The sequence below is a fragment of the uncultured Parvibaculum sp. genome (genome assembly GCF_963975745.1).
Classification (GTDB): Bacteria; Pseudomonadota; Alphaproteobacteria; order Parvibaculales; family Parvibaculaceae; genus Parvibaculum.
The window spans coordinates 55,068-110,735 of record NZ_CAXBIB010000010.1; the positions used below are offsets into that span (position 1 = coordinate 55,068).

Sequence of the window (55,668 nt, forward strand, 5' to 3'; positions counted from 1 at the left end):
CAGATTTTCTCGATGAATGTGTTTCGTCCCACCCGCCCCTGGGGGGCGGGTCAAACGGCGCGGCTTTGGCTCTGCCAAAGGCGTGACGTTTGGGGCGGGGGCGCGGCGGGAATCCCGAGTACAATCGTGAGCGGCTTCGCTCGGGAGAGTCAGAGCCCCCGCCCCGAACGACCTGCGGTCGTTCGACCCTCCCCCCCTCCGCTTGTTCGCCTTGGCGGACAAGCCGCCAAGGATGGGAGGGTGGCGATGAACGGAACACCAGCACCCACCTCACCCGTACAACCTTGCGATCACCCGTGGCGGCACGCGCAGATAATAAAGCGCGAGGCAGCCGAGATTGCGCAGCGAGCGGGCGAGGAAGCCGTCCTTGAGATAGCGCGTCGGGCTGGTCACCGCGCGCGAACGCAGCATCACCAGGCGGCGCCGGCCGATGCGGCGCACGAGGTCGACATCTTCCATCAGCGGCAGGTCGCGAAAGCCGCCAAGGCGATCGTAGAGCCGCCGGTTGATCAGCAATCCCTGGTCGCCATAGGGCAGGCGCAGCAGCGCGCAGCGCAGCGCGACCATGGTTTCGAGAAAACGCGCCCAGCCCGAAAAATCGTCCAGCGCGAATTTGAACGCCGCCGCCATTTCATGGTCGCGGAAGCGGCCTTCCTCGATCTGCTCGAACAGCTTCTCGACCTCGGCGATCCACGAGGCTTCGAGCACCGTGTCGGCATGAAGAAACAGCAGCCAGTTGCCGCGTGCCGCGTCGGCGCCGGCCGCAAGCTGCGTGCCGCGCCCGCGCGGCGCCTCGACGAGTTTCGCGCCGGCCGCCTCGACGATCTCCATCGTCTCGTCCGAGGAGCCGCCATCGGCGACGATCACTTCCTGCACCAGCCCGCGCACGGCGGCCGTCACCAGTGGCGCCAGCGTCCGCGTCAGGGTCTTCTCGGCATTGAGGGTCGGGATCACCACGCTCAGCATGGCGCGCAACATAGCGGGCGGGCGGGGTTTTTCAAAATTGGCGGCCGCAATCGCCGCGCATCGTCACCGCGGTCTGATCTCCGTCCCGAGGCCTGCGGTGATGAAGACGGCGCTTGCCGTCTCCTCGATATCGGCGGTGTGCCAGACGCCCGGCGGATTGATTGCATACTGGCCGGCGTCGAGCGTCACCTTCGTCACGCCCTGCGGCGTCTCCTGATGCAGCACCATCCGCCCCGCGACGCAGAGCACCACCTCCGCGCCTTTCGGATGCATCTCCCAACTGTCCCAGGGTTTGGTGAATCTATGCAACGAAACGAGGCGGCCCTCGGCACCGTCTGCTTCGTGGCGCGCGCCATAGGCTTCATACCAGCCCATGTCGCCGGTGAAGTCCGGTTCGACCGTCGCCGTCGCGCCGCGGCCGAGATGGACCGGATTTTTCGCCATCTCACGGACGCTCATCATCGCCTCCTGATCTGCTGCCGGTTTGCCGCCGTCAGCCTAGCAATCATGCGCGCGGTCAACAATGTTCTTGTTATGTTCCTGCAACCTGCTATGTTTCTTCCATGAGTTCGAGTCACGAATCAGTGCGCTCCGGTCGCCCCGCCCCTGCCCCCGCCAATTCCCCGATTGGCCCCGTGGCGGCAAGCGGCCCGGATGCACGGACCCGGTCCCCGTCCCCCGCGGGGTCCCCCTCGTACCCCCCGAGGGTCCGTGCCACCCCTCTGCCCGAGAACGGCCGCCGCGGCCGGGGCGCATTGACAAATAGCAGCGGCCGCTTCGAGCGCCGTGCCCGCGAGCCGCTCGACGACGGCTGGGGCGGGCTCGACGCACCGGCGCCGCTGAAAACCGAGGTGACGTCCGAAACGGCGCGCGCGGTGCTGACGCGCAATTCCTCGCCCGATCTTCCCTTCGACCGCTCGATCAATCCCTATCGCGGCTGCGAGCATGGCTGCGTCTACTGCTTCGCGCGGCCGACGCACGCCTATATGGGCCTCTCGCCCGGCCTCGATTTCGAGAGCCGCCTGTTTGCCAAGCCCAATGCCGCCGCCTTGCTCGAAAAGGAACTGGCGCGGCCGAATTACGAACCGGCGCCGATCGCGCTCGGCACCAACACCGACCCCTATCAGCCGATCGAGCAGCGCTACCGCATCACGCGCAGCCTGCTCGAAGTCCTGTCGGCCTACAACCACCCCGTCACCATCGTCACCAAGTCGGCCCGCGTCACCCGCGACCTCGACATTCTTGCCGCGATGGCGGAACGCAATCTCGTCAAGGTCTATCTCTCGATCACGACGCTCGACGCCAGGCTCGCCCGGACGATGGAGCCGCGCGCCTCGACGCCGTCGCGCCGCATGGAAGCGATCTCGATGCTGGCGCAGGCGGGCGTGCCCACCGGCGTCATGGTCGCACCCGTCATCCCGGCACTGACCGACAGCGAGATGGAAAAGATCCTGACCGGTGCCGCCTATGCCGGCGCAACGGAAGCCGGCTACATCCTGCTGCGCCTGCCGCTCGAAATCAGGGATCTCTTCCGCGAATGGCTCGAGGCCAACAAGCCCGACGCCGCCGCCCATGTCATCTCGCTGATCCGCCAGATGCGCGGCGGCAAGGATTACGACGCCCAATGGGGCAAGCGCATGCGCGGCGACGGCCCCTATGCCTGGCAACTCGCCCGCCGCTTCGAACTCGCCACGAAGAAACTCGGCCTCGCCAGAAAAAGCGGGGAGCTCGACAGCACCCGCTTCCTCGTCCCCGGCCGCGGCAAACAACTGGCTTTGCTCTAGGGAAGAAAGGTTTTTTCACGCGGAGACGCGGAGGCGCGGAGAAGAAATATAGAAGTTACGAAGGCTTTCGTTCGCCATGCTGGCGTCGAGACAAGTTCAATTGTTGCGCCTTCGGCGGCGCAGCCGCCATCAATATCCGGCCATGACAATCCACATATGGATGTTTTCTACCTACTTCCTCTTCTCCGCGCCTCCGCGTCTCCGCGTGCCAAAAACGACCTCGGCCACAGATTCAGATGTGAAAGAGATGACAACCCGGATCCGAGAGCTTGATGAGGTGACCGGCGAGATCGTCGACGCAGCCTACAAGCTGCACAAAGGTCTTGGTCCCGGTCTGCTGGAATCTGTCTATGAGGCGGTGCTCGAAAAGGACCTTTGTCGTCGCGGTCTGTCCGTGGAGCGGCAGAAAGCCGTATCGTTTGAATATGATGGTATGCGTTTCACCGACGGCTTCCGGATCGATTTGCTTGTCGATGCATGTGTCGTGGTTGAGATCAAGTCCGTCGAGAATTTGTCACCGGTTCATACAAAGCAAGTCCTGACCTATCTACGACTTCTCGATCTTCCGGTAGGACTCTTGGTCAATTTCGGCGCCCCTACATTGAAAGAGGGCGTGCGCCGGATCGTCAACGATCTCTCGCCATCCGCCGCATCGCGGCTCCGCGTGAACCGGAGGGCGGTCTAGCTTTGCCGCTGGTTTGGCGGCACACTGCGCGCCATGCCGCGCCCGCCGAAACAGCCGCTTCCCGATTTCCGCTTCGAGCGCGAGGCAGGTGCGCCCTTGCGGCTTGTCTGCGGCGTCGACGAGGCCGGGCGCGGGCCCTGGGCGGGGCCGGTGATTGCGGCGGCCGTCATTCTCGATCCCGGCAACATTCCGCCCGGGCTGAACGATTCGAAGAAGCTCGACGCGGCGCGCCGCGAGGCGCTCTACGCCAGCCTCCAGGCATCGGCGCGGATCGGCCTCGGCGAGGCCAGCGTCGCCGAGATCGACCACCTCAACATCCTGCAGGCAACCATGCTCGCCATGTCGCGCGCCGTCGCCGCGCTCGATGCCGCGCCCGCCTTCGCCCTGATCGACGGCAACCGCCTGCCCGATCTTTCCTGCCCGGCGCGGGCCATCGTCAAGGGCGATGCGCTGTCGCTTTCGGTCGCCGCCGCCTCGATCGTGGCCAAGACCGTCCGTGACCGGATCATGTGCCAGCTTGCCGCCAACCACCCCGGCTATGGCTTCGAGCGCCACAAGGGCTATGGCACCGCCATGCACCGCGACGCGCTTTCGCGCCTCGGACCCTCGCCGGCGCATCGCCGCTCCTTCGCGCCGATACGCAAGATGTTGAGTCCGGCCGCCTGAGGGGGACTCGATCTTGTGTGCCGCGAATCCGTTAACCTCTTGATTCAAAAAGATTATTGACCGCGATTCCGCGCCGACTCATCATGCCCCCCAATCCGGCACGGGAACCGGAAGCCAAAGTCAGTAACAGGGGTCGTTCAGTGGGGCGCGTCAACAGCAAGGCCGGCAATCCGGCCGAAACCATCATTCAGGGCGATTGCATCGAGGCGATGAATGCGCTTCCGGCAAAGTCAGTCGATCTCGTCTTCGCCGACCCGCCCTACAATCTGCAGCTCGGCGGCGAGTTGACGCGGCCCGACCAGTCCAGGGTCGACGCCGTCAATGACGACTGGGACAAGTTCGCCAGCTTCCAGGTCTATGACGAATTCACGCGCAACTGGATGACGGCGGCGCGGCGCGTGTTGAAGGACACCGGCGCGATCTGGGTCATCGGCTCCTATCACAACATCTTCCGCGTCGGCGCGACGATGCAGGATCTCGGCTTCTGGATCATGAACGACGTCGTCTGGCGCAAGTCGAACCCGATGCCCAATTTCCGCGGCACGCGCTTCACCAATGCGCATGAGACGCTGATCTGGGCGACGCGCGATGCGGAGCAGAAGAAATACACCTTCAACTACGACGCGATGAAGGCGCTCAACGACGATCTGCAGATGCGCTCCGACTGGCTCTTGCCGCTCTGCACCGGCGGCGAACGCCTGAAGGATGGCGATGGCGGCAAGGCGCATCCGACGCAGAAGCCGGAATCGCTGCTGCACCGGGTGCTGCTGGCGACCACCAATGCCGGCGACACCGTGCTCGATCCCTTTTTCGGCACCGGCACCACCGGCGCCGTCGCCAAGAAGCTCGGCCGCAACTTCATCGGCATCGAACGCGAGGCACGCTACATCAAGGTCGCGCGCGAACGGCTGCGCCTGATCAAGACCGGCGCCCCCGACGACCTCAAGGTCACGACATCGAAGAAGGCGGAAGTCCGCGTGCCCTTCGGCACCATCGTCGAACGCGGATTGCTCGAACCCGGCGCCGTGCTCACCGATCCCGGCCGCCGCCACGCCGCGCGCGTCCGTGCCGACGGCTCGATCGTCTGCCGCGACGCCTCGGGCTCGATCCACAAGATCGGCGCCCATGTGCAGGGCCTCGATGCCTGCAACGGCTGGACCTTCTGGCACTTCAAGACCGACGGCAAGCTGAAGCCCATCGACATATTGCGGCAGAAGGTGCGCGCCGAGATGGGCGAGGGGTGATTGCTCCTTGGGCGGAGCGTTCTGAATTACCCCACCCTCCCCAAGGGGAGGGTCGAAATTTACGAGCGGAGCGAAGGAAATTTCGGGGCGGGGGCACGGCGGCTCGTCGCGGCGCGCCGTTTCCGGTCTCCTGCCCACCCCCGCCCCAAACGGCTTTCAGCCGTTTGACCCTCCCCGAGGGGAGGGTGGGAAGAGATGTACACTGAATAATTTCACCGTTTCGCGAAGAGCGCCCCCGTTTCCGGCATCGCATGCATCGCGACCTTGCGCATCACGGTCGGCAGCGCCTCGGCATGGAGTTCCGCGAGCGGCACCCAGCGCCCGTCGCCCCCGGGGACAAGTTTTTTTCGCGTCGCGGCGGCCAGCACGACCAGTTCGAGATCGAAATGGGTGAAGCTGTGGGTGACAAAACCGGGGATAAGTCGCCAGTCGGCCGCGACCGGCGCCCAGGGATAAAGTGCGGCCAGATCCTTTTGTGACAGTTTTGTGACAGTTCCGTGACAGAGGGGGGGTACCCAGTCGGTGCCCGGTGCCTCCATCATGCCGCCGAGCAGCCCCTTTTCGGGCCGGCGGCGCAGCCAGACATGGCCGTTGCGGGTCAGCCAGAAGCAGGCGCCGGTCCGCTTCGGCTTCGGTTTTTTCGCTGCCCGGCCGGGCCGCAAACCTTCCGTCCCGCGCACCCGCGCATCGCACAAGTCATTGATCGGACAGCGATTACAGGCCGGGGCCCGCGGCGTGCAGAGGGTCGCGCCGAGGTCCATCATCGCTTGCGCGAAGTCGCCGGCGCGCTTCTGCGGTGTCAGCGTGTCGGCGCATTCGCGGATCTCGGGCTTGGCTTTCGGCAGCGGCGTTTCGATGTCGAAGAGGCGCGCCACCACGCGTTCGACATTGCCGTCGACGACTGTCGCGCGCCGGCCGAAGGCGATGGCAGCGATCGCGGCGGCCGTGTAGGGGCCGATGCCGGGGAGCCGCTCAAGCCCTTCTGTTTCCTCGGGAAATTTTCCTCCGTATTCGGAGGATATGGTGCGGGCGCAGGCATGCATGTTGCGCGCGCGGGCATAGTAGCCGAGCCCCGCCCAGGCCTTCATCACCTCTTCCTGCGGCGCTGCCGCCAGCGCCTCGACCGTCGGCCAGCGCTGCAGAAAGCCCGTAAAATAAGGCCCGACGGTTGCCACCGTCGTCTGCTGCAGCATGATTTCCGACAGCCAGACGCGGTAGGGATCGGCGCGCTCACCCTTGCGCGCACGCCAGGGCAGCACCCGCGCATGGGCATCGTACCAGGCCAGCAACTTGCGCGAGGCGGCTGATTTTTCCCTTGTTTTCGGGGCTTTTTTCACGGTTCGCGTCATGCCTCAGTCATCGCGCGGAATGGCCCTGCCCGTCAATTCGCGCGCGCGGCGATTTCGAGTCACAATGCGCGCATGAACGGCATCCTCGGTCATCGCGTCGCCTCGCGGCGCTACAATCCTGCGCCTGTCGGCGCGCGGGTCGGTGCGGTCGCGCGCGCCGCCTTTGCCAAACGCGGCTTCTCGGAAGCGCATGTGCTGGCGCATTGGCCGGAGATTGCAGGGGCCCAGCTTGCCGAATATTCGTCGCCTGAAAAGCTCGTATTTCCAAGGGCTTCCGGTGACGACGCCGGGCGCGGCCGGCGCGGCGGCGCGACGCTGGTGGTGCGTGTCGACGGTCCCGTCGCCGTCGAGATCCGGCATCTCGAGCCGCAGATCATTGAGCGCATCAACGCCTATTACGGCCACAGCGCCGTTGCGCGTCTGAAGCTGGTGCAGGGCCCGCTGCCCGCCAAGCGCCGGCCGCGTCTGCGGCGGCTGCGGCCGCTGAGCGGAAGCGAGCGCGCGGCGCTTGCGCAAGAGCTTGAAAAGATTGAGGAACCGGCGCTGAAAGAGGCGCTGAGAAAGCTCGGCGAGCGGGTGGTCGGCGCGGGCCCCGTCCGCTGAGACATCCGAGTCGCGATTCTCGTGCCGAGGCAACAAAAAGGATTGGTTGAGGGCCTGTGCCCTCGCGGCCATAATGCCTCAACATCTAGTGGGAACCAGTCATCGTGAATCAAAATAGAGCCCTTCTGGCCGGCGGCGCCGCACTTATCCTCGTGCTGGCAATTGGCGGTTATTTTCTCTTCGGCACCTCGAACGGCAATGGCGCGGGCGGGTCCGTCGACCGCTCGGCCTTCGAACGGGAACTGATGGTGCCGGGTCCGCTTGGCGACATGACGATGGGCGATCCCGATGCGCCGGTCACCGTCATCGACTACGCCTCGCTGACTTGCGCGCATTGCGCCAGCTTCGAGGTCAACACGATGCCGCTCCTGAAGGAGCACTACATCGAAACCGGGAAGGTCTATTACATCCTGCGCGACTTCCCCTTCGATCCGATCGCAACCGCCGCCTTCATGCTGTCGCATTGCGCGGGGCCGGAGCGCTATTTCGGTTTTGTCGGCGTGCTGTTCCGTCAGCAGCAGAACTGGGCCTTCACGCAGACGCCGATGGAAGATCTGAAAACGCTGGCGCGACAGGGCGGTTTTTCCGACGAGAGTTTCGATGCCTGCATGAAGGATCAGAAGATCTTCGATCATGTGAAGGAAGTGGCGCTGCGCGGCGCCAAGACATTCAACGTTCGTTCCACGCCGACCTTCTTCATCAACGGCGAAAAGGTCGAAGGCGCGCTGCCCTGGAGCGAGTTCGAACCGCTGATCCAGAAGGCATTGGCGGGCCAGGACATCACCTCGGCCGCGCCGCCGGCCGGACCGTCGACGCCGGCCGAAGAATAGCTGTCAGACCTGCTTTTTTGAAGAACGCGACAACGCCAGAGATCGAGTGACAACGTGAAATTCAATCGCCTTCGCCTTTCGGGTTTCAAATCCTTCGTCGATCCGACCGACCTCATCATCGAGCCGGGCCTGACCGGCGTGGTCGGGCCGAATGGCTGCGGCAAGTCAAACCTGCTCGAAGCGATGCGCTGGGTGATGGGCGAGAATTCGTTCAAGAACATGCGCGGTTCGGGCATGGAAGACGTGATTTTCGCCGGCACCGCGGGCCGGCCCGCGCGCAACCACGCCGAGGTCGTTCTCTACATCGACAATGGCGACCGGACGGCGCCGCCCGCCTATAACGACAGCGATGTCATCGAGGTCTCGCGCCGCATCGAGCGCGACCAGGGCTCGACCTATCGCGTCAATGGCCGCGAGGTCCGCGCCCGCGATGTGCAACTGCTGTTCGCCGACGCATCGACCGGCGCGCATTCGCCGGCGCTGGTGCGACAGGGCCAGATCGCACAGCTGATTTCATCGAAGCCGATCAATCGCCGCCGCATTCTCGAAGAGGCGGCCGGCATTACCGGCCTCTATACGCGCCGGCATGAGGCGGAACTTCGGCTGAAGGCCGCCGAAACCAACCTCACCCGTCTCGACGACGTGGTGGCGCAGCTTGAATCGCAGCTGGCCAGCCTCAAGCGGCAGGCGCGGCAGGCCGTACGCTACCGCAATCTTTCGGGCCAGGTGCGCGAGACCGAGGCAATCCTGCTGCATCTCAAATGGACCCATGCCGTCGAATTGCTGGCGCATGAGGAAGAGCGGCTGGCCGCAACCGATATTCGCGTGACCGAACTGACGCGCGAGGCGGCGGCGGCTTCCACCATGGAAGCGCAGGCCGCCGAGGCCCTGCCCCCGCTGCGCGAGGCCGAGGCCGTCGCCGCCGCGCGGCTGCACCGCCTGACCGTCGAGCGCGACAGCCTCGATGCCGAGGAGTCCCGCGCCCGCGAACAGGCCGAGCGTCTGACGGCGCGGCTGCAGCAGATTGCGCAGGATCTGGCACGCGAGCGCGATCTGATCGAGGATACGCGCGCGGCGATTGCGCGGCTCGACGAAGAAGCCGCCACCCTGCGCGCGGCGGATGAAGGACAGACCGAAGCCCAGAGTGAAGCCGCAACCCGGGTCGAGGAAACGCGCGGTCGCCTCGAGACGCATGAACAGGAACTCGATCAGCTCAATCAGGAGATTGCGCGCCTCTCGGCCGAACGCAACAGCCTTGTGCGGACAATCGACACAGGCCGTCAGCGCATCGAGAAGCTGGAGCGCCAGCTCGCCGAGATCGTCCGCGAGCGCGAAACGCTGGCCGATGCCGAGGAAAAGAAGGCACAGATTGCACTGCAATCGGCCGAGCTCGATGCGTCGGCGCTTCGGGTGGAAGAAGCCGAGCGCATGGCTCTCGAAGCCGAGGAAGCGCGGCGTATCGCGCAGGATGCCGAAAAGGCCGCGCGCGAACCGCTTCAGGTCGCCGAACGCACAGCCGGCGACCTGACCGCCGAGGCGAAGACACTGACCGAGCTGCTGTCGGTCGGCGAAAGCGACCTCTGGCCGCCGATGATCGACGCGGTGACCGTCGAACATGGCTACGAAACGGCACTCGGCGCGGCAATGGGTGACGACCTTGCGGTACCCGGCGATCAGGCGGCGCCCATCCATTGGGATGCGCTGCCACCCTTCGAAACCGCGCCGGAACTGCCCGACGGCGCGACGCCGCTTGCCTATTTCGTGCAAGGCCCGGCCGCTCTTTCGCGCCGCCTGTCGCAGATTGGCATCGTCGTCTCGTCCGAAGACGGCAAGCGTCTGCAGACGCTACTGAAGCCTGGTCAGCGTCTGGTGACACGCGATGGTGCGCTCTGGCGCTGGGACGGCTACACGGCGGCGGCCGATGCACCGACCGCGTCGGCGCGCCGGCTCGAACAGCGTAACCGCCTTGCCGATCTCGAAGCCGAGCTTGCTTCTGCGCGCGAAAACGCAAGGATTGTGCGGGCAGCGTTCGATGCGGCGCATGTGGCCGCAGAAGAGGCGGCGATGCGCGAACAGCAGCAACGCCAGGCGCTGCGCGAGGCGCAAGCCACGCATAATCATATCCGCGAAACGCTGACGGCAGCCGAGCGCGCCGCCTCGGCACAATTGTCGCGCCTGGCCTCGTTGAGTGAGTCCGAGGAACGCCTGACGGGCGATCGCGTCGAAGCATATCGCGCCCTTGAAGAGGCGGAGATCGCACTCCAGAACCTGAAGCCCGACGAGGAACTGCGCCAGCGCGCCAGCGCACTGCGTGATCTCGTCGCGTCGCTGCGGCTCGAACTGTCGGAAGCCCGCGCGCAGCACGAAGGACTTCGGCGCGAGGCCGAAGCGCGGATGCGCCGTCTCGGCGTCATTGCCGAGGAGAGCGCCGCGTGGCAGTCGCGGGCGGGCAATGCCGGCCAGCAGATCGAGACGCTGGAAGCACGCCGCATCGAGGCCGAGGCCGAGCTGAAGACGCTCGAGAATGTGCCGGCGCAGATCGAGGAAAAACGACATGCGCTGATGAGCCATATCGGCGAAGCCGAGACGGCGCGCGGAGAGGCCGCCGACGCGCTGGCAAATGCCGAGAAGTTGCTGTCCGAAACGACCAAGCACGCCCGGGACGTGCAATCCCATCTCGGCGAGACACGCGAGGAGCGCGCCCGCATTGACGGCCTGGTCGACGGTGCGCGGGAGCGGCGGCGCGAGGCTGAAGAGCGTGTGCGGGAGGTGCTGGAGTGCGCGCCTGAAGAAGCTCTAGCACAGGCCAATCTCGCCGAGGGCGCAGTCTTGCCGGACCTCGAACAGATCGATGCCAAGCTCGAGCGCCTGAAGCGCGAACGCGAAAGCCTCGGCGGCGTCAATCTGCGCGCCGAGGAAGAAGCGCGCGAACTGACAGAACAGCTCGAAACGATGACCGGCGAACGCGAAGATCTCGTCAGCGCGATCGCCAAGCTCCGGCAGGGAATCGGCAGCCTCAATCGCGAAGGCCGCGAACGAATGCTCGAAGCCTTCGAGAAGGTCAACGCCAATTTCTCACGTCTCTTCACGCATCTTTTCGGTGGCGGCGAAGCGCATCTGAAGCTGACCGAATCAGACGATCCGCTGGAAGCCGGTCTTGAGATCTTCGCGCGCCCGCCGGGCAAGCGGCTGCAGGTCATGTCGCTGCTGTCGGGTGGCGAGCAGGCATTGACAGCGATGTCGCTGATTTTCGCCGTGTTCCTGACCAACCCGTCGCCGATCTGCGTGCTGGACGAAGTGGACGCACCGCTGGACGATGCCAATGTCGAGCGGTTCTGCGACCTGATGGACGAGATGACACGGACGACCGACACGCGGTTCCTGATCATCACCCATCACGCACTCACCATGGCGCGCATGAACCGGCTGTTCGGAGTCACCATGCAGGAGCGCGGCGTCTCGACCCTGGTGTCAGTCGATCTCGATGTCGCCGAGAAAATACGCGAAGCATCCTGATCGTACCGGACCCGATTTCCGCAAGGGAAAGGCCTCCTTTCAGGAGGCCTTTTTCGTCTGTGCGGGAGACTCGTTTCACGTCCGTAGCGAGGCCGAATGCCGCAGTCGCGAAATGCGCCAGATTTCCCTTTTGTTACAACAGCTTAATTGCCTATCGGCGGTTCTTGACAGTACCAGACCCTGCAAGTAGGGTGCGCGCGGCTTGAGGCAGGGTTCTGCAGTTGTGACGGAGCTTTTTCGCGGGGAGCACGGAGTTTTGGCGGACCCTGAGGACGGCAAAATTCCCGACACTTCCGGCGCGGACATGGGGCGCAATTCCGATCTTGCGGATTTCGGCGCAAGGCTGCGAAAGACACAGCAGGCCCGCCTGAAGCCCACGTCCGGCAGAAGCCGGGGCACGGCCATGGGAATCGCTTTCCGGCTGGTCACCGAACTGGTGGCCGGTGTTTTCGTAGGAGCGGCGATCGGCTGGGTTCTCGACAGCTGGCTGGGCACGCGGCCCTGGTTTCTGCTGGTGTTCTTCTTCATCGGCGTTGCTGCGGGCATCTTGAATGTTTACCGGGCGGCGCGGCAGATCACGGCGGCAGCCGAACGGGACGCAGGCGGCGATCAACAGGGCTGAGGCCCATCCGACACAAGGGCGGCAAGCGTGGCGACAGAAAACGCAGAACATGGCGGCGGCGGCTTCGCCATCGACCCGATGCATCAGTTCGAGATCAAGACGCTTTTTCCGATGCAGTTCGGGAATATCGATGCGTCCTTCACCAATTCCTCGCTTTTCATGGTTCTTGCCGTGACCGTTGTGACAGGGCTCATGCTCACCGGCATCAACCGGCGCGCCATGGTGCCGGGCCGGCTGCAGTCGATCGTCGAGTTGTCCTACGAATTCATCGCCAACATGCTGCGCGACAACGTGGGAACGGCAGGATTGCGGTTCTTTCCCCTCGTGTTCTCGCTCTTCATGTTCATCCTGGCCTGCAACCTTCTGGGCATGGTCCCCTATTCCTTCACCGTGACCAGCCACATCATCGTCACCTTTGCGCTGGCCTTCTTCATCTTCATCGGCGTGACGATCCTCGGCTTCGCGGTGCACGGCCTCGGCTATCTCAAATTCTTCGTACCGCACGGCGTACCAGTCTATCTGCTGCCGCTGGTGGTGCCGATCGAGGTCGTCTCCTATCTGACGCGCCCGATCAGCCTGTCGGTTCGTCTTTTTGCCAACATGATGGCGGGACATACCGTGCTGAAGGTGTTTGCGGGCTTCGTGATCGCGCTTGGTGCGTTCGGTGTTGCCCCTGGCATCGTGCCGCTGGTCTTCATGGTCGGGCTCACCGGCCTCGAAGTGCTGGTTGCCGCACTGCAGGCCTATGTGTTCGCGATCCTGACCTGCATCTATCTCAACGACGCCTTGCATATGCACTGAGGCGCCGGCCCAAACGGGGCGAAAACCCCATCAATCAACCGCAACGGGGCGCGACCCGCACCCCTTACGACAACGGAGACTGAAGACCATGGAAGCAGAAGCTGCAAAGCTCATCGGTGCGGGTATCGCCTGTATCGCTCTTGCCGGCGCCGGCGTCGGCATCGGCACGATTTTCGGCAACTACCTGGCGGGCGCCCTGCGCAACCCCGCCGCGGCACAGGGCCAGTTCGGCAACGCACTGCTCGGCTTCGCGCTTGCCGAAGCGACGGGTCTGTTCGGCCTCGCCGTCGCGTTCCTGATCCTCTTCGCGTTCTGATCGACGCAGACGCTCAAGTGTTCCGGCGCCGCACAATGAGGCGGCGCCGGCAATCGCTTTCGGGAGAAGCGGCATGCCGCAATTAGCATTCGAAACCTTTGTGCCGCAGCTGGTCTGGCTCGTCATCACCTTCGGATTCCTCTATCTGATGATGGCGCGTGTGGCGTTGCCGCGTATTGCGACCGTTCTCGAAGAACGCCGCGACCGGATCGCCGACGACCTCGATCAGGCCGAGCAGTTCAAACTGCAGACGGACGACGCGATTGCGGCCTATGAAAAGGCCCTGGCAGACGCTCGTGCCAACGCGCATGAAATCGCGCAGGCGACACGGGACCGGCTGCATGAGGAAACCGAACGCCAGCGGCAATCGATCGAGGCGCGCCTCGCCGAAAAGATCGCCGCCGCCGAAAAGCAGATCGCCGCGACCAAGGAAAAGGCCCTTGGCAATGTACGTGCCGTTGCGATCGAGGTTGCCGATGCCGTGGTGACCGAACTTCTGGGCAATACCGACCGCGCAGCGACCGAACGCGCCGTCGACAGCGAACTCAAGTAAGAGAAGGATCGAAGCCCATGTTCGCGTCTCCTGATTTCTGGGTGCTGATTTCCTTCCTGATGTTCATCGGGCTGCTTGTCTATTTCAAGGTTCCGGGCATGATCGTCGGTCTGCTCGACAAGCGCGCTGCCGACATTGCGGCGGAACTCGACGAGGCCCGCCGACTTCGGGAAGAAGCCCAGCAACTCCTAGCCTCCTATCAGCGCAAGCAGCGCGACGCCATGAAAGAAGCAGAGGATATCGTTGCCCAGGCGAAGGTCGAGGCCGAGAACCTCGCCAAGGAAATTCGCGCCAACATGGAGCTGCAGGTCGAGCGGCGTACCAAGCTCGCCGAAGACAAGATCGCACAGGCCGAATCGCAGGCGCTCAGCGAAGTCCGTGCAACGGCTGCCGAAGTCGCCATCGGCGCGGCCCGAAACGTCATTGCCGACAAGGTAACGGCTGCCGAGGATGAGAAACTGGTCGAACGCTCGATCGCCGATCTCGCCTCCAAGCTGCACTGAGCCAACATCGTTTCCGAAGCCCCCGCCCCGCGAGAGCCGGGCGGGGTTTTTGTTTGCCTCCCGGGCTCACCGCACGTTCAATGGGCCTGCCATCGGGGAGGAACAGGCCATGCTCACCGCCTACACACAGACCAGCTTTGAACATGAAGGCACCGAGCGATCAGTCTATGTCCGGGGGCATGGACCCGCCGTCATCGTCATTCACGAGATTCCGGGCATCACGCCGGAAGTCATCCGCTTTGCCGACTGGGTGGCCGATGCGGGATTTCGCGTCAACATGCCCGAACTGCTGGGCGTGGCCGGCAAGCCGCTCACAAACGGCTATGTGATCTCCTCAATCGCGAAGCTCTGCGTGCGCCGCGAGTTCCACATCCTTGCGTCCAACCGGTCGAGCCCCATCACCGTCTGGCTGCGGGCGCTGGCGCGGCATGCGCATGAGGAAGCGGGCGGCAAGGGCGTCGGCGCGGTCGGCATGTGCTTCTCGGGCAATTTTGCGCTGTCGATGATGATGGAACCGGCGATGCTGGCGCCAGTGCTGTCACAGCCCTCGATGCCCTTCCCTGCCGGCGCGGCGCGCAAGGCGGCGCTGCATCTCTCGCCGGAAGAACTCGTCTGCATCAAGGATCGTTGTGCGAAAGGCGCCAAGGTGCTGGGCCTGCGCTTCAAGGGCGATTTCATGTGTCCGCCGGAAAAGTTCGAGAGCTTGCGCCGCGAGCTCGGCGACGCGTTCGAGGGCATCGAGATCGACGACAGGCACGCCAATCCCGACTCACCGGCTCCGAAGCCGCATTCGGTGCTGACCGTCGACCTGATCGACCGCGATGGCGAGCCGACCAAGGAGGCGGCCAAGCGCGTGATCGCCTTCTTTCAGGAGCGGCTGCTCGCCGCCTGACCATCGAGGCCTACGAGTGTCAACTCGGGCCACTTCTCCTTCCAGCGCGCCGCCTTTTCGGCGAGACGGACGGCATTGAAATTGGCGACCGGATTGGGGCGGACCGTCATCTTCGCAATGTCGTCGAAGCCGAACGGTGCATAGGTCCGCCAGCCGCCTTCCGCCGTCTGCACGCCGACCATGCAGGCCGGTGCCAGAAATCGGTCGATGCCGTCGGTCGCGCAGGTCAGCGGCGGATAGGGCATGCCGAATTTTTGCGGATACCAGAGGTGTACCCGCGCCTGGTTGCGCAGTTCAACCTCAATGCCGAACTGCGCAAATAGGGCGCGCGCCCGCGCGATGGCGCGATCTTCCGCTTCCCAGCTCGTGTCAGGATCGAAATAGAAGATGTCGTAGTCCTTGATGCCGTAGTCAGGCGTGCGACCCGTCAGGCCGTTCCATGCCGCCTGAAAGAGACTGCCCGACACAAGCCATGCGTCGGGCAGGTTCAAATCGGGCAGCCGGTCGAGGATCGTGCGGTTGGTTTCATTCGCTAGCGCGAGCGAAAGAAACCGGGCCTCGTCCATGCTATTCGGCAGCCTGCTTCGGTGCCGGCGGCACCCAACGTAGCACCGGGCTGCGGGCCGCGGCCGTCTCGTCGAGGCGGCGGCGGGGCGACAGATAAGGCGCGCCGGTGAAGCGCTCCTTGTCGTTCGACTTCGCGGCGCGGGCAAGATCCCTCAGCGTTGCGATGAAAAGATCGACCGCCTGCTTCGATTCGGTTTCGGTCGGTTCGATCAGCAATGCCCCATGTACCACGAGCGGGAAATACATGGTCATCGGATGATAACCTTCATCGATCATCGCCTTGGCAAAGTCGAGCGTCTCTACACCGGTTCCCTTCAGGAAGCGGTCGTCGAACAGCGCCTCATGCATGCACGGCCCCTCGAATGGTGCCGACAGATCGTTCTTCAGCGACGCCAGCACATAGTTGGCGTTCAGCACGGCGTCTTCAGCGACCTGCAACAAACCATCCGACCCGTGGCTCATCATGTAGGCAAGGGCCCGGACAAACATGCCCATCTGCCCGTGGAAGGCCGTCATGCGCCCGAAAGGCGTCATGCCGTCTGCCTTCGCATCCTCGTCGGTTTCGACCAGTCGGAAACCGTCTGCGCCATGTACCACATAGGGCCGCGGCGCAAAGGCCGCGAGGGCTTCGGAGAAAACCACCGGACCGGCACCCGGGCCGCCACCGCCATGAGGCGTCGAGAAGGTCTTGTGCAGGTTGATATGCATGGCGTCGACGCCGAGGTCACCCGGCCGGACCCGGCCGACGATGGCGTTGAAGTTCGCACCGTCACAGTAGAAATAGGCGCCGGCCTCATGCACCGCATCGGCGATTTCAATGATGTCGCGCTCGAAAAGCCCGCATGTATTGGGGTTCGTCAGCATGATGGCGGCAACATCGGGACCCAGCTTTCCCTTGAAAGCGGCGAGATCGACGCGACCATCCTTGGTCACCGGAATGGATTCGACCTTGTATCCCAGCAATGCGGCGGTCGCGGGGTTCGTTCCATGGGCCGATTCCGGCACCAGCACCCGGCTGCGCACTTCATCCTCGCCGCGCGCAATCAAGGCCGCACGAATGGCCATCATGCCGCAAAGCTCGCCATGCGCACCGGCCTTGGGCGAGAGCGCCACGCCCGGCATGCCGGTCAGTTCCTTCAACCAATGGGCCAGTGTGTCCATCAGTTCCAGCGCACCCTGGACCGTCTTGACGGGCTGCAGCGGATGAATGTCGCCGATGCCCGGCAACCGTGCCATTTTCTCGTTGAGACGCGGATTGTGCTTCATCGTGCAGGAACCGAGCGGATAGAGCCCTGCATCGATCGAATAGTTCTTGGACGACAGACGCACGTAATGGCGGACAATTTCAGGCTCCGACACACTCGGCAGGCCGACCCTCCCCTGGCGCTCGAAATTCCCGAGACGCGACGCAAAGGGTTCCGGCTCATCTAGGTCGACGCCGCAGGCACCCGGATTGTCGAGTTCGAAGAGCAGCGCCTCCTCGAGTTGCAGGGCGCGGTTGCCTGTGAAGGTTTCGCGCGACGCCACGCCGATGCTGCCAATGGAAGTCGGTCGTCCCTGCTTGTTCATTCCGGACATTACAGAACCTCCTCAAGCGCTGCGGCATAGGCAGCGCGGTCGGTATCGGTATTGATTTCGGTCGATGCGACGATCAGCAGATCGTCAAGACCGGCGCCCGGCAGCAACCGCGATGCGGGCACGCCACCCAGAATGCCCTTGTCGGCCAGCGCATCGACGACTTCCGCTGCAGATCGCGGCAAACGCATGGTGAACTCATTGAAGAATGCCTGATTGAGAATCTCGACGCCCGGCACCCTTGCCAGACGTTCGGCAAGATTGACAGCGGCCGCGTGATTGATCCGCGCCAGACGTTTGTATCCTTCCTCCCCCAGCAACGACATGTGGATGGTGAAGGCGAGACAGCAAAGGCCCGAATTGGTGCAGATATTGGAAGTCGCCTTCTCGCGGCGAATGTGCTGTTCGCGGGTCGACAATGTCAGGACGAAACCGCGCCTGCCGTCGGCATCGACCGTCTCGCCGCAGAGGCGGCCCGGCATCTGACGCACGAATTTCTGCCGTGTTGCGAACAGACCGACATAGGGGCCGCCAAAATTGAGACCGTTGCCGATCGATTGACCCTCGCCGACCACAATGTCGGCGCCCATGTCGCCAGGTGGCGTTACCGCGCCCAGCGATACGATTTCGGGCACGACGGCGATCAGCAGCGCTCCCCTGGCATGGGCCGCTTCGGCGATCGGGCGCAGATCAACCAGTTCGCCGAAGAAACCCGGGGTCTGGACAACGACACAGCTTGTGTCGTCGGCAATATGAGCAGCGATGTCTTCCGAGTTACCGGGAAGTGCCGGCGGCATGACCTCGAGCTCATAGTCGGCGAAATCCGAAATATTTTTCACGACCTCTGCATATTGCGGATGCAAGGTGCCCGAGAGGACCGCCTTCTTGCGCTTTGTCACGCGATGCGCCATCAGCACCGCCTCGCCGCAGCCGGTCGATCCGTCATACATCGAGGCATTGGCGACATCCATGCCTGTGATCATCGCCACCTGGGTCTGGAACTCGAAAAGATACTGCAGCGTGCCTTGCGTGATCTCGGGCTGATACGGCGTGTAGGACGTCAGAAATTCCGACCGCTGAATCAGATGGTCGACGGCGGCCGGCACATGGTGACGATAGGCCCCTGCCCCGACAAAGAACGGGACCGAACCGGCCGCAACGTTCTTCGACGCCATTCCCGACAGTGCGCGCTCGACTTCCATCTCGCCCTGCCTGCGCGGCAGATCGACCAGGCCGCCCAAGCGTGCGCGTTCCGGCACGTCACGGAACAGCTCATCGACGCTTTTCGCACCGATGACGCCCAGCATTTCATGACGGTCGGCTTCGGTCAGGGGCAGATAACGCATGATCGCAAGGTCCTTTTCGTGGATTGTGCGTGACGACACGTCGCGGCGCGTCGCGCCGGATCAGTGCAGGCCTTCGACGAATTCCTTGTAGGCAGTCTCGTCCATCAGTTTCTCCAGTTCGGAGGGATCCGACATACGGAGTTTCACGAACCAGCCATCCCCCATGGCATCCTCGTTAACGCCCGCAGGGGTCGCCTCGATGTCGCTGTTGACATCGATCACCTCTCCGCTCACCGGCGTGTAAACCTCGCTGGCTGCCTTGACGCTTTCCACCACGGCCGCTTCATCGCCCGCCTCGATGGTCTTTCCCACTTCAGGCAGTTCCACATAGACGACGTCGCCCAGCTGTTCCTGCGCATAGTCGGTGATGCCGATGGTCGCGATGTCGCCATCGATGCGAACCCATTCATGCTGATCGGTAAAACGAATGTCGCTCATCTGAAATCCTCTGACCCCTTGCTGAAGGCACTCTTAGTTGCCCCGATAAAAACGCTTTTCGACGAACGGCATGGCCGCAACATGCGCGGCACGCCCCTTGCCGCGCACCATCAATTCGACGGCGGTTCCCGTCTTTGCCGAATCCGCCGCGACATAGCCCATCGCAATGGGGCCACCGACGCTCGGCCCGTAGCCACCGCTTGTCACCACGCCGATCTTGCTGCCGCGGGCAAATATTTCCGTTCCCTCTCGCGCGGGAGCCTTGCCATCGGGCAGCAGTCCGACGCGCTTGCGCGGCGCACCCTTCGCAATCTGTGCAAGAATGATCTTCGCGCCCGGAAAATTCGCTTCCTCGCGGCGGCGCTTCGCGATCGTCCAGGTCAGCGCGGCCTCGATCGGCGTCGTCGTTTCGTCGATGTCATGCCCATAGAGACAGAGGCCTGCTTCCAGACGCAACGAGTCGCGCGCGCCGAGCCCGATCGGCCGGACTTCCGGTTCGGCCAGCAATGCCCTCGCCAAGGTCACCGCGTCGGCTTCCGGCACCGAAATCTCATACCCGTCCTCACCGGTATAGCCGGAGCGGCTGACCATGCAGGAGATGCCCGCGACCTGCATGTCGCGGGCGGTCATGAATTCCTGTGCCGCGGCGTCCGGGGCGAACCGCGCAAAGACGTCGGCCGCCCTGGGGCCCTGCAGAGCGATCAGTGCGCGGTCCTCGATCCGCTGGAGAACGACACCCGCCGGGAGGTGGGCCTCTATGTGTGCGAAATCGGCTGCCTTGCAGGCCGCGTTGACGATCAGAAACAGGCGGCCGTCCATCAGGGTCCGGGTCACCATAAGGTCGTCGCGGATACCTCCCTTGTCGTTCAGCAGCAGCGTGTAGCGTATCGCGCCGGGCGCAAGGTTGAGGATGTCGCCCGGCGTGAGCGCTTCGATCGCGCGGGCGACCGTTTCATGGTCGGGTCCGGTGAGCCAAGCCTGCCCCATATGCGACACATCGAACAATCCCGCCGCCTCTCGCGTGTGCAGATGCTCGGCCAGCACGCCGTCAGCGTATTGGACCGGCATGTCATATCCGGCGAAAGGCACCATTTTCGCGCCCCGTTCGACATGGAGCGCATGAAGCGGCGTTATCTCGAGATGGTCCGGGGCAACGGCAGGTTCCGACATCAGGCTTCCAGGCTCGTTCCTTGGACGACAGCGAATCAAATGGGTCGCTACATCGGCAAATTTCTTCGCCTGTAGCGCCCCACTCTGTCGCGGTACCTGAGAGATTTCGCGGTGGCGATCAATGCCGTTCCGCTTACGCCCTTCGGTGAGCCCGGCAAATCGGCCGCCGGCCTGCTTTCCAGAGATTCATCCCCCTGCGGTCCCTTGTGCCTGAGAGTTTCCGGGGCGGTTGCTCCTTCGGCGCCGGAGCCTAGTGCGCGCTCCGATCTCTCCCGCAGAGTTCATCTGAGTTGAGTGGGGCCGATCATATGGGGCGCCCGACGAGAGTCAATCGCGCGGCCGCCGAAACCCGTCAAAAACGGCCGAAAACGGCGATTCGCGGGCCTTGAGCCCGTTTCAGCGAATGGGTGTGTAGGCGGCGCTGCGATTGTAGGCCAGTTGCTCTGCCGAGAGCTGAAATCCGACCAGGACCTGATAAATGCGTCCGTCAGCCGCGCCGCCATAGGGCAGGATCGTTCCCTCGACGGTTTTGACAAAACGCGCCTGACGCTGCCCGGCCGGAAAATTTACCGGAATCTGATATATCTGCTTCTTGTCCAGCGTGTCGAAACGCCGCATCACGGCGACGAATACATTGAATGTCAGGTCGCGGGTCGTTGCGGCCGGTCCAAGCTCGGCCACGCCATCAAAGGCGAGGTCGACAGTGATGGTGGCGTCGTCGGTGTTGTACATGCACTTGGAGACCACCCGGCCGATCTCGGCGCGCGCCACAATATCGGTCAGATCCGTCCCCGAACCCCGCAGCACCGTCACATGATCGGTCTCGTTCAACACGCCCACCTGGGGACAGGGCAGTTGCGTCGTGCCCCCTTCCCTTTCGCCGCCGCCGAACGGATTGAGCGAAGAACAGCCGCCAAGCGCAAGCGACGCGACCAGCGCAATGCCAGCATGGCGATGGAGTCCGGTCAGGCGCGGCAGGCGTCGGAGCGCAGTCGAAAACGGCATCTGGTGTCACTCGATCTGTTGTGTTGTCTGTTGCGTTGGCGGGCGCGCGACCGGCTGACAGCCGATCGGCGGTATTCTTGACTTTCCCCGGCGGGACCCCTCTATTACCGGCAGTGGGTGACCTCGAAAGCCTTGCATTTCATAAGGTTAGGCAAGATATCCGGGCCGTTTCCGTCGGCATGGAAACTCTATCGGAGTGGCCCCGAAGTCACAAGACGGCACAGGCCGGACCCGGCCGGCAAGGTTCCCGAACACGCTATGAGCGATGCACTGGCAAAACCGCGATTGACGCTGCTGCTGGCAAGCCCGCGAGGGTTCTGTGCCGGCGTCGACCGCGCGATCCAGATCGTCGAAATAGCGATCGAAAAGTTCGGTGCGCCCGTCTATGTGCGGCATGAGATCGTCCATAACCGTTTTGTGGTCGAGAGCCTCGAGCGCAAGGGCGCCATCTTTGTCGAGGAACTGGACGAGGTGCCGCCCGGCGCCAAGGTCATTTTTTCAGCGCATGGCGTACCGAAATCGGTTCCCGCAGAGGCGCAGGCGCGGGAACTCATCTATCTCGATGCCACCTGTCCGCTGGTTTCGAAGGTCCATGTCGAGGCAGAACGACTGCATGAGCGTGGCCTTGAAATCCTGCTGATCGGCCATGCCGGCCATCCCGAAGTCATCGGGACAATGGGACAGCTTCCCGAGGGTGCCGTCCGACTGATCGAAACGGTCGCCGACGCCGAGACCCACCAGCCGGCGGACCCTGCCAAACTTGCCTTTATCACCCAGACCACGCTGTCGGTCGACGACACAGCCGAGATCGTTTCCGTATTACGCCAACGCTTTCCAGAAATAGCAGGGCCGCACAAGGAAGACATTTGCTACGCCACAACCAATCGGCAGGAGGCGGTCAAGGCGATTGCGCCGCGCACCGATGCCATGCTGGTAATCGGCGCACCCAACTCGTCGAACTCGATGCGGCTGGTCGAGGTCGCCGAGCGGTCGGGATGTGCCTATGCAGCACTGGTTCAACGCGCGAGCGACATAGACTGGAAGGCGCTAGGAAAGCCGGGCATTGTCGGCCTGACAGCGGGTGCAAGTGCCCCGGAGGTGCTGGTCGAAGAGGTCATTGAAGCCTTTCGCTCCCGCTTCGATCTGACGGTCGAGGATATTCCCGTGCGACGCGAATCGGTACAGTTCAAGCTGCCGCGCGCGCTCGCGGTCTGAGCGGGGGATCCATGGCCGTCTACACGGAAGTACCCGACGAGGAGCTTGAAGAGTTCCTTGCCGCATACGACATCGGCTCCCTGTTGTCCTACAAGGGTATCGCCGAAGGTGTCGAAAACTCCAACTACATGCTGCATACGGACAAAGGCACGTATTTCCTGACGCTCTATGAGAAACGTGTCGCCGAGGCGGACCTCCCGTTCTTTCTCGGACTGATGAACCATCTGGCGGATCACGGCATCAATTGCCCCACTCCCATCCGCAACCGCCAGGGCACAATGCTGGGCGAACTGTCCGGACGGCCGGCCGTTATCGTCAGCTTTCTCGAGGGTGTGCATGTGCGGCGGCCGCAACCGCGCCACTGTGTCGAGGTTGGACGTGCACTTGCCGGCATGCATCTCGCCGGACGCGATTTCGCCTTGAGAAGACCCAACGCACTCAATATCGACGGCTGGGGGCCGCTTTTCGATTCCTGCCGCGACGGTATCGACAGACTCGGCGCTGGCCTGGCTCAGGAGCTCGATCGCGAGCTGGGCGTGCTCGGCCATGAATGGCCACGTGATCTTCCGTCCGGCGTCATTCATGCCGATCTCTTTCCCGACAATGTGTTTTTCATCGGTGACCGTCTGTCGGGCCTGATCGACTTCTATTTCGCCTGCAACGATGCCTTCGCCTACGATCTTGCCATCTGCCTCAATGCATGGTGCTTTGAAAACGATGGTGCGTTCAACATCACCAAGGCGCGCGCCCTGCTGCAGGCCTATGCACAGGTACGCCCACTTGAGGCGAATGAACTTTCGGCGCTACCTCTGCTGGCGCGCGGCGCGGCGATGCGTTTTCTGCTTACGCGTCTCTACGACTGGATCAATCATCTGCCGGGGGCCTTCGTAAAGCCCAAGAATCCGAACGAGTATCTGCTCCGCCTTCGCTTCCACCGCGGCATCTCGTCGCCACGCAGCTATGGGCTCGATGTATGACTCGCGAGACGGTCGAGATCTATACGGATGGCGCCTGTTCCGGCAATCCGGGACCGGGCGGCTGGGGCGCCCTGATGATCTGGAACGGTCACGAGAAGGAACTTTCAGGCGGCGAGCCTGCCACCACCAACAATCGCATGGAACTGATGGCTGCCATCATGGCACTTGAAGCGCTCAAGCACGGCACACATGTGCGCATCCACACCGACAGCACCTATGTGAAGGACGGCATCACCAAGTGGATTCACAACTGGAAAAAGAACGGCTGGAGAAATGCCGCAAAGCAACCGGTCAAGAATGCCGAACTCTGGAAGCGGCTGGAGACCGCCCTCGAAACCCATGAGGTGAGCTGGCACTGGGTCAAAGGGCACTCCGATCATCCGGAAAACGACCGCGCCGACGCGCTGGCGCGGCAGGGGATGGCCCCCTATCTTCCGACATCCAAATGAAAAAGGGCCCCGTTTCCGGGGCCCTTTCAGTTTCGATCATTCAGTGTTCAAAGCTGCTTCAGCATGTTCTCGGCGCCGGACACTTCGGCCTTGCCGCCGGACGGCTCCAGATTGAGGCTCTTCACAACGCCGTCATCGACCAGCATCGAATAGCGCGACGAACGCATGCCCATTCCAAAGCCGGTACCGTCGAAGTCGAGGCCAAGCGCTTTTGTGAATTCGCCATTGCCGTCCCCAAGCATGGCCACTTTGCCGTCGGCACCCTGTGCCTTGCCCCAGGCACCCATTACAAATGCGTCATTGACCGAGACGCAGGCAATTTCGTCGACACCCTTCGACTTGATCGTTTCGGCACTCTGAATAAAGCCCGGCAGATGCTGGTTGGAACATGTCGGCGTGAAGGCGCCGGGCAGCGCAAACAACACAACCCTGCGGCCCTTGAAATACTCCGACGTCTTGACGGGCGCTGGCCCCTTGTCTGTCATCTGCATCAGCGTTGCATCGGGAATGCGGTCTCCGACCTTGATCGTCATTGCTGGCTCCATGGCTCATCTGTTGCGTGAATGCTTGCCCGACACCCTGTGGCGCCGCCGGTTGGCCGCATTAAAGCGCCAATACCCGCTGCCCGCCAGCCCCCTCACGATCTCTGACCATTCTGTGATCTCCGTCAGGGAGATGTCCAATAGACGATGCGTGCCTCCTCGGACCCAACCAGAAGAAATCCCAGCCTTTCGCCTTCGAGCATCGACGTCGACAGAACGCCAACCTCGACCGTATAGCGCAGAATTTCACCCTTGCGGTCGACCGCAGGCACGCCAAACCAGACGTCCTGTGGGCCGTCGATAATCAATTGCGGCGGCCTGCATCCGGCCGCACAACCCCGGTAAAGGATTTCGAGTACGGGCGCATGTGCCTCGCGCCACCGGACCTGCAACGCATCGCGGTCGGCCATGGGCTGCGGCAACCGGGAGAGCGCCGCCACAAGTGCCGGCAGATCGACCGAGGAGGCCGCGCCAGAACTCGACGGCGGAATCGTCAGTGCCAGATTTGCTTCCCGCGGCACACAGATGCTTTCCGAGCAAACGCCATAGAGCATGGACACGCGCAATGTCACCGGCCGACCTGCATCGGCCGGCACGACATTCAACGGCCAGAGCACCCTGTCCTTGTAGCCGAAGGTTACATCGCCGGGATCGTCGAAGCGCTGCGGTGCCGGCCAGCGCAGATCGACATGTTGGACATTCTCGGATTCCGACCAGTCGAAGGTCGGCGCGATGCCGCTATCGCCCGGATTCTTCCAATAGGTCTTCCAGCCGGTTTCAAGCTGCATTTCGACGCCGGCCAGAAACGGTTCGCCGTCATGAGCGGACACCGCCGACATGACAGCCATCCTTTCCGGTGCAGAGGCGCCTGCGATGGTCAGACCCACCGGCACAAGCCAGAGCACCATCGCGCAGAGCGCCACTCTCCATAAGGCCGTCAACTCTGGCATTTCCCGCCTTCTCCCGGTCAATTCGCATCGTCGCAGCAAGCCTGTCATATAAAACTACAGACCGAAATCGAAGAATGGTCCCAGTCCTCGCCGCTTGTCAGTTCAAGATGGGGCGTGACACGATGCCAGCGAGAGGGCAGGATTTTCCTTGCCGATCCGAACTACACCAATGGCCGGAGGCAGGCTGCCCATGAGCCCAATGTTGGCGGATTTGACCCATCAGCCGGGGGAAGACGGATTTCTCGAGGGGAAGATGCTGATCGCAATGCCGACGATCGGCGACCCTCGGTTTGAACGCTCGATCGTCTATATGTGCGTCCACAACCCCGATGGCGCAATGGGCATTGTCGTCAACAAGGCGGCCCCCGATATTACCTTTCCCGACCTCCTTGACCGCCTGTCGATCCGGACCCCGCACGGCACCAAGGAAATTGCGTGCCCGGTACTGGCGGGCGGTCCGGTGGAAACGGGCCGTGGGTTCGTCCTCCATACGCAGGACTATTTCTCCGACGACTCCACACTGCCTGTCGATGAGGATATCGGCCTGACTGCGAGCGTCGACATCCTGCGCGCAATGGCCACCGGCAGGGGTCCGCGTCACGCGCTTCTCGCGCTCGGCTATGCGGGCTGGGCACCTGGCCAGCTTGACGCCGAAATACAGGCCAATGGCTGGCTGCATTGCGATCCCGATCCCGAACTGCTGTTCGGTTTCGATCTTGACGCAAAATACGCCACTGCGTTGGCGAAGCTCGGCGTGGACATTTCGTTGCTCTCCGGCAGTGCCGGCCACGCGTGAAGGCCTCCAGCTTGTCACTCCCGCCAGTGACGCGCGATGAAATCGAGCGCTTCTGACGTGCGCATTGGCTGGCCAAAGTAATAGCCCTGCCCATAGTCGCAACCCATGCTCGCCAGATCATCCGCCTGCGACTGGCTTTCGGTGCCCTCAGCCACCACTTCCATCCCCAGATCGTGGGCCAGCGTGACCATCGAACGGATGATCAGTGGTGTTTCACGGTCGGAGGACATGCCGGCAACGAACGACCGGTCGACCTTCAGCGTGTCGAAGGGAAAGCGCTGCAAGTAGCTCAGACTCGAGTAACCCGTACCGAAATCGTCGAGCGAAAGTCCCGCCCCCAGGGCCTTGAGGCGTTGCAGCATTGTTGCGGCAAATTCAGGATTCTCCATCACAAGAGATTCCGTGACTTCGAGCTTCAACGACCCCCGGACAATGTCGATCCGATTCAATACGCGCTTCACATCATCGATCAGATCGTGACGGAGCAACTGGCGACTTGAGACATTCACGCTGACAAAAAGCGGGCGCTCTGCCGGAAAGAGTTTCTGCCAGGTCGCAAGCTCCTCGCTCGCGGCACGAAGTGCAAACCGACCGATTTCGTTGATTACGCCCAACTCCTCCGCCAGCGGCACAAAACTGTCCGGCGGCAGCAATCCGTCTTTCGGGTGATTCCAGCGAATCAATGCTTCGAAACCACGAACGTTGCCGTCGGTCAGCGACATAATCGGCTGATAGTAGAGTTCCATCTCGTGGCGCTCGATCGCATGTCGCAGGTCGGTTTCCAGTGTCAGATGGTCATCCGTCTCGGCACGCATTGCAGGCTCGAAGAGCTCGATCCGGGCCTTTCCAGCACGTTTTGCGCGATACATCGCGATTTCAACTTCCGTGAAAAGATCCTCCGGATTCTCGTGTGCGTCCTCACAAATCGCAACGCCGATCGACGAAGTCGGATAGACCTCATGCCCTGCAACCTCGATCGGCTGTCGGAGAAACTCGCTGGCCTGCTCGGCAAAAGAGCGTGCATCGTCGCGCTGTGTCCGCGATGTCAGCAAGACGGCAAATGCATCTCCATCGATACGCGCGACCGTGTCGTCTTGCGTTACCAGAGATTCCAACCGGCGCGCAATCGCAATCAACAACGCATCTCCGCCTGAGTGACCGAGACTATCATTGACCGTCTTGAATCGATCGAGATCGATCAATAACACCGCCGCCCGCGGCCGGTCGAGCAGGTCCTGCCGTCGAATGGCACGCTCCAGACGGTCCATGAAAAGGGCGCGGTTGGGCAATCCCGTCAGACTGTCATGGACGCTGTCGTGCAGCAGGCGTTCCTCGGCAAGTTTCCGAGCCGTGATGTCACGTACCGTGCCGATGCATCGCGCCGTTCCCGTGTCTGCAGCCGAAATGCAGCTCGCACTGAGACCTATCCAGCGAAAGACCCCATCCGAGTGACGCATACGAAATTCAAGCGTGAACGATACATTACCACGGTGGAAATACGCGTTGAGAGCTGTGCGATAGGTCTCGCGATCAGCCGGATGCATGTGTTCGCGCCAGAGAAGTTCGTTTCCGTCCAGCGTGCCGGCATCAAGGCCCAACATTGCCTCCACCGAGGGCGACACATACAGGCGGTCATTGGTCGCGTCCCAGTCCCAGACACCCATGCGCGCGCCAGACAAAGCAAAGGCATTTCGCTGCTCGCTGCGGAGCGTCCCGAGATCAGCGCGACGGCGACCGCCCTGTGCGTGATAGGCCGCAGCAAACGCAAACAGCGTCAGGGCGGCCGTGAGGAGTCCGCCCGAAAAAGTCGTGCCGGCAAAGGCGGCGGACATCCAGCCGACCGTGTGCAGTGCCGCGGCGAGACCGGCGAATCCGAACAGCACAGCGCCGGGTATAAGAAGCTGTGCCGGGCGAACACCACGCAGGGCTGCGGCCACGATCAACGGTACGCCTGCGACCATGGCAACAGCGACAATTGCGCGTACATAGAATGCACCAAGAGGTACGCTTAGAATCGCAAGTGGAATGCCTGCTAGCGCGGCGTAGGACATCCATCGAGCGAGACGCGACGGCCATTTTGCGAGGCGTTCAAGGTCGAGAAAAAAGCGCTCCAATGCAAAGACCGCCGCGGCAAAGAGCGCCAATGCCGAGCTGCGCAGGGTCATGTCCCATCGCGGACCGAGATCGAGCAAGGCGGCGAGGTAGCCGAATTCCGCAAGCAGGACCAGAAAACCTGTTCCGAGGAGTCCGGCCGTGGCACGAGCGGCCGCAACGCGCGTCAGGATCGCGAGCGCCGAAAGGTAGATTGCGAACGCCGCGACGACGGCAAGCATGCCGCCCTCGACCAGCGCCAGGCGTCGCATGAAGGCGCTCCATGCCTCGACATGCCAGAGATAGACGCTTTCCGGCGGTTCGTCGGCATGAAGCGCAACGGTGATGCTTGTTTCCGGTTCGGCCGAAATGGCGAAGACGGAAAATCCTCGCCGTTCCTCGCCCGGCATCGGCACGGGATCCTGACCGCCGGCCGTCACGGCACGGTCGACCGAGCCCCGGGGCAGCGGCCAGAACAGATTGCCCAAGCCCCGAGCGCGCTCATCCGCGACCAGATAGCGCTGAACCGGATCTGCTGACCGGTTGCGCAAGGCGATAACGAGCCAGGTGCCGGCCGCGCCATCGCCATCCGAAAGTACGATGGTACCGTCTTCAAGCGCGCCTTCGTCGATTTCGGCCGCCCCTTCCTCGGTTTCGCTGTCGATTCCCGCGGTTCCGGCTATCGGCGGCTCGATCGTCAGGCGCCGGCCGGCGGCCTCGTAGCGCTCGCCGTGTGGCGTCAGATCGACCACGGGCGCCCTGTCGTCAAGGGCCACTGCGTCCAGCGATTGCGCCGCACCGGTCGTGATGATCGAGACTGCCAAAGCGGCCGCCACAAGCGCGCCACTTCTGCGCGCTCTTTTCAATGCCCCTCGCCGCATCAGCCGCTCACTCCCCTTCACAAAGTCACCGGCGTGGATCATCGCGCAGAATGGCAAACACAACATGATCGCGCCACATGCCGTTGATGCGGAGATAGCCCCGCGCATGACCTTCCTCGGTGAACCCGCACTTGCGCAAGACAGCGCGGGACCTCTCATTCTCCGGAAGGCAGGCGGCCTGCAGTCTATGCAATTTCAATTCCTCGAATACGTAGGGGATCAGTGCCCGCACTGCCGCGGTCACATATCCCCGCCCCGCATACTTCTCGCCTGCCCAGTAGCCCAGGGCGCAGGACTGCTGGACACCGCGCTGAACGCCCGACAGCGTGCAACCACCGACAAGAGCATTATCCTGCTCCCGAAAGATGAAGAACGGGTAGGCATGATCTTCCCGGATTTCGCGCATATAGCGCCGAAGGCGGCGGCGATATGCCGGCCTGGTCAGATCGTCCTGACCCCATGTCGGCTCCCATGGCGTCAGGAAGCTGCGACTATCCTCCCGCAATCCAGCCCATGCGGAGTAATCGCCGTGCTGCGGCATGCGCAGATAGACGCCCTGTCCCAGAATGAGAGGTACGGTCTCCGGCTTCGTGATCGAACGAAGAAATGCCATGGCCGGACGCGCCTCCCGATCGCGACCTCAATTGGCAAATCTTGCCGCGATCCGATCGTAGGATTCAAGTCCGCCATTCTTGCCGGCAAGCGGACCGATGGCTGACACTGCAAGCTGATTGCCAGCCAGCAGACGGTCTGCATAGCGGCGCACAGCCGCTGCATCGACCGCCTCGACGCGCTCGATCAATTCGCCGATGGGCAGCACACGTCCATGAATCGTGAACTGGCGGGAAATCTGCTCGGCCCGGGAGGACGAACTCTCCAGCCCCATCATCAACCCGGCCTTGATCTGCGCACGGGCGCGTGCGACCTCATCCTCGTTTGCATCTTCGCCCAACCGTCCGATTTCTCCCGACATTACCGGCACGAGCTCCGCCACATCATCTGGCGAGGTGCCTGCATAGACACCAAAGACGCCAGTGTCGGCAAACGACCAGGAAAAGGCGAAGGTCGAATAGCAGAGACCGCGCTTTTCTCGTATTTCCTGGAAAAGCCGCGAAGACATGCCGCCGCCAAGCACGCCGGCAAAGACCTGCGCGGTATAGTAATCGGGGTCCGAATAGGTCGGGCCCTCGAAGGCCAGCGCCAGGTGGGCCTGCTCAAGATCGCGCTCGATGCGGCGCTCACCGCCCGAGAAGCGCGCCGGTTCGGCGCCGTTGGTTCCCCGGCTCCGCAATGCACCAAAACGCTCGCGGGCAAGCGCCACGAGAGCGGCATGGTCGATCCCCCCGGCACCGGCAAGCACCATGCTCGGCGCCAGATAGCGCTCGCTCATATAGCTTTGCAGTGCGTCGCGGCCAAAACCGGACACCGTATCCACCGTGCCGAGGATCGAACGTCCGAGCGGCTGGTGCGGATAGGCCGCTTCAAGCAAATAGTCAAAGACCATGTCGTCCGGCGTGTCGTGCGCCTGGCCAATCTCGGAAATGATCACGCCACGCTCACGCTCGACTTCCTGCGGGTCGAAGACCGAATGCTGCAGGATGTCAGCCAGAATATCGATCGCCAACGGCAGGTCCTGTTTCAGTACGCGGGCATAATAGGCCGTCGCCTCATGCGTCGTATGGGCGTTGAGGTAGCCGCCAACTGTCTCGATCTCCTCGGCGATAGCGAGAGCCGAACGGCGTTCCGTACCCTTGAACGCCATATGCTCCAGCATGTGCGATACCCCATGCTGCCGCTCGGCTTCGTGGCGCGCGCCCGTGTTGACCCATACGCCGACCGACGTTGTTTCGAGATGCGGCATGCTGTCGGTGACGACGGTCAGGCCATTTTCCAGCTTGGTCACTTCAACGGACATGGGCGGACTCCTTCAACAGTTACGCAGTAACGGAACGGGCACGTTCGCGGATGAACATCTCGACCGCATCGAGATCGTTGGGCAGCGCCGTCAGGCGCTCTTTCCGGGAGAACAGGTCGGCCATGGCCGGCGGTAGCGCCGGACGGATTCCGGTTGCCTCCTCGACGGCGTCCGGAAACTTTGCCGGATGCGCCGTTGCCAGCGTCACCATTGGCACATTCATGTCGCCACGGAGTTTTGCCGCGACGGCAAGGCCAACCGCCGTATGCGGATCCACCAGTTCGCCCGTCGCCTTCAGGGTCGCGGATATTGCTCCGCGCGTCTCGTTCTCGTCGGCTCTTGCCGCGCCGAACATGGCGCGCATGGCATCCAGCCGGACGGGATCGATTTCAAAGCCACCCGATTGGGCAAGGCTCTGCATCAGGCGCGTCACCGCAGCACCATCACGGCCATAGGCATCATGGAGCAGGCGTTCGAAATTCGAAGAAACCTGAATGTCCATGCTGGGACTGATCGTCGGCACGACCGTACCGACTTCGTAGCGTCCGCTTTCGAGAGCCCGCGCCAGAATGTCATTGACGTTGGTGGCAACAAGCAGGCGCGCGATAGGCAAACCCATACGCGCCGCCGCGTAGCCCGCAAAAACATCGCCGAAATTGCCAGTGGGCACCGAGAAGGCGACGGGGCGTGCCGGCGCTCCCAGCGCCACCGCGCTGGTGAAGTAGTAGACGATCTGGGCCATGACACGACCCCAGTTGATCGAATTGACGCCTGCCAGCGAAACATCGTCCCGGAAACGATGATCGTTGAACATCGCCTTGACCAGTGCCTGGCAGTCGTCGAATGAGCCGTCGATCGCAATATTGTGGACATTGGCGTCCAGCACCGTCGTCATCTGACGACGCTGCACCTCGGAAACGCGCCCCTTCGGATGAAGGATAAAAATGTCGGTCGTGTCGCGCCCTTTGAAGGCCTCAATTGCCGCCGAGCCCGTGTCGCCCGACGTGGCGCCAACAACCGTGATGCGGCTGCGACGGGCAGCCAGCACATGATCGAACAGGCGGGCAAGGATCTGCATCGCCACGTCCTTGAAGGCCAGCGTCGGCCCATGAAAGAGTTCCAGCAGCCAGTCACCGGGAGCAATTTGCGTCAGCGGCACAATCGCGCTGTGACGGAAACCTGCATAGGCCTCAGTGAGCATCTTCTGGAGTGCCGCATCGTCGATAGACGGGCCGATATAGGGCCTCATCACGCGAAACGCGACTTCTTCGTAAGGCAGGCCGGCCAACGCCCGAATCTTTCGTTCGCTGAGTTGCGGCCACTCCGCCGGCACATAGAGGCCGCCATCGCGGGCGAGGCCCGCGAGCAATGCATCCTCGAAATCAAGCTCCGGGGCGCCGCCCCGCGTGCTGACGTACTTCACCATAATCTCCTGGAATGCCAGCGCGAAAGACATTCGCGGGCCGGTCGGAGCTACCCTATCCGGCCGCGGCGCGAGAGGCAATTGCGCTGAGCGCGAGGCGACGAAATGACCAGAAATCAGCCTTTTGGACGCCCGAGTCGTCCCTGAGACCTGTGGTAAATCAGATAGATAGCGATCAGGACCACACTCAGGCCAAACCAGGTCAGGGCATAGTCGAGATGGTTGTTCGGCAGGTCGACGCGGGTCCGCCCGGCTTTTGGCCAAGCTCCTGACGCGCTCGCGGCCTCCGCCTCGATGATGAAGGGTGCCACCCGTCCAAGACCCAGATACGTGCCCATCACGACCGGGTCGCGCACCATCCAGACGTTACGGATCGGGTCATCGGCACCATCGAAAAGTCCGCGCGGCTGCGGCGTGCGAAGGACACCGACAAGGCTCACCTCATCGTCGCTCTCTGTCGCCAGGCGCGTCATGCGGTCCTTCATTGCCACTGGGACAAAACCACGATCGACCAGAACGACAGCGTCCGGGGCATTCGCCAGTACCAACGGTGTGATCACCGCATAGCCCGGCGCACCCGACTCATTCTGGGTGAAGTAGTGCAATTCCTGCGCGTGCTGAAAGCGGCCGGTCAATGCAACGCGCGTGTATTCAATCGCGGCCGCATCGAGACTGGCCCATTCCTCGGGCGCGGGCAGCATGATGGGGTCGGCGGCCAGCCGTTCGGTCATCGTCGCGATCAGGTCGCGCTTCCATTCGAGCCGCTCGAGTTGCCAGAAGCCCAGAACCAGCAGCACCGGCAGCATGGCGGCCGTCAGCAGCGTCGGCCACAGCATGGGCCGGAAGGAAAATCTGCCGTGTCCGACTTCATTCATGGCTCGAGGCGTCCTTCGCGTGCCTTGTGGCGGAATTGCTGCGCGACCAGCCAGCCCTTGAGCGGGCGCAGGAGCCCCAGCGGCAGCAGAATTGTCAGCGGCAACCAGAGCGCGGCATGGACCCAATAGGGTGGCGACCAGGTGAACTCGACCCACAGGACAAGACCGACAATGATGAAGCCGGCGATCATCATGATAAAGACCGCCGGTCCATCGCCTGAATCGGCAAACGCATAATCAAGGCCACAGACACTGCATCCGGGCGCCAGCGTCAGGAAGCCGTCATAGAGCCGACCCTTGCCGCAGCGCGGGCAGCACGCGCGCAATGCCACCGTCACCGAAGATGGCATTTGATCAGTCTGCATGCTCATGGGTCCCTCATGAAGCGAAAGGGCGGCCACGCTGTCCGCGGGCCGCCCCCCATTCCGATTGTGGATCGTCGCATCCGCGCGATCAGTGATAGACCGCGCCGACCGAAGCCCAGACATAGATGGCAAAAAACAGGAACAGCCAGACCACGTCGACGAAGTGCCAGTACCAGGCCGCCGCCTCGAAGCCGAAATGCTGCTTCGGTGTAAAATGCCCCTTCATGGCCCGCAGCAGGCAGACGATCAGGAAGATCGTACCGACGATCACGTGGAAACCGTGGAAGCCGGTTGCCATGAAGAAGGTCGAGCCGTAGATACTGCCGGCAAAAGAGAAGGCCGCATGCTGGTACTCATAGGCCTGGACGGCCGTGAACAGCAGGCCGAGCGCCACCGTCAATGCCAACCCCTGCACAAGACCCTTCCGATCATCATGCAGCAGCGCATGGTGCGCCCACGTGACCGTCGTGCCGGATGTCAGCAGGATGAGCGTGTTGATCAGCGGCAAGTGCCAGGGATCGAAGACCTCGACGCCCTGGGGCGGCCAGTGGCCGCCGGTGAACTCGACGCGCGCTGCCTGAATTTCCTCGCCGGCGAACAGGCTCGCATCGAAGAAGGCCCAGAACCAGGCGACAAAGAACATCACTTCAGAGGCAATGAAAAGGATCATGCCATAGCGCAGGTGAAGCTGCACGACCGGCGTATGATCACCCTTGTGCGCTTCGCGGATCACGTCCCGCCACCAAGCGAACATCGTGTAGAACACAATGGCAAAGCCGAGGATCATGATCCAGGAGCTTGCCATCTCGTGCATCCAGAGAACCGCACCAACGGCCAGAACAAAGGCACCGATGGCGCCGACGACAGGCCAGGGGCTCGGGTCTACCAGATGATAATCGTGATGTTTGGCGTGTGCGTCAGCCATGTCCCCATTTCTCCAGTTCGCATGCGGCGGACGCGGCCGCCGGATCAATCCATTCCAATTCGCCGGCGCAAGCAAGGCGCGCCTGATTGCAGACGGGCCGCATCAGAATGTGCGGTTCGCCACATTGCCCCCAAGTTTCACGATCGTCACGACAAAGAACAGCACCATCAATCCCGCCAATGTCCATGCGAGCGCCAGATTGCGCTGACGGCGGCGCTTGAGCTGTTCCTCCGTCCATACCGGAGTCGCAATCTCATGGCGCTTGCTTTCATCCTGCTCGCTCATGTTTCCCTCACCATCCTGCCGGAAGCGCGATCGCATCGAAGGCCGCGACTCCCAGCGTCTTCTCAGCCAAAAGCAGCGAGAACACGAGGAAGAGGTAGAGGATGGAATAAGCGAAGAGCCGTTTGGCGGCCTTGTCCTGCAATGCGCCGGGCCGGCTGCGCCAAACACCAAAGGCAAACCACATGAAGCCGGCGCCCAGCACGGCCGCAGCGCTCGTGTAGAGCAAACCGGCAAATCCCAGCACCGCCGGCAACAGCGTCACGGGCACAAGCAACGCTGTGTAGATCATGATCTGACGCCGCGTCTCGGCTTCGCCCGCGACAACGGGAAGCATCGGCACTCCAACCTTCTCGTAGTCGCCACTCCGGTAGAGCGCCAAAGCCCAGAAATGCGGCGGCGTCCACATGAAGATGATGAGGAACAGCACAACCGGCTCAAGCGATATCGAGCCGGTCACGGCCGCCCAGCCAATCATCGGCGGAAATGCGCCGGCCGCACCGCCGATCACGATGTTCTGCGGCGTGCGGCGCTTCAGCCACATCGTGTAGACAACCAGATAGAAGAAGATCGTGAAGGCGAGAAGCGCCGCCGCCACCCAGTTCACCAGAACGCCCATCGTCATCACGGAGAAGACCGAGAGGATCGTACCGAATGCGGCGGCCTCGCCCGGCGTCACGCGGCCAGCCGGGATCGGCCGCTGTGCGGTTCGTGCCATCCGGGCATCGATGTCGGCGTCGTACCACATATTGAGGGCGCCGGAAGCGCCAGCGCCAACGGCTACGCAGAGCAGTGCCGTAAAGGCGATGACCGGATGAATGCTGCCCGGTGCGACGGCAAGACCGACCAGGGCCGTGAAAATCACCAGCGACATGACACGAGGCTTCAGCAGTTCGAAAAAGTCGCGCGCCGATCCCATCCCGCCTTCAGGCAGAGCACGCGCGTCGAATTCGTTCTTGCTGATCGCTGTATCCGACATCAAGCGCCGATAGCCTCAGTCTCCCGGAACGTCCGGGGTTTTCATCCAGGGGAAACTCCGGCCGGAACAATTTCCGGCCGGAGCTTTTTTCATTTGATCCGCGGCAGTTCCGAGAACTGATGGAACGGCGGCGGCGAGGAAAGCGTCCATTCCAGCGTCGTCGCGCCTTCACCCCACGGGTTGTTGACGGCCTTTTCCTTGCGCATGAATGCCTGCGCAACGCCGTAAAGGAAGATCAGGACGGCAAAGGCCGAAATGTAGGAACCGATCGACGAGACGTAGTTCCAGTAGGCGAAAGCATCCGGATAGTCCGCATAGCGGCGCGGCATGCCCTGCAGACCGAGGAAGTGCTGCGGGAAGAAGACCATGTTGACGCCGATGAACGTCACCCAGAAGTGCAGCTTGCCGACGAATTCGGAATACATGTAACCGAACATCTTCGGGAACCAGTAGTACCAGCCCGCAAAGATCGCAAACACCGCACCGAGCGAGAGCACGTAGTGGAAATGCGCCACCACGTAATAGGTGTCGTGCAGAGCGCGGTCGACGCCGGCATTGGCCAGAACGACGCCGGTCACGCCACCGATCGTGAAGAGAAAAATGAAGCCGATCGCCCAGAGCATCGGTGTCTTGAACTCGATCGAGCCGCCCCACATGGTTGCAATCCAGGAGAATATCTTGATGCCTGTCGGCACCGCGATGACCATGGTCGCGGCCACGAAATAGGCCTGCGTGTTGACCGACATGCCGACCGTATACATGTGGTGGGCCCAGACGATGAAGCCGACGAAACCGATTGCGACCATCGCATAGGCCATGCCGAGATAGCCGAAGACCGGCTTCCTCGAGAAGGTCGAGATGATCTGGCTGATGATACCGAAGCCCGGCAGGATCAGAATGTAGACTTCGGGATGACCGAAGAACCAGAACAGGTGCTGGAAGAGGATCGGATCGCCGCCGCCTTCAGGCGCAAAGAAGGTCGTGCCGAAATTGCGATCCGTGAGCAGCATGGTGATCGCACCGGCCAGCACCGGCAGCGAAAGCAGCAGCAGGAACACCGTCACCAGGATCGACCAGACGAAGAGTGGCATCTTGTGCAGCGTCATTCCCGGCGCACGCATGTTGAAGATCGTGGTGATGAAGTTGATGGCGCCGAGAATCGACGAGGCGCCAGCAATGTGAAGCGCCAGAATTGCGAAGTCCATCGCCGGTCCGGGCGAGCCCGACGTCGAGAGCGGCGGATAGATCGTCCAGCCGCCCGAGGCACCAGTGCCGCCGGGGGCGCCGGGCACGAACATCGAAATCACGAGCAGCGCGAGCGCCGGCGGCAACAGCCAGAATGAAATGTTGTTCATGCGCGGAAACGCCATGTCCGGCGCACCGATCATCAACGGCACGAACCAGTTGCCGAAGCCGCCGATCATGGCTGGCATGACCATGAAGAAGATCATGATCAGACCATGTGCCGTTACCAGCATGTTGAAGAGATTGTAGTCGCCACCGAGAACCTGGTCGCCCGGAAGCTGCAGCTCCATGCGCATGACGACCGACATGGCGCCACCGATGACCCCCGCGATGATCGCGAAGACCAGGTACATCGTGCCGATGTCCTTGTGGTTCGTCGAATAGACGTAACGCTTCCAGCCCGTGGGGTGGTCGGCGTGATCGGCGTGCGCACCCGCAGCTTGCCCTGCCATCTCTGTAACCCTTCGTTCTTGCGGTTTTATGCTTTTACCTGACCGTCGGAGAAACGCGCTCAGCGCGCCTCCACCGCCGGAGCTTCAGCCAATTTAAGTCTTCCGGTGCCGCCCAGCGCAGCCTGTTGCTCCTGCGCGACCCATTCGTCGAATTCTTCCCTGGTCACCACCTTGACGCTGATCGGCATGAAAGCGTGGCGCGTGCCGCAGAGCTCGGAGCACTGACCGTAGAACATGCCGGTGCGTTCGGCGCGGAACCAGGTTTCGTTGAGGCGGCCGGGAATCGCGTCGATCTTGACGCCGAAGGACGGCACGGCAAAGGCGTGGATCACATCGGCCGCAGTGACGATCACACGCACCGTCGTGTCGACCGGTACCACCAGGTCGTAGTCGGCCGCCAGAAGACGCGGCTGGCCGGGCTGCAACTGATCGTCAGGGATCATGTTCGAGATGATCGAGATATCACCATGATCGGGATACTCGTAGCCCCAGTACCACTGGTAGCCGACGGCCTTCACCGTCAACTCCGCCTCGGGAATCACGACCTGCTTGTAGAGAAGGCGAAACGACGGGATCGCGATGACCACAAGGATCATCACGGGAATCACGGTCCATGCGACTTCGAGCAGCGTGTTGTGGGTGGTCCTGGACGGGTTCGGGTTCGACTTGCGGTTGAACCGCAGGATCACGATCGCCAGCAAGGCGGTCACGAAGACGACGATGATCGTAATGATCCAGAGCAGAAAGTCGTGGAACCAGATGATGTCGTCCATCACCGGCGATGCCGACGCCTGCAAGCCGAGACCGCCATCATGCGGCTGGCCTGCGAAAGCGGCAGCGACGAGGCCGCCGTCGAAATGCCAGCCCGCGAACGCGAGCGCGAAGAGGCCAAAACCGATCAGAAACCGCATGCTTATCCCCAGCTAGTCAATTCAATTTCCGGCCCCGGAATCCGGCCGATCCCGGACTGCGCCTTCAGGCGAGCAAATCTCGCCGTCAGAAACCATAAACCGTTCGCCGCCGCAAGTTCCGCTATCGCCTTCTGCGACGGTTTCCCGCGACGCCTGCCCCCTTTTTCCCGCCCGGCTGCAAGACATGCCAATTTGTCATATTGCGCCTGCCAGACGACTCGCAGTGCAAAGTATAGACATGCCCGGGGACGAGGCCACAGCGGGGGGCGCGTTTTGCGACGTTTTGCCACAATGGATGGCCGAATCGGAGATTATGGGCACGTCTGGAGCGGCATTGAATTTCCGGCCCGTGGGCCTTTCCCGTCACTCAAAATGCCCTAGAGTAATGGTTGGATATTCATTCACGCTGCCCTGTCCAACGGATAGCAAGTTCATGCGCGACGAAGCCCTGATTCATTTCCATCTCGGCCGCCGTATCTCGGCCGGCGTGCTGCTGCCGCATAATGGCGGCGCGGCGCCGGAGTTGATTTCCGAGGCCGCACCATGGCTCGACACGCGCGATCCGGGGCGCTGCGTCGTCGGTTTCTGTGCCGCTCATCCAGATCTGGTCGGGGACGTCGTCGGCCCGCCGCCCGAGGGCTGGCAGGACTGGCGCTTTGCCGACTGGGATGCCTGGTTTGGCCGGATAAACGGCGTTTTTCTGGTCGATCTTGCGTCGCTGAAGGTGACGCAATATCCGCTCTACAGCTGCGCCCCGCAGGTGGTGCGCTGCGACCTTTCGGGCCTGCCGCGACGGCTGGTGCCGGTCGAGGAATGGCTCGACCGGTAAGTCCGGCCGTTCGCCATCGCCCAATTCTTCAGGAATACGCGCCCATGACCCATGACACCGCCGATGATCTGTTCTTTGCCCGGACCGGGCTCGACCGCGCCCGCGTCGAGGGGCTCGTCAACGATACGCTCAACGGCGCCGATGATGGCGAGCTGTTCATGGAGTACCGGCAGTCGGAGGCGCTCGGCTTCGACGACGGCCGCCTCAAGACCGCGAGCTTCGACACCTCGCAGGGCTTCGGCCTGCGCTGCGTCGCCGGCGAGGCGACGGGCTATGCGCATGCCTCCGAACTCAGCGAGGAAGCGATGAAGCGCGCCAGCGCCGCCGTGCAGGCAGTCAAGACGGGGCACACCGGCGCGCTGGCCGAGGGCCCGGCCCGCACCAATGCGCATCTCTATTCCGACGAGAACCCGCTTGGCGGCCAGAGTTTCGAGGAGAAGGCGAAGCTGCTGGCCGAGATCGACGCCTATGCGCGCGGTCTCGACAAACGCGTGCGGCAGGTTTCGGTTTCGATGACCGGCGAGTGGCAGGCGGTCGAGATCATCCGCGCCGGCGGCGCGACGCTGCGCGACGTGCGGCCGCTGGTGCGGCTCAATGTGGCAATCGTCGCCGGCGAAGGCGACCGGCAGGAGACCGGATCCTATGGCGTCGGCGGGCGCATGGGCTATGACGTCTTCATCGATCCGCTGAAATGGCGCGGCCAGGTGGACGAGGCGCTCCGGCAGGCACTGACAAATCTCGAAGCGGTGCCGGCGCCGGCCGGCGAGATGGATGTGGTGCTGGGGCCCGGCTGGCCCGGTATCCTGTTGCACGAGGCGATCGGCCACGGTCTCGAGGGCGATTTCAACCGCAAGAAGACATCGGCGTTTGCCGGCCTGCTCGGCAGCCGCGTCGCGGCGCCCGGCGTGACGGTCGTCGACGACGGGACGCTGGCCGACCGGCGCGGCTCGCTGTCGATCGACGACGAGGGCACGCCGACATCGCGCACGGTGCTGATCGAGGACGGGATTCTCAAAGGTTATATGCAGGACAGGCTCAATGCGCGGCTGATGGGCATGGCGCCGACCGGCAACGGACGGCGCGAATCCTACGCGCATCAGCCGATGCCGCGCATGACCAACACCTATATGCTGTCGGGCGACCGCGAAGCGGACGAGATCCTTTCGTCGGTGAAGAAGGGCCTTTATGCGGTCTCCTTCGGCGGCGGACAGGTCGACATCACCTCGGGCAAGTTCGTCTTCACCTGCACCGAGGCCTACCTCATCGAGAACGGCAGGATCGGCGCGCCGGTCAAGGGCGCGACGCTGATCGGCAACGGACCGGATGTGCTGACGCGCGTCTCGATGATCGGCAACGACATGAAGCTCGATCCCGGCATCGGCACCTGCGGCAAGGGCGGACAGGGCGTGCCGGTCGGCGTCGGCCAGCCGACGCTCCGCATCGACGGACTGACGGTGGGCGGCACGGCGAAGGCCGCTTAAAAAGCTCCGCCTGCGGAACAAGGCACAACTTATCCCCATTTTACCCCCCCTCTGTCACGTAACTGTCACAAAACTGTCATAAATGCGCCCGGGACGGCTTCGGACCCGGGGACAAGTCGCCTTGTCCCCATGGGGATAACCGGCCGAGGCAGCGGCACGCTGTGGCAAGCGGGCAACAGCGTGCCGCTGCCGCCCTTCCCGCCCGCTCCGGCCACCGCTCAAACCGAAGCCAGAAAGTCCGCGATCTCCCTGTCGCTCCGTAGACGGAACTTTTTTGCATGGGCCGCATCGCACGCCAGGGCTTCCTCGATCATCGCGTCATGCGTGCGCTTGAAATTCCAGATGAAACGGTAGAAAGCCGGATCGAACTTCTCCGGGCAGCCGGGCGCGAGGTCGGCGCGGGTTTTGCCGAAGAGCGTCAGTGTGCGGCGGAAGGCGCGCCAGAGGCAGGTGCGGCGCGGCTGGTCGACCCAGACGATTGTGTCGGCGCGCGGCAGGCGGATGTCGAAGGTGCGGCTGAAATTTCCGTCGACGATCCAGCGGTCTTCGGCGACCGCGGCGGCGACCTTCGACCGGAACTCGTCATAGCTGCTTTCGACCCAGCCGGGTTTCCAGAACAGCACGTCGAGATGGACCACCGGCAGGGCGAGTTTCTCGCCGAGCTTGCGCGCGAGCGTCGACTTGCCGCCGCCCGAGCAGCCGATGACCAGGATGCGCTGCACGCGCTCACCCCTTCGAGCTGTGGCAGACCGCCTGGAGCTTGTTGCCTTCGGGGTCGCGCACATAGGCGCCGTAATAGTTCGGATGGTAGTGGGTCCTGAGGCCCGGTTCGCCTTCGCTGGTGCCGCCCATTTCCAGCGCCCTGGCGTGGAAGGCATCGACCGCGGCGCGGGAGGGGGCAAGGAAGGCGACATGGCCGCCATTGCCGGGCAGATGCGCCTTGCCGTCGAAAGGCTTCAGCACAAAGACCTTGGGTCCTGTCGCCGTGCCGTAGGAGGCGAGGCCCGGCGCCTTGAAGAAGGGCGCGATGCCGAGCGTCGCCAGCACCGCGTCGTAAAAGGCGGCTGCCTTGTCCGGATCGCTAGAGCCGATGGTGACGTGACTGAACATGGGGCACCTCGTTCTGCTGTCGCTGCGTGACCAATCTTCGTTCCTCGCTCCGCCACCCGAAAAATCCCTTGGATTTTTCGGCCTCCCCGCGAGGGGGAGGTCAAAGGAGCCGCACTGACGCCTAGAACGCAAATTCCCTGAAGACCGGATCGACCGAGCCGTTCCAGCGGCCGTGATAGAGAGCCAGCAGTTCCTCGGCGGGGGTGATGCCCGTTTCGACGATCTTCTCGACCGCGTTGAGATGGATCGCCTCGGTGCCGCCGACGCCGTCGCCATTGGCGCGGGCATCGAGGCCGGCGCGCGAGATCTCGACGGCGCGGCGCGCGACATCGAGCAGCGTGCCGCCGCGGAAGGGCGTCTTCAGCGCCAGTCGCGGCACGTCGTCGCGCAGTTTCTGACGTTCCTCGTCGCTCCAGTCCTTGACGAGATCCCAGGCGGCGTCGAGCGCGTTCTGGTCGTAGAGCAGCCCGACCCAGAAGGCCGGCAGGCCGCAGATGCGGGCCCAGGGACCGCCATCGGCGCCGCGCATCTCCATGTAGTTCTTGATGCGCGCCTCGGGGAAGATGGTCGTCAGGTGATTGTTCCAGTCGCCGCGCGTCGGCACTTCGCCCGGCAGCGCCGGCAGGCGGCCTTCGAGGAAGTCGCGGAAGGACTGACCGGTCGCATCGATATATCCGCCGTCGCGATAGACGAAATACATCGGCACATCGAGCGCGTAGTCGACATAACGCTCGAAGCCGAAGCCCTCATCGAAGACAAACGGGATCATGCCCGAACGCGCCCTGTCGGTGTCGGTCCAGACATGCGAGCGGTAGGAGAGATAGCCATTGGGCTTTCCCTCGGTGAAGGGCGAATTGGCGAAGATCGCTGTGGCGACCGGCTGCAGCGCGATGGCCACGCGCAGCTTCTTCACCATGTCGGCTTCCGAGGCGAAGTCGAGGTTCACCTGCACGGTGCAGGAGCGGTACATCATGTCGAGACCCATGGTCCCGACCTTCTTCATGTATTCGGTCATGATCCTGTAGCGGCCCTTGGGCATGACCGGGATTTCGTCGCGGCGCCAGTTGGGCGTGAAGCCCAGACCCAGAAAGCCGATGCCGTGTTCGTCGCCGACTTCCTTGACCTGGGCCAGGTGGTCGTGCAGTTCCGAACAGGTCTGGTGCAGGGTTTCGAGCGCGGCGCCCGAAAGCTCGAACTGGCCGCCGGGCTCCAGCGAGATGTTGCCGTGGCCCTCGCTTTCGAGACCGATGATGTGCTCGCCTTCCATCACCGGCTGCCAGCCGAAGCGGGTCAGGCCCTCGAGCATGGCGCGAATGCCGTGATCGCCCTCATAGGGGATCGGCGTCAGGTTCTTCACACAGAAGGGAAATTTCTCGTGCTCGGTGCCGATGCGCCAGTCGGATTTCGGCTTGTTGCCGCGCTCCAGCGCAGCCACGAGATCGCGACGGTCGGTGATGGGCTCGGGCCCGGCGACGAGTATGCTCATGCGAGCCCCTTTGTTCCTCCGCGGACCTTGTTGTCGTATCGAGGGGCATCAGCCCATGACCCCCGACCGGTCCTTCGCGTCGCCCAGATGTAGGAGCGGGATTTGCGGCTGACAAGCGCAAATCTCGGTCGCGACTTATACTTATTCTACAGACCGGCGCCCCGGCGCCGGCACCTTTGGCGGCGCGGCATCGCCCCCCTTGCCCGCATGTGCGAGGATCGGACAAACAGCGAGAGGAGCGATCGGATGCGGATCGGCATATTGACAGGCGGCGGCGATGTGCCGGGATTGAATTCCTGCATCAAGGCGGTGACGCGGCGGGCCACCGAACAGGGCTGGGAGGTGATCGGCTTCCGGCGCGGCTGGGCCGGCCCCCTCAACTACAATCCCGACGATCCGGAGGGCAGCGAGCGGCATCTGATGCGGCTCGACAACGAGGCCGTGCGCACCATCGACCGCGAGGGCGGCACGATCCTGCACACGACGCGGACCGATCCGCAATGGATGGTCGAGGCCAAGCTGCCCGATTTCCTCAAGGGCAAGTTCAAGCTCAGCGACAAGGGAACCGTCGACACCACGCCGCATATATTGCGCGTCTTCGAGCATCTCGGCATCGACGTGATGGTGACGATCGGCGGCGACGGCACGCTGGCCTATGCCGCGCAGCTTCACGGCGAAGGCATGAAGACCGTCTCGATTCCGAAGACGATGGACAATGACGTTTTCGGCACCGATTACTGCATCGGCTTTTCGACGGCGGTGTCGCGTTCGGTCGAGCATATCAACGCGCTCCGCACTTCGACGGGCAGCCATGAGCGCATTGCGGTGGTCGAACTGTTCGGCCGGCATTCGGGCGAGACCGCGCTGATCGCCAGCTACCTCGCCGATGTCGACCGTGCCATCATCGCCGAAGTGCCGTTCGATGTCGCCAAGCTGGGCGCGCTGCTGGCGGCCGACCGCGCGGCGAATCCGGCGCGCTATGCGATGGTGGTGATTTCGGAAGGGGCCCGCATGGAGGGCGGCGAGAGGCTGACCTATGGCGAAGCGGACGAATATGGACGCAAGCGGCTTGGCGGCATCGGCCATCTGGTCGGCGAGGAACTGACGAAGATCACCGGCATCGACACGATCACGCAGTCGCTCGCCTATCTGATGCGCGCGGGGCCGCCCGACGCGCTCGACCAGATGGTGGCCAAGAGCTTCGGCACGCTGGCGGTACAGGAGATCGCCGCCGGACGCAGCGGCTTCATGACGGCCCTGCGCGACGGCAATTACGAGACCGTGCCCGCCGCGCTCTGCACCGAGGGCCGCAAGCGCGTCGACGTGAAAGCCTTCTACGACCGCGACGCCTATCGCCCGCGCATCGCGCAGGTGACGGGCAAGCCGATGTTCCTGTATTGAGGCCCGTCCCGCCTGCTTGCTGCCGGCGTACGGGACGGGCGAGAGCCTGCCGGATCAGGAACGCGGGCGCGAGCCCGACCGCTTCAACTGCATGGTCTGGCGGGCCTCTTCATGGTCGCCGCCGATGACCCTGAAGCCGAGGCGCTCGTAGAGTTCGTGCGCATCGTTGGTGGACAACATGATGCGCGTGACGGCGGCCAGCGCCGGATCGTTGACCATCGTCTCGACAATCCATTTGCCGAGGCCGTTGCCGCGATGAACGGGCAGGATGTAGACGTCGCTCATCCAGGCGAAGCGGCTCATATCGGTGACCATGCGGCCGAAACCCGCCTGCTCGCCATCCGGCGAATAGAGACCATAGGCCCGGGAATTGAGGATGCTGGTCCAGAGCACATCCGGCGGCACCTCGCTGGCCCAGTAGGTGGCGCCGAGCATCTTCAGGATCGACTCCCTGTCGAGCCGCGACTTGTCGGTGTTGATCTCGAAACCGTGGCGGCTCCAGGAAGAAATCTCGGACGAACTCATACGCCTACTCTCTTTTACTCGTTGTTCTTGTTATCTGGCTCCCGCGCGTTGGGCATAGGTCCAAGCTTCCTGCGCGAGCGGTCGCACATTCTGCGCCATCTGTTTTGCGTGTTCGCTTGATGCCGTCCCGTCCCTCACCCGCCCCGCGATTCCCTGCAGGATACCGGCAAGACGAAAGAAATTATACGAAAAATAGAAATCGAGATTCTCGATGCCGGGGCGATTCGTCCGTTCACAGTACATCGCGATATATTCGTCGAGCGTCGGGATGCCGAGTTCCTTCAGATTGGCCGTCTGGATCGAGCCTGTGCCGCCGCCAGTGCCCTGACCCGGCATCACCCATTGCATCAGGCTGTAGGTGAAATCACCCAGCGGATGACCCAGCGTCGAGAGCTCCCAATCGAGCACCGCGATCACCTTCGGCTCGGTCGGATGCAGGATCGTGTTGTCGAGACGGTAGTCTCCATGCACGACCGAAGTCGAATCATCCTGCGGCACATTTTCGGGAAGCCATTCCATAAGACGGTTCATCTCGGGAATGGATTCGGTTTCGGAGGCGACATACTGCTTCGACCAGCGCGAGATCTGGCGGGCGAAATAATTTCCCGGCTTGCCGAAATCGCCGAGGCCCGCCGCCTCGTAGTCGATCATGTGCAGCCGCGCCAGCGTGTCGTTGAGCGTCTCGTAGATCTTCCAGCGCATGCCGGGTTCGATGCCGGGGAGCAAGGGCTCCCAGAGCACGCGGCCTTCCACCATGTCCATGATGTAGAACATGGTGCCGATGACGCTGTCGTCCTCGCAGAGACAATAAGTGCGCGGCGCGGGGAAGCCGACACCATGCAGCGCGGTGATGACCTTGTATTCGCGATCGACCGCATGGGCCGAGGGCAGCAGCTTGCCCGGCGGCTTGCGCCGCAGCACATATTTCTTCGCCGGCGTGACGAGCTGGTAGGTCGGGTTCGACTGGCCGCCCTTGAACTGCTTGACCGTCAGCGGGCCCTTGAAGCCGTCGACATGGGCTTCCATGTAGCCGGCAAGGCGCTTCTCATCGAACCTGTGCGTGTCGGCCACCTCCTTGGTGCCCGAAAACTGTTCCTGCCGGCTTTCCGCTGCGTCGGTCATGGTTTCGCTCCCCGTGTCTTTTATTCTGTGTACGTCTTATATGAAGTTGCGCCGGCTTCCCGAAAGCCAATATCAACCCGGATCGTCATGACCCGGCTTGTCCGGGTCATGACGGCGGAGGGGATGTGAGCTATTGGCATTGCCCGCCCCTCACGCGTGCTGCTTCTCGCGCTCGATGGCACGATAGCCGATGTCGCGGCGACAGAAGCCTTGCGGCCAGTCGATCGCCGCGACCGCACGATAGGCGCGCGCCTGGGCCTCGACGGTGCTGGCGCCGGTCCCGGTCACGTTGAGCACGCGCCCGCCGACAGCCAGAATCCGGCCGTTCTCGGCGCGCGTCCCGGCATGGAAAATCTCGACGCCCTCGACCGCCGCCGCCGCGTCGAGGCCCTTGATCTCGGTATTCCTTTCATAATCGCCGGGATAGCCGTTGGCGGCCATGACCACCGTCAGGGCGACCTCGTCCTTCCAGCGCAGGTCGGCACTCGCCAGCGTGCCGTCATGGGTGGCCATCAGCAACGGAAGGACATCGCAATCGAGACGGGTCATCAGGACCTGGGTCTCGGGATCGCCGAAGCGGGCATTGTATTCGATCAGTTTCGGACCGTCCTTCGTCAGCATCAGGCCGGCATAGAGCACCCCCTTGAAGGGCGTGCCGCGGGCCGCCATGGCCTTGACCGTCGGCTCGACGATCTCGCGCATGGTGCGCGCGCACAGGCCCGGCGTCATGACCGGCGCCGGCGAATAGGCGCCCATGCCGCCCGTGTTGGCGCCCTTGTCGCCGTCGAAGACGCGCTTGTGATCCTGGGCGGTCGCCAGCGGCAGGGCCATGCTGCCGTCGCAGAGCGCGAAGAAGCTCGCCTCCTCGCCTTCGAGAAATTCCTCGACGACGACTTCGGCACCGGCGGCGCCGAATCGGCCGGAAAAGATCTCGTCGACGGCCGCCTCGGCCTCGGCCGGCGTCAGCGCGACGATGACGCCCTTGCCGGCCGCCAGCCCATCGGCCTTGACGACGATCGGCGCGCCTTTTTCGCGGATGAAATCCTTCGCCGGCGCCGCGGCCGAAAACCGTCCGTAAGACGCCGTCGGGATCGACCACTCGGCACAGAGATCCTTGGTGAAGCCTTTCGAGCCTTCGAGCTGCGCCGCCGCAGCCGAGGGGCCGAAGCTCGCGACCCCTTCGGCGTCGAGACGGTCGACCAGACCCGCGACCAGCGGGTCTTCGGGACCGACGACCACGAAGCCGATTTCCTTCGCGCGACAGAAGGAAACGATCGCGTCAAAATCCAGCGGCGACAGCGCGACGCATTCGGCGACGGCGGCGATCCCGCCATTGCCCGGCGCGCAATAGAGCGCGTTGCAAAGCGGGCTCTGGCGGATTTTCCAGCACAGCGCATGTTCGCGGCCACCCGAGCCGATGACGAGAATGTTCATGAGATCGCAACTCCCGGAAAGCCGCGGCAAGGACCAGAAAACACGCCCCGCCAAAGCGGTTTCCTTGTAGCATGGGAGGAAGCGCGGGCAAACCGCCGCAAACCGCGAATCATCAGGACCGAAAGCCTCCAAATGGCCGCTTCCGATACGTCAGCCGCCGCCGGCAGCGGCAATGTTCACGAGTTCTCGGTCAGCGAAATCTCGTTCGCCCTGAAGAAAACCGTCGAGGACACTTATGGCCATGTGCGCGTGCGCGGCGAAATCACCGGCTATCGCGGCCCGCATTCCTCGGGCCATTGCTATTTCGGGCTGAAGGACGACAAGGCCCGCATCGATGCCGTGATCTGGAAGGGAAATTTCGGCCGACTGCGCTTCAAGCCCGAAGAGGGCATGGAGGTAATCGCGACGGGAAAGCTGACCACCTATCCCGGCAGCTCCAAATACCAGATTGTGATCGAACACCTGGAACCGGCCGGCGTGGGCGCATTGATGGCGCTGCTGGAAGAACGGCGCCGCAAGCTCGCGGCCGAAGGGCTGTTCGCGGCGGAGCGCAAGCGCGCCCTGCCCTTTCTTCCGGACGTCATCGGCATCGTGACCAGCCCGACCGGCGCCGTCATTCGCGACATTCTGCACCGGCTCGCCGACCGTTTTCCGCGCCATGTCGTCGTCTGGCCGGTACGCGTGCAGGGCGAGACGTCCGCCGCCGAGGTTGCCGCCGCGATCGCCGGCTTCAACCGGATGGACAAGAACGGAAAGATTCCGCGGCCCGACCTGCTGATCGTCGCGCGCGGCGGCGGCTCGATCGAGGATCTGTGGTCGTTCAACGAGGAAATCGTCGTGCGGGCTGCCGCCGAAAGCGCGATCCCGCTGATCTCGGCCGTCGGCCACGAGACCGACACGACGCTGATCGATTTCGCCGCCGACCGCCGCGCGCCGACGCCGACGGCTGCTGCCGAGATGGCGGTGCCCGTGCGGGCCGACCTCGTTGCCGAAGTGCAGGATCGCGCCCGGCGGCTGATGCGGGGCGAGGCGCGGACCATCGAAGCGGCGCGCAACGAATTGCGCGGCATGGCGCGCGGGCTGCCGCGCCCCGCCGATATCGTGGCGCTGCCACGCCAGCGCTTCGACGCCGCCAGCGACCGGCTGGGGCGGGCGCTGGCGCGCGCGGCGGAAGTCAAGCGTGCGCGGCTGCACCGAATCGAGGGCCGGCTGTCGATCGCGCCGATCGAAAGACGCATCGCCGAAGCGCGGCGGCGCGCCGGCGAAATGAATGCGCGTGCGCTCGCCGCCGAGAAGCGCCTCGTCACCGACAATGCGCGACGGCTGGACGGCCTTTCCAAGCTACTCGAAAGCTATTCCTATCATGGCGTGCTGAAGCGCGGCTTCGCGGTGGTGCGCGACCATGCCGGCAAGCCGTTGCGCAGCGGCGCGGGCCTGAAATCCGGCACGCCGCTCGAGATCGAGTTCGCCGCGGACCGGCTCGGCGTCGTCGCCGCGCCCGGCGCGCCCGAGAAACCAAAGCCTGCCGCGAAAGCGAAGCCCGAGGGCCCGCAGGGCAGTCTGCTTTGATCGCGGCTGTCGGCCGGGCTATACTGCAAAAATGAACAGGATCGACAAAATGAGCGGTGGCGCGGCAGAGCTCGTCTATGGCGACGGCGAATTCCATGTCGTGCGGCATGGCAGCTTTGTGACCTGCGCCGTCACCGGCGCGCAGATCACGCTCGACGAGTTGCGCTACTGGAGCGTCGACCGCCAGGAAGCCTATGCCAGCGCCGAGATTTCGCTGAAGCGCCATATCGAACTGCAATCGTCCTCATGATCCGGCCGGTCGCGCTTCTTTCGGCCCTCATCCTCGCCGCCGCTTCGCCTGCCGTTGCGGACGCCGTGCCGGCGCTCGAATTACAGGGCGAGATGACGCAGGGCGCGCTGATTATCGGCACGGCCATGCCGGGCGCCAAGGTGCGGCTCGACGGGACCGATGTACCCGTTGCCGGAAACGGCCTCTTCGCATTCGGTTTCGACCGCGATCACGGCGCCACCGCACATCTTGCCGTCACCTATCCGGACGGGACCGGCACGGAACGGCAGATCGAGGTGGCGCGCCGCGACTGGGCCATCCAGCGCATCGACGGCTTGCCGCAGAAATATGTGACGCCGCCGCCCGAGACGCTGGCCCGCATCGCCAGGGAGCGCGAACTGAAGACCGCAGCGCGCGGCAAACGGATCGAGGGCAGCTGGTTCGCACAGCCCTTCATCTGGCCGACGACCGGTCCGATCACCGGCGTGTTCGGCTCGCAACGCATCTATAATGGCGAACCGCGCCGGCCGCATTACGGCGTCGACGTGGCCGCGCCGACCGGTACGCCGATCGTTGCGCCGCAGGCGGGTGTGGTGACGCTGGCCGAAGCGGACATGTATTTCGAGGGCGGCCTGGTGTTTCTCGATCACGGTCATGGCGTGACCAGCGTCATCATGCATATGAGCCGGGTCGACGTGACGGAAGGTCAGACCGTCGAACAGGGCGAGGTCATCGGCGCGGTGGGCGCAACCGGCCGCGCCACCGGACCGCATCTTCACTGGGGCATGTTCTGGCGCGGCGCGCAGCTCGATCCGGTCAATCTTGCCGGGGCAATGCCGGACGCAGCCCAGACGGCCGCCGGCGGCGGCGACTAGGGCTCCGGTCCTGTCGCGTTTCCGGACGGCACGGCGTTCTTCCTATTCGACAGAACCATCCTCTTCCGACCCGTACCGGCGGCGCTGCCAGGGCTTGACCGACCAGCGATCATGCAGCCAGAGCCATTCATGCGGGCGGGCGCGGATGCGCGCCTCGAGAAAATCGTTGATCTCCTGGGTGATGCGCAGGATCTCGTCGAAGGGCTCGGCCTCCGGATTCGCCAGGATCGGGTCGTAGACGGTGACGCGGAAACGGGCGCCTTCGAGGCGTTCGATGCCGACCGGCAGCACCGGCACATTGTAGCGCACGGCCAGACCCGCCGGTGCGCCCGCCGTCATGGCGCGCAGCCCGAACAGGCGCGCCTCCACGCCGTCATTCATCTTCTGATCGGTCAGCATGGCGACGAAGCGGTTCTCGCGCATCAGCCTGACGATCACACGCGCGCCGGCTCCGCCCTTGGGGATCTGCGTCGCGCCGCCGGTGGCACGCCGGCGCAACGAGACCATCCATTCGTTGACGAAGGGGTTGTTGGCATGGCGATAGACCTCGCCGCCTTCGAGCCCTTCCAGACGCATGACCAGGGGCAGCAATTCCCAGTTCGAAAAGTGACCCGACACCAGGACGCCGCCATAGCCTTCCGCCGCCATGGCCCGCAAGGCCCCGGCGCCGACCACCTCGATGCGGTGGCGTTCGCCGGGATGCCCGAAGCGTTCGAGATGCGCATACTCACCGATGGTGCGGCCGAGATTTTCCCACATCGCGGCCAGGATGCGCTCGACCTCGGCTGGCGGCAGATCCGGCATGGCGCGGCGGATATTGGCGCGGGCGCGCTTGGAGATGCCGAGTTTCGGACCGAGATATCGCGCCAGCCGGCCGCCCAGCGCCGATGCCCGGTCGAGTCCCAGCAGATGGAAAAAGGCCAGTGCGATCTTCAGCGCCGCATATTCGAACAGGTGCACGGTCGTGCTCTTTGCCGTCATGCCTTCCCGCCCCCTCTCAACCCCGGCGGCGACGCGCGCGTCGCGTTGCGTCGTCGATCAACGCCATCAGGGTGTCGATGTTGGCAATCAGCGCCCGGACCGGCAACTGCATCGCGGCATCGCGCAGCCGTGCCCGCGCGCTGCCGGCCGGCGCATGGGCCAGACGCACCGCGTCCTTTTCGGTGGTGATCAGGCGCAGGCCGCGCTCGCGCGCCCGGACCAGCAGATGCAGGGCGTCGCGCTCGGAATACATGTGGTGGTCGGCGAAATCGACCGTCTCGGCGACCTCGGCACCGAGATCGGCCAGCGTGCGATAGAATCTCTCGGGACGGCCGATGCCGGCAAAGGCCAGCAGCGGCAGATCGCCCAGGCCGGGCGGTGTGGCCGGCCGGGTGATCGCATTGAAAACCGGCAGGCCGCGGGCGCGGGCACGCGCCGCGATGCCGTCGGCCGCATGGCCGCGGCCGTTCAGGATGACCGCCTGGGCCCGTGCCAGCGCGCCGTCGATGCGCTCGCGCAGGGGGCCGGCCGGAATGAGACGCCCGTTGCCGACGCCCGTCGCCGCGTCGACGACCAGTATCGAGAAGTCCTTGACGAGATGCGGGTTCTGGAAGCCGTCATCCATCACGATCAATTGCGCGCCGCCGCGTACCGCGGCTGCCGCGCCTTCCGGCCGCCGTGCCGACACCCATGCCGGCGCGATGGCAGCCAGCAGCAGCGGCTCGTCGCCGACATCGGCCGCGCCGTGCCGCGCCGGATCGACCCGGATCGGGCCGCGCTCGCGGCCGCCATAGCCCCGGGTCAGGAAATGAACATTCTCGCCGGCTGCGATCAGGCGCTCGGCAAGGGTCAGCGCCAGCGGCGTCTTGCCGGTGCCGCCGGCCGTCAGATTGCCGATGCAGACGACCGGCACGGCCGCGCGCTCCGGCGTGGCACGGCGATAGCGGATGCGGCCGGCCAGACCGTAGAGCCAGCCGGCCGGCGCCAGCAGACGCGCCGGCAACTGCGGCGCGGCGCCGGTTCGCGGCGGATACCAGAAGCGCGGTTCACGCATCGGCATGACCCTCCGCGGCCGGCGGCAGCAGCGGCCAGAGCAGCTCGAAGACGCGCGATGTCGCGCCGCTGTCGGCGCTGGCGACGGCCTGCGCCGCCGCGGCCCTTTGCCGGCGCAAGGCGGGGTCGGCCAGAAGCGGCGCGACCGCGCCGGCCAGTTCGGCCGGGCCGGCAATGCGCTGCATCGCGCCGGCCGCCTCGAAGGCCGCATAGGCCTCGGCGAAATTGAAGTCGGAGGGGCCCGCGATCAGGGCCGAGTCGAGACGCGCCGCCTCGAAGGGATTGTGGCCGCCGGCCGGGTGGAGCGTGCCGCCGATGAAGGCAATGCCGGACAGACTGTAGTAGAGGCCCATTTCGCCCAGTGTGTCGCCGAGATAGATGTCGGTCGTCGCGGCGATGCTCTCGCCGGCGCTGCGCCGGGCCACCGCAAGGCCGAGCGCCCGGCATTCGGCGGCCACGGCCGGGCCGCGCGCCGGGTGGCGCGGCACGATGATCGTCAGCAGGCCGGGATGGGCCGCGGCCAGCGCGCGATGCGCTTCGGCGGCGGCACGCTCTTCGCCGTCATGCGTGTTGCTGGCCAGCCAGACCGGGCGGCCGGCGATCTGGCCCTGCAGGCGCGCCAGTTCGCCGGCGTCGGGGCGCAGCGGCGCGGCATCGTGTTTCAGATTGCCGAGGCGCCGCACCGAGGGCGCGCCGAGGGCGCGCAGACGTTCGGCACTGGCCTTGTCCTGCGCCACCGTCAGCGAAAAGCCCGCCAGCAGCGCCGCCGCCATCTGCGGCGCGCGGCGCCAGTTGCGGAAGGACTGTTCGGTGATGCGCGCATTGACGAGGGCCAGCGGCAGGCCGCGCGCCCGGGCGGCGCGCATCAGGTTCGGCCAGAATTCCGACTCGACCCATATGGCGAGATCGGGCCGCCAGTGGTCGAGAAAGCGGGCGCACCAGGCCGGATGATCGAGCGGCACCAGTTGATGCACGGCGCGCGGCGGCAGGCGCTCGGCCATCAGCCGGGCCGAGGTGACGGTGCCGGTGGTGACCAGCACCGCGATGTCGGGTGCCGCGGCCAGCAGGCGGTCGATCAGCGGCAGCACCGACAGCGACTCGCCGATGCTGGCGGCATGGAACCAGACCAGGCGGCCCGGCGGCCGCGGCCGCGACGGGCGGCCGAGGCGCTCGCCGATGCGGGCCGGATCCTCCTTGCCGCGCGCAATCCGGCGGCGCAGCAGGACCGGGGCCACCGGCGCCAGCGCCCGCGTCAACAGACGGTAGAGCGCAAGGCCGGGCGATGTGGCGGTCGCGGTCATCACCGGAACGGGATGCTCAAGACGCCACCGTCCCTGCATCCTGCAGGGACGGGGCGCGGCCGACCAGGCGTTCGGCCTCGGCCGCGACTTCGTTGAGACCGTCCTCGACGCGCTGCCGCGCGCGTTCGATTTCCTCCGGGCTCGCATCGCGGTCGACATAGATCGGTTCGCCCCATACCAGCGCGCCCTTCGAGAAGGGCAGGTTGATGGTGAAGCGGTCCCAGTTGTCGAGCTTGATGCGGGCGCGCGTCGTCGCGGCCACCGGCACGATGGGACGGCCGGAGAGCCGCGCCAGCATCACGATGCCCTCGCCCGCGCGCCGCGCCGGCCCCGGGGGCAGATCGGCAGTCAGACCGATCGAGATGTTCTCGCCAAGCGCGCGGACCATGGCGCGCAAGGCGCCGGCGCCGCCCTTGCCCTTGTGCTTGTGGCTGCGCTCCTCGCCCTTCGGCACGCCAGCGCCGCGGATCGTGCTGACGCCGAGATGGCGCATGACGCTGTCGACGATCTCGCCGTCGCCATGTTTCGAGACCAGGATGCGCCACTCGCGCCAGTTGTGCCAGAAGGGCGGCAGGATCAGATTCTGTCCATGCCATGTCGCCGCGACAAAGGGCTTGTCGACATTCCAGAAACTGGCGGCGATGTCGCCGCGCCGGATCTCGAAGCGGCAGGTCCGCCGGACCAGACGGATATAGAGCGCAATCAGGAAACCGATCGCGCCGGCGAAGGCCGCACTCTTGAATATCTTCTTGCCGAGCGACATCGGGTCCCTATTCTCCCGCCAGGGCCGTGTGCGGCGCTTCGTCCTGCGCCGGGCCGGCAGCCGCGTCCTCGATGAATTGCGAACGCGACAATTCCGCATAGAGACCGCCCGCGGCGACCAGTTCGGCATGGGTTCCCTGCTCGACCACGCGGCCGTCTTCGATGACATAGATATTGTGGGCGTGCTTGATGGTCGAGAGGCGGTGGGCGATGACCAGCGTCGTCCGCCCTTCCATCAGGCGCGCCAGCGCCTTCTGCACCTGCATCTCGGATGCCGTGTCGAGTGCCGATGTCGCCTCGTCGAGCAGCAGGATCGCCGCGTTCTTCAGCATCGCGCGCGCGATGGCAATGCGCTGGCGCTGGCCGCCGGAGAGCTTGAAGCCCGCCTCGCCGACGCGCGTGTCGTAGCCATCGGGCAGCGCCTGGATGAATTCATGCGCGGCGGCATTGCGTGCGGCCTGTTCGATCTCGGCATCGCCGGCGTCGGGCGACCCATAGGCGATGTTGGCCCGGATCGTGTCGTCGAAGAGAAACGGCTCCTGCGTCACCAGCGAGCTGGCGCCTCTGAGCGAGGCCAGCGTGACCTGCGCGACGTCCTGACCGTCGATCAGGACGCGGCCGGCGGTCGGATCGTAGAAGCGCGGCACCAGATTGAGAATGGTGCTCTTGCCGGCCCCCGACGGGCCGACCAGCGCCACCGTATGCCCCTTCGGCACCTCGATCGTCACCCCCTTGAGCGCCGGCGTGCCGTCGCCATAGTGGAAATGCACGTCCTCGAAACGGACCGCGCCATCGCGAATGCGGAG

56 protein-coding genes and 1 riboswitch (1 of these 57 cut by a window edge) are annotated in these 55,668 nt (G+C 63.9%); of the genes, 23 read left to right on the forward strand and 33 right to left on the reverse strand.

Translation table 11 applies throughout. The features are described from left to right. Positions 1-270: 270 nt before the first annotated feature. A complete protein-coding gene (locus AAC071_RS09610) occupies positions 271-966 on the reverse strand; it encodes a TIGR04283 family arsenosugar biosynthesis glycosyltransferase (protein WP_339832050.1) in 696 nt (231 codons plus the stop codon). 63 nt (positions 967-1,029) lie between these two features. Next, the gene (locus AAC071_RS09615) at positions 1,030-1,425 is read right to left on the reverse strand and encodes a hypothetical protein (RefSeq protein WP_339832052.1); all 396 of its coding nucleotides are present in this window, start codon (positions 1,423-1,425) and stop codon (positions 1,030-1,032) included. 167 nt (positions 1,426-1,592) lie between these two features. Here AAC071_RS09615 and AAC071_RS09620 point away from each other — a divergent pair, with 167 nt between their 5' ends. The 4 genes from AAC071_RS09620 to AAC071_RS09635 all read left to right on the forward strand — a co-directional run bounded on the left by AAC071_RS09620 (position 1,593) and on the right by AAC071_RS09635 (position 5,345). Further along, entirely contained in the window at positions 1,593-2,750 is a 1,158-nt protein-coding gene (locus AAC071_RS09620; RefSeq protein WP_339832167.1) for a PA0069 family radical SAM protein, read from the forward strand. Between the two features lie 76 nt (positions 2,751-2,826). Next, positions 2,827-3,435, forward strand: a complete 609-nt coding sequence (locus AAC071_RS09625; RefSeq protein ID WP_339832053.1) for a GxxExxY protein — start codon at positions 2,827-2,829, stop codon at positions 3,433-3,435. 33 nt (positions 3,436-3,468) lie between these two features. Beyond that, on the forward strand, positions 3,469-4,101 hold the full coding sequence (locus AAC071_RS09630) for a ribonuclease HII (protein WP_339832054.1): 633 nt from the start codon (positions 3,469-3,471) through the stop codon (positions 4,099-4,101). 83 nt (positions 4,102-4,184) lie between these two features. After that, positions 4,185-5,345, forward strand: a complete 1,161-nt coding sequence (locus AAC071_RS09635) for a site-specific DNA-methyltransferase (protein WP_339832056.1) — start codon at positions 4,185-4,187, stop codon at positions 5,343-5,345. 212 nt (positions 5,346-5,557) lie between these two features. Here AAC071_RS09635 and mutY read toward each other — a convergent pair whose 3' ends face one another. After that, positions 5,558-6,694 carry an A/G-specific adenine glycosylase gene (mutY, locus tag AAC071_RS09640; RefSeq protein WP_339832058.1) on the reverse strand — a complete coding sequence of 379 codons (1,137 nt, stop codon included), beginning with the start codon at positions 6,692-6,694 and terminating at the stop codon, positions 5,558-5,560. Between the two features lie 72 nt (positions 6,695-6,766). Here mutY and AAC071_RS09645 point away from each other — a divergent pair, with 72 nt between their 5' ends. From AAC071_RS09645 to AAC071_RS09685, 9 genes are all read left to right on the forward strand, one after another. Then, a complete protein-coding gene (locus AAC071_RS09645) occupies positions 6,767-7,297 on the forward strand; it encodes a DciA family protein (RefSeq protein WP_339832059.1) in 531 nt (176 codons plus the stop codon). 104 nt (positions 7,298-7,401) lie between these two features. Beyond that, positions 7,402-8,127 (forward strand): DsbA family protein, encoded by a 726-nt coding sequence (locus AAC071_RS09650; RefSeq protein ID WP_339832060.1) that lies wholly within the window; start codon positions 7,402-7,404, stop codon positions 8,125-8,127. Between the two features lie 54 nt (positions 8,128-8,181). Continuing rightward, complete coding sequence (smc, locus tag AAC071_RS09655) at positions 8,182-11,643, forward strand: chromosome segregation protein SMC (protein WP_339832061.1); 3,462 nt, start codon at positions 8,182-8,184, stop codon at positions 11,641-11,643. A gap of 403 nt (positions 11,644-12,046) precedes the next feature. Next, positions 12,047-12,265 carry an AtpZ/AtpI family protein gene (locus AAC071_RS09660; RefSeq protein WP_339832062.1) on the forward strand — a complete coding sequence of 73 codons (219 nt, stop codon included), beginning with the start codon at positions 12,047-12,049 and terminating at the stop codon, positions 12,263-12,265. Positions 12,266-12,343: 78 nt separating this feature from the next. Then, positions 12,344-13,066 (forward strand): F0F1 ATP synthase subunit A, encoded by a 723-nt coding sequence (locus AAC071_RS09665; protein WP_339832168.1) that lies wholly within the window; start codon positions 12,344-12,346, stop codon positions 13,064-13,066. A gap of 88 nt (positions 13,067-13,154) precedes the next feature. Further along, entirely contained in the window at positions 13,155-13,382 is a 228-nt protein-coding gene (locus AAC071_RS09670) for a F0F1 ATP synthase subunit C (protein ID WP_293206658.1), read from the forward strand. 73 nt (positions 13,383-13,455) lie between these two features. Then, positions 13,456-13,935 (forward strand): F0F1 ATP synthase subunit B', encoded by a 480-nt coding sequence (locus tag AAC071_RS09675; RefSeq protein ID WP_339832063.1) that lies wholly within the window; start codon positions 13,456-13,458, stop codon positions 13,933-13,935. A gap of 17 nt (positions 13,936-13,952) precedes the next feature. Next, complete coding sequence (locus AAC071_RS09680; protein WP_339832064.1) at positions 13,953-14,438, forward strand: ATP F0F1 synthase subunit B; 486 nt, start codon at positions 13,953-13,955, stop codon at positions 14,436-14,438. A gap of 109 nt (positions 14,439-14,547) precedes the next feature. Beyond that, entirely contained in the window at positions 14,548-15,330 is a 783-nt protein-coding gene (locus AAC071_RS09685; RefSeq protein ID WP_339832066.1) for a dienelactone hydrolase family protein, read from the forward strand. Here AAC071_RS09685 and AAC071_RS09690 read toward each other — a convergent pair. From AAC071_RS09690 to AAC071_RS09715, 6 genes are all read right to left on the reverse strand, one after another. Next, entirely contained in the window at positions 15,306-15,896 is a 591-nt protein-coding gene (locus tag AAC071_RS09690) for a nucleotidyltransferase family protein (protein ID WP_339832067.1), read from the reverse strand. The two genes, AAC071_RS09685 and AAC071_RS09690, sit on opposite strands and share 25 nt — an antisense overlap. Before the next feature lies 1 nt (position 15,897). Beyond that, on the reverse strand, positions 15,898-17,466 hold the full coding sequence (gcvPB, locus tag AAC071_RS09695; protein ID WP_339832169.1) for an aminomethyl-transferring glycine dehydrogenase subunit GcvPB: 1,569 nt from the start codon (positions 17,464-17,466) through the stop codon (positions 15,898-15,900). An 8-nt stretch (positions 17,467-17,474) separates the two neighbouring features. Then, entirely contained in the window at positions 17,475-18,818 is a 1,344-nt protein-coding gene (gcvPA, locus tag AAC071_RS09700) for an aminomethyl-transferring glycine dehydrogenase subunit GcvPA (RefSeq protein WP_339832068.1), read from the reverse strand. A 60-nt stretch (positions 18,819-18,878) separates the two neighbouring features. Beyond that, complete coding sequence (gene gcvH, locus AAC071_RS09705) at positions 18,879-19,256, reverse strand: glycine cleavage system protein GcvH (RefSeq protein ID WP_339832069.1); 378 nt, start codon at positions 19,254-19,256, stop codon at positions 18,879-18,881. A 33-nt stretch (positions 19,257-19,289) separates the two neighbouring features. Further along, positions 19,290-20,426 (reverse strand): glycine cleavage system aminomethyltransferase GcvT, encoded by a 1,137-nt coding sequence (gene gcvT / locus AAC071_RS09710; RefSeq protein ID WP_339832071.1) that lies wholly within the window; start codon positions 20,424-20,426, stop codon positions 19,290-19,292. Positions 20,427-20,613: 187 nt separating this feature from the next. Then, positions 20,614-20,711: riboswitch (glycine riboswitch) on the reverse strand. A gap of 111 nt (positions 20,712-20,822) precedes the next feature. Then, positions 20,823-21,431 (reverse strand): hypothetical protein, encoded by a 609-nt coding sequence (locus tag AAC071_RS09715; protein WP_339832072.1) that lies wholly within the window; start codon positions 21,429-21,431, stop codon positions 20,823-20,825. A gap of 258 nt (positions 21,432-21,689) precedes the next feature. Between AAC071_RS09715 and ispH the strand changes: the two genes are divergently transcribed. From ispH to rnhA, 3 genes are read left to right on the forward strand one after another with little or no spacing between them, the layout of a single operon-like run. Continuing rightward, on the forward strand, positions 21,690-22,646 hold the full coding sequence (ispH, locus tag AAC071_RS09720; RefSeq protein ID WP_339832074.1) for a 4-hydroxy-3-methylbut-2-enyl diphosphate reductase: 957 nt from the start codon (positions 21,690-21,692) through the stop codon (positions 22,644-22,646). Between the two features lie 11 nt (positions 22,647-22,657). Then, positions 22,658-23,623 carry a homoserine kinase gene (locus AAC071_RS09725; RefSeq protein WP_339832075.1) on the forward strand — a complete coding sequence of 322 codons (966 nt, stop codon included), beginning with the start codon at positions 22,658-22,660 and terminating at the stop codon, positions 23,621-23,623. Next, positions 23,620-24,072, forward strand: coding sequence for a ribonuclease HI (rnhA, locus tag AAC071_RS09730; RefSeq protein ID WP_339832076.1), 453 nt, complete (start codon positions 23,620-23,622; stop codon positions 24,070-24,072). Before AAC071_RS09725 ends, rnhA begins: the two co-directional genes overlap by 4 nt. 47 nt (positions 24,073-24,119) lie before the next feature. On the opposite strand, the gene AAC071_RS09735 is transcribed toward rnhA, so the two are convergent. Then, positions 24,120-24,605, reverse strand: a complete 486-nt coding sequence (locus AAC071_RS09735) for a peroxiredoxin (RefSeq protein ID WP_339832078.1) — start codon at positions 24,603-24,605, stop codon at positions 24,120-24,122. 134 nt (positions 24,606-24,739) lie between these two features. Next, complete coding sequence (locus AAC071_RS09740) at positions 24,740-25,564, reverse strand: protein-disulfide reductase DsbD domain-containing protein (RefSeq protein WP_339832080.1); 825 nt, start codon at positions 25,562-25,564, stop codon at positions 24,740-24,742. A 190-nt stretch (positions 25,565-25,754) separates the two neighbouring features. On the opposite strand from AAC071_RS09740, the gene AAC071_RS09745 reads away from it, so the two are divergent. After that, positions 25,755-26,360: a YqgE/AlgH family protein gene (locus tag AAC071_RS09745; protein WP_339832081.1), complete on the forward strand. Its 606-nt coding sequence runs from the start codon at positions 25,755-25,757 to the stop codon at positions 26,358-26,360. Between the two features lie 14 nt (positions 26,361-26,374). On the opposite strand, the gene AAC071_RS09750 is transcribed toward AAC071_RS09745, so the two are convergent. The 11 genes from AAC071_RS09750 to coxB all read right to left on the reverse strand — a co-directional run bounded on the left by AAC071_RS09750 (position 26,375) and on the right by coxB (position 38,704). Then, complete coding sequence (locus AAC071_RS09750; protein ID WP_339832082.1) at positions 26,375-29,275, reverse strand: EAL domain-containing protein; 2,901 nt, start codon at positions 29,273-29,275, stop codon at positions 26,375-26,377. A gap of 82 nt (positions 29,276-29,357) precedes the next feature. Beyond that, positions 29,358-29,945, reverse strand: coding sequence for a GNAT family protein (locus AAC071_RS09755; RefSeq protein ID WP_339832084.1), 588 nt, complete (start codon positions 29,943-29,945; stop codon positions 29,358-29,360). Between the two features lie 27 nt (positions 29,946-29,972). Further along, positions 29,973-31,247 (reverse strand): pitrilysin family protein, encoded by a 1,275-nt coding sequence (locus tag AAC071_RS09760; RefSeq protein ID WP_339832086.1) that lies wholly within the window; start codon positions 31,245-31,247, stop codon positions 29,973-29,975. A gap of 19 nt (positions 31,248-31,266) precedes the next feature. Further along, positions 31,267-32,670 carry a threonine synthase gene (gene thrC / locus AAC071_RS09765; RefSeq protein WP_339832087.1) on the reverse strand — a complete coding sequence of 468 codons (1,404 nt, stop codon included), beginning with the start codon at positions 32,668-32,670 and terminating at the stop codon, positions 31,267-31,269. A gap of 116 nt (positions 32,671-32,786) precedes the next feature. After that, positions 32,787-33,545, reverse strand: a complete 759-nt coding sequence (locus AAC071_RS09770) for an SURF1 family protein (protein WP_339832088.1) — start codon at positions 33,543-33,545, stop codon at positions 32,787-32,789. Next, positions 33,542-33,916 carry a DUF983 domain-containing protein gene (locus AAC071_RS09775; protein ID WP_339832089.1) on the reverse strand — a complete coding sequence of 125 codons (375 nt, stop codon included), beginning with the start codon at positions 33,914-33,916 and terminating at the stop codon, positions 33,542-33,544. Before AAC071_RS09775 ends, AAC071_RS09770 begins: the two co-directional genes overlap by 4 nt. 82 nt (positions 33,917-33,998) lie before the next feature. After that, entirely contained in the window at positions 33,999-34,835 is an 837-nt protein-coding gene (locus AAC071_RS09780; protein WP_339832091.1) for a cytochrome c oxidase subunit 3, read from the reverse strand. 102 nt (positions 34,836-34,937) lie between these two features. Further along, positions 34,938-35,120 (reverse strand): hypothetical protein, encoded by a 183-nt coding sequence (locus AAC071_RS09785; RefSeq protein ID WP_339832093.1) that lies wholly within the window; start codon positions 35,118-35,120, stop codon positions 34,938-34,940. A gap of 7 nt (positions 35,121-35,127) precedes the next feature. Continuing rightward, positions 35,128-36,096 (reverse strand): heme o synthase, encoded by a 969-nt coding sequence (locus AAC071_RS09790; RefSeq protein WP_339832095.1) that lies wholly within the window; start codon positions 36,094-36,096, stop codon positions 35,128-35,130. 89 nt (positions 36,097-36,185) lie between these two features. Beyond that, complete coding sequence (gene ctaD / locus AAC071_RS09795) at positions 36,186-37,793, reverse strand: cytochrome c oxidase subunit I (protein ID WP_339832097.1); 1,608 nt, start codon at positions 37,791-37,793, stop codon at positions 36,186-36,188. Between the two features lie 59 nt (positions 37,794-37,852). Beyond that, positions 37,853-38,704 (reverse strand): cytochrome c oxidase subunit II, encoded by an 852-nt coding sequence (gene coxB / locus AAC071_RS09800; protein WP_339832098.1) that lies wholly within the window; start codon positions 38,702-38,704, stop codon positions 37,853-37,855. Positions 38,705-39,137: 433 nt separating this feature from the next. Between coxB and AAC071_RS09805 the strand changes: the two genes are divergently transcribed. Together AAC071_RS09805 and tldD are read left to right on the forward strand one after the other, a co-directional pair. Further along, positions 39,138-39,533 (forward strand): hypothetical protein, encoded by a 396-nt coding sequence (locus AAC071_RS09805; RefSeq protein WP_339832101.1) that lies wholly within the window; start codon positions 39,138-39,140, stop codon positions 39,531-39,533. Between the two features lie 44 nt (positions 39,534-39,577). Beyond that, entirely contained in the window at positions 39,578-41,014 is a 1,437-nt protein-coding gene (gene tldD / locus AAC071_RS09810; RefSeq protein ID WP_339832102.1) for a metalloprotease TldD, read from the forward strand. A gap of 218 nt (positions 41,015-41,232) precedes the next feature. Here the strand turns inward: tldD and AAC071_RS09815 are convergent, their stop codons facing one another. The 3 genes from AAC071_RS09815 to AAC071_RS09825 form a co-directional block, all read right to left on the reverse strand. Further along, positions 41,233-41,736, reverse strand: a complete 504-nt coding sequence (locus AAC071_RS09815) for a topology modulation protein (protein WP_339832104.1) — start codon at positions 41,734-41,736, stop codon at positions 41,233-41,235. A 4-nt stretch (positions 41,737-41,740) separates the two neighbouring features. Then, positions 41,741-42,124 carry a VOC family protein gene (locus AAC071_RS09820; protein WP_339832105.1) on the reverse strand — a complete coding sequence of 128 codons (384 nt, stop codon included), beginning with the start codon at positions 42,122-42,124 and terminating at the stop codon, positions 41,741-41,743. A 121-nt stretch (positions 42,125-42,245) separates the two neighbouring features. Further along, positions 42,246-43,610 carry a glutamate--cysteine ligase gene (locus AAC071_RS09825; protein WP_339832107.1) on the reverse strand — a complete coding sequence of 455 codons (1,365 nt, stop codon included), beginning with the start codon at positions 43,608-43,610 and terminating at the stop codon, positions 42,246-42,248. A 246-nt stretch (positions 43,611-43,856) separates the two neighbouring features. On the opposite strand from AAC071_RS09825, the gene AAC071_RS09830 reads away from it, so the two are divergent. Further along, positions 43,857-45,011 (forward strand): ATP-dependent 6-phosphofructokinase, encoded by a 1,155-nt coding sequence (locus tag AAC071_RS09830; RefSeq protein WP_339832108.1) that lies wholly within the window; start codon positions 43,857-43,859, stop codon positions 45,009-45,011. Between the two features lie 54 nt (positions 45,012-45,065). On the opposite strand, the gene AAC071_RS09835 is transcribed toward AAC071_RS09830, so the two are convergent. From AAC071_RS09835 to purD, 3 genes are all read right to left on the reverse strand, one after another. Next, positions 45,066-45,536, reverse strand: coding sequence for a GNAT family N-acetyltransferase (locus AAC071_RS09835; protein WP_339832109.1), 471 nt, complete (start codon positions 45,534-45,536; stop codon positions 45,066-45,068). Between the two features lie 30 nt (positions 45,537-45,566). Then, positions 45,567-46,658, reverse strand: coding sequence for a phosphotransferase (locus tag AAC071_RS09840; protein ID WP_339832110.1), 1,092 nt, complete (start codon positions 46,656-46,658; stop codon positions 45,567-45,569). Between the two features lie 150 nt (positions 46,659-46,808). Beyond that, the gene (purD, locus tag AAC071_RS09845; protein ID WP_339832112.1) at positions 46,809-48,092 is read right to left on the reverse strand and encodes a phosphoribosylamine--glycine ligase; all 1,284 of its coding nucleotides are present in this window, start codon (positions 48,090-48,092) and stop codon (positions 46,809-46,811) included. Between the two features lie 132 nt (positions 48,093-48,224). Between purD and xseA the strand changes: the two genes are divergently transcribed. The 3 genes from xseA to AAC071_RS09860 are packed head-to-tail and all read left to right on the forward strand — an operon-like array spanning position 48,225 to position 50,765. After that, positions 48,225-49,661, forward strand: coding sequence for an exodeoxyribonuclease VII large subunit (gene xseA, locus AAC071_RS09850; RefSeq protein ID WP_339832113.1), 1,437 nt, complete (start codon positions 48,225-48,227; stop codon positions 49,659-49,661). Between the two features lie 31 nt (positions 49,662-49,692). Then, complete coding sequence (locus tag AAC071_RS09855; protein ID WP_339832115.1) at positions 49,693-49,911, forward strand: DUF2093 domain-containing protein; 219 nt, start codon at positions 49,693-49,695, stop codon at positions 49,909-49,911. Further along, on the forward strand, positions 49,908-50,765 hold the full coding sequence (locus AAC071_RS09860; protein ID WP_339832117.1) for a M23 family metallopeptidase: 858 nt from the start codon (positions 49,908-49,910) through the stop codon (positions 50,763-50,765). The genes AAC071_RS09855 and AAC071_RS09860 overlap by 4 nt, the downstream gene beginning before the upstream one ends. Before the next feature lie 42 nt (positions 50,766-50,807). Here the strand turns inward: AAC071_RS09860 and AAC071_RS09865 are convergent, their stop codons facing one another. The 5 genes in view from AAC071_RS09865 to AAC071_RS09885 are tightly spaced (at most 16 nt apart) and all read right to left on the reverse strand, a layout consistent with a single transcriptional unit that may run on beyond the window. Continuing rightward, positions 50,808-51,746: a lysophospholipid acyltransferase family protein gene (locus AAC071_RS09865; protein ID WP_339832119.1), complete on the reverse strand. Its 939-nt coding sequence runs from the start codon at positions 51,744-51,746 to the stop codon at positions 50,808-50,810. 16 nt (positions 51,747-51,762) lie between these two features. Then, positions 51,763-52,800, reverse strand: coding sequence for a tetraacyldisaccharide 4'-kinase (lpxK, locus tag AAC071_RS09870; protein ID WP_339832120.1), 1,038 nt, complete (start codon positions 52,798-52,800; stop codon positions 51,763-51,765). Continuing rightward, positions 52,793-54,100: a 3-deoxy-D-manno-octulosonic acid transferase gene (locus tag AAC071_RS09875; RefSeq protein WP_339832121.1), complete on the reverse strand. Its 1,308-nt coding sequence runs from the start codon at positions 54,098-54,100 to the stop codon at positions 52,793-52,795. The genes lpxK and AAC071_RS09875 overlap by 8 nt, the downstream gene beginning before the upstream one ends. 16 nt (positions 54,101-54,116) lie before the next feature. Then, the gene (locus AAC071_RS09880; RefSeq protein ID WP_339832122.1) at positions 54,117-54,863 is read right to left on the reverse strand and encodes a lysophospholipid acyltransferase family protein; all 747 of its coding nucleotides are present in this window, start codon (positions 54,861-54,863) and stop codon (positions 54,117-54,119) included. A gap of 7 nt (positions 54,864-54,870) precedes the next feature. Continuing rightward, positions 54,871-55,668: the final stretch of an ABC transporter ATP-binding protein gene (locus AAC071_RS09885; RefSeq protein ID WP_339832125.1), read on the reverse strand. Its footprint extends 1,086 nt past the window's final position; only the last 798 of its 1,884 coding nucleotides appear in the window; its start codon lies off the right edge, out of view; it ends in the stop codon at positions 54,871-54,873.

Bases quoted from the DNA above. Each gene is read 5' to 3' on its own strand.
- AAC071_RS09610 (WP_339832050.1), bottom strand. From the start codon at position 966: ATGCTGAGCGTGGTGATCCCGACCCTCAATGCCGAGAAGACCCTGACG.
- AAC071_RS09615 (WP_339832052.1), bottom strand. From the start codon at position 1,425: ATGAGCGTCCGTGAGATGGCGAAAAATCCGGTCCATCTCGGCCGCGGC.
- AAC071_RS09625 (WP_339832053.1), top strand. From the start codon at position 2,827: ATGCTGGCGTCGAGACAAGTTCAATTGTTGCGCCTTCGGCGGCGCAGC.
- AAC071_RS09630 (WP_339832054.1), top strand. From the start codon at position 3,469: ATGCCGCGCCCGCCGAAACAGCCGCTTCCCGATTTCCGCTTCGAGCGC.
- AAC071_RS09635 (WP_339832056.1), top strand. From the start codon at position 4,185: ATGCCCCCCAATCCGGCACGGGAACCGGAAGCCAAAGTCAGTAACAGG.
- mutY (WP_339832058.1), bottom strand. From the start codon at position 6,694: ATGACGCGAACCGTGAAAAAAGCCCCGAAAACAAGGGAAAAATCAGCC.
- AAC071_RS09645 (WP_339832059.1), top strand. From the start codon at position 6,767: ATGAACGGCATCCTCGGTCATCGCGTCGCCTCGCGGCGCTACAATCCT.
- AAC071_RS09660 (WP_339832062.1), top strand. From the start codon at position 12,047: ATGGGAATCGCTTTCCGGCTGGTCACCGAACTGGTGGCCGGTGTTTTC.
- AAC071_RS09665 (WP_339832168.1), top strand. From the start codon at position 12,344: ATGCATCAGTTCGAGATCAAGACGCTTTTTCCGATGCAGTTCGGGAAT.
- AAC071_RS09670 (WP_293206658.1), top strand. From the start codon at position 13,155: ATGGAAGCAGAAGCTGCAAAGCTCATCGGTGCGGGTATCGCCTGTATC.
- AAC071_RS09675 (WP_339832063.1), top strand. From the start codon at position 13,456: ATGCCGCAATTAGCATTCGAAACCTTTGTGCCGCAGCTGGTCTGGCTC.
- AAC071_RS09680 (WP_339832064.1), top strand. From the start codon at position 13,953: ATGTTCGCGTCTCCTGATTTCTGGGTGCTGATTTCCTTCCTGATGTTC.
- AAC071_RS09685 (WP_339832066.1), top strand. From the start codon at position 14,548: ATGCTCACCGCCTACACACAGACCAGCTTTGAACATGAAGGCACCGAG.
- AAC071_RS09690 (WP_339832067.1), bottom strand. From the start codon at position 15,896: ATGGACGAGGCCCGGTTTCTTTCGCTCGCGCTAGCGAATGAAACCAAC.
- gcvPB (WP_339832169.1), bottom strand. From the start codon at position 17,466: ATGAACAAGCAGGGACGACCGACTTCCATTGGCAGCATCGGCGTGGCG.
- gcvPA (WP_339832068.1), bottom strand. From the start codon at position 18,818: ATGCGTTATCTGCCCCTGACCGAAGCCGACCGTCATGAAATGCTGGGC.
- gcvH (WP_339832069.1), bottom strand. From the start codon at position 19,256: ATGAGCGACATTCGTTTTACCGATCAGCATGAATGGGTTCGCATCGAT.
- gcvT (WP_339832071.1), bottom strand. From the start codon at position 20,426: ATGTCGGAACCTGCCGTTGCCCCGGACCATCTCGAGATAACGCCGCTT.
- AAC071_RS09715 (WP_339832072.1), bottom strand. From the start codon at position 21,431: ATGCCGTTTTCGACTGCGCTCCGACGCCTGCCGCGCCTGACCGGACTC.
- ispH (WP_339832074.1), top strand. From the start codon at position 21,690: ATGAGCGATGCACTGGCAAAACCGCGATTGACGCTGCTGCTGGCAAGC.
- AAC071_RS09725 (WP_339832075.1), top strand. From the start codon at position 22,658: ATGGCCGTCTACACGGAAGTACCCGACGAGGAGCTTGAAGAGTTCCTT.
- rnhA (WP_339832076.1), top strand. From the start codon at position 23,620: ATGACTCGCGAGACGGTCGAGATCTATACGGATGGCGCCTGTTCCGGC.
- AAC071_RS09735 (WP_339832078.1), bottom strand. From the start codon at position 24,605: ATGACGATCAAGGTCGGAGACCGCATTCCCGATGCAACGCTGATGCAG.
- AAC071_RS09740 (WP_339832080.1), bottom strand. From the start codon at position 25,564: ATGCCAGAGTTGACGGCCTTATGGAGAGTGGCGCTCTGCGCGATGGTG.
- AAC071_RS09745 (WP_339832081.1), top strand. From the start codon at position 25,755: ATGAGCCCAATGTTGGCGGATTTGACCCATCAGCCGGGGGAAGACGGA.
- AAC071_RS09755 (WP_339832084.1), bottom strand. From the start codon at position 29,945: ATGGCATTTCTTCGTTCGATCACGAAGCCGGAGACCGTACCTCTCATT.
- AAC071_RS09760 (WP_339832086.1), bottom strand. From the start codon at position 31,247: ATGTCCGTTGAAGTGACCAAGCTGGAAAATGGCCTGACCGTCGTCACC.
- AAC071_RS09770 (WP_339832088.1), bottom strand. From the start codon at position 33,545: ATGAATGAAGTCGGACACGGCAGATTTTCCTTCCGGCCCATGCTGTGG.
- AAC071_RS09775 (WP_339832089.1), bottom strand. From the start codon at position 33,916: ATGAGCATGCAGACTGATCAAATGCCATCTTCGGTGACGGTGGCATTG.
- AAC071_RS09780 (WP_339832091.1), bottom strand. From the start codon at position 34,835: ATGGCTGACGCACACGCCAAACATCACGATTATCATCTGGTAGACCCG.
- AAC071_RS09785 (WP_339832093.1), bottom strand. From the start codon at position 35,120: ATGAGCGAGCAGGATGAAAGCAAGCGCCATGAGATTGCGACTCCGGTA.
- AAC071_RS09790 (WP_339832095.1), bottom strand. From the start codon at position 36,096: ATGTCGGATACAGCGATCAGCAAGAACGAATTCGACGCGCGTGCTCTG.
- ctaD (WP_339832097.1), bottom strand. From the start codon at position 37,793: ATGGCAGGGCAAGCTGCGGGTGCGCACGCCGATCACGCCGACCACCCC.
- coxB (WP_339832098.1), bottom strand. From the start codon at position 38,704: ATGCGGTTTCTGATCGGTTTTGGCCTCTTCGCGCTCGCGTTCGCGGGC.
- AAC071_RS09805 (WP_339832101.1), top strand. From the start codon at position 39,138: ATGCGCGACGAAGCCCTGATTCATTTCCATCTCGGCCGCCGTATCTCG.
- tldD (WP_339832102.1), top strand. From the start codon at position 39,578: ATGACCCATGACACCGCCGATGATCTGTTCTTTGCCCGGACCGGGCTC.
- AAC071_RS09820 (WP_339832105.1), bottom strand. From the start codon at position 42,124: ATGTTCAGTCACGTCACCATCGGCTCTAGCGATCCGGACAAGGCAGCC.
- AAC071_RS09825 (WP_339832107.1), bottom strand. From the start codon at position 43,610: ATGAGCATACTCGTCGCCGGGCCCGAGCCCATCACCGACCGTCGCGAT.
- AAC071_RS09830 (WP_339832108.1), top strand. From the start codon at position 43,857: ATGCGGATCGGCATATTGACAGGCGGCGGCGATGTGCCGGGATTGAAT.
- AAC071_RS09835 (WP_339832109.1), bottom strand. From the start codon at position 45,536: ATGAGTTCGTCCGAGATTTCTTCCTGGAGCCGCCACGGTTTCGAGATC.
- AAC071_RS09840 (WP_339832110.1), bottom strand. From the start codon at position 46,658: ATGACCGACGCAGCGGAAAGCCGGCAGGAACAGTTTTCGGGCACCAAG.
- purD (WP_339832112.1), bottom strand. From the start codon at position 48,092: ATGAACATTCTCGTCATCGGCTCGGGTGGCCGCGAACATGCGCTGTGC.
- xseA (WP_339832113.1), top strand. From the start codon at position 48,225: ATGGCCGCTTCCGATACGTCAGCCGCCGCCGGCAGCGGCAATGTTCAC.
- AAC071_RS09855 (WP_339832115.1), top strand. From the start codon at position 49,693: ATGAACAGGATCGACAAAATGAGCGGTGGCGCGGCAGAGCTCGTCTAT.
- AAC071_RS09860 (WP_339832117.1), top strand. From the start codon at position 49,908: ATGATCCGGCCGGTCGCGCTTCTTTCGGCCCTCATCCTCGCCGCCGCT.
- AAC071_RS09865 (WP_339832119.1), bottom strand. From the start codon at position 51,746: ATGACGGCAAAGAGCACGACCGTGCACCTGTTCGAATATGCGGCGCTG.
- lpxK (WP_339832120.1), bottom strand. From the start codon at position 52,800: ATGCGTGAACCGCGCTTCTGGTATCCGCCGCGAACCGGCGCCGCGCCG.
- AAC071_RS09875 (WP_339832121.1), bottom strand. From the start codon at position 54,100: ATGACCGCGACCGCCACATCGCCCGGCCTTGCGCTCTACCGTCTGTTG.
- AAC071_RS09880 (WP_339832122.1), bottom strand. From the start codon at position 54,863: ATGTCGCTCGGCAAGAAGATATTCAAGAGTGCGGCCTTCGCCGGCGCG.